This is a genomic window from Pseudomonas baltica (assembly GCF_014235765.1).
In the GTDB taxonomy this organism is placed as follows: Bacteria; Pseudomonadota; Gammaproteobacteria; order Pseudomonadales; family Pseudomonadaceae; genus Aquipseudomonas; species Aquipseudomonas baltica.
The window spans coordinates 2056584-2109080 of the sequence record NZ_JACMYH010000001.1; the positions used below are offsets into that span (position 1 = coordinate 2056584).

At 62.2% G+C, this 52497-nt stretch carries 41 protein-coding genes, 1 tRNA gene and 1 pseudogene (1 of these 43 cut by a window edge); 22 read left to right on the top strand and 21 right to left on the bottom strand.

Annotated features, from left to right (window positions below; genetic code table 11):
* Positions 1–2157, top strand: partial view of a valine--tRNA ligase gene (locus H7993_RS09240; RefSeq protein WP_122479625.1) — the 3' portion only. The gene continues 690 nt to the left of window position 1, outside the view; the window shows 2157 of its 2847 coding nt (coding positions 691–2847); its start codon lies beyond the left edge, outside the window; it ends in the stop codon at positions 2155–2157.
* 123 nt (positions 2158–2280) lie between these two features.
* Positions 2281–3234 (top strand): 23S rRNA (adenine(1618)-N(6))-methyltransferase RlmF, encoded by a 954-nt coding sequence (gene rlmF / locus H7993_RS09245; RefSeq protein WP_185794113.1) that lies wholly within the window; start codon positions 2281–2283, stop codon positions 3232–3234.
* A gap of 160 nt (positions 3235–3394) precedes the next feature.
* Here rlmF and H7993_RS09250 read toward each other — a convergent pair whose 3' ends face one another.
* Positions 3395–3676 (bottom strand): HU family DNA-binding protein, encoded by a 282-nt coding sequence (locus tag H7993_RS09250; protein ID WP_122479627.1) that lies wholly within the window; start codon positions 3674–3676, stop codon positions 3395–3397.
* 408 nt (positions 3677–4084) lie between these two features.
* Here H7993_RS09250 and yejK point away from each other — a divergent pair, with 408 nt between their 5' ends.
* Complete coding sequence (gene yejK, locus H7993_RS09255) at positions 4085–5092, top strand: nucleoid-associated protein YejK (RefSeq protein ID WP_185794114.1); 1008 nt, start codon at positions 4085–4087, stop codon at positions 5090–5092.
* A 222-nt stretch (positions 5093–5314) separates the two neighbouring features.
* Here yejK and H7993_RS09260 read toward each other — a convergent pair whose 3' ends face one another.
* The 7 genes from H7993_RS09260 to H7993_RS09290 all read right to left on the bottom strand — a co-directional run bounded on the left by H7993_RS09260 (position 5315) and on the right by H7993_RS09290 (position 12593).
* A complete protein-coding gene (locus H7993_RS09260; RefSeq protein WP_185794115.1) occupies positions 5315–6250 on the bottom strand; it encodes a glutathione S-transferase family protein in 936 nt (311 codons plus the stop codon).
* Between the two features lie 146 nt (positions 6251–6396).
* The gene (locus H7993_RS09265; RefSeq protein ID WP_122479630.1) at positions 6397–6672 is read right to left on the bottom strand and encodes a GIY-YIG nuclease family protein; all 276 of its coding nucleotides are present in this window, start codon (positions 6670–6672) and stop codon (positions 6397–6399) included.
* A gap of 34 nt (positions 6673–6706) precedes the next feature.
* On the bottom strand, positions 6707–7930 hold the full coding sequence (locus H7993_RS09270; protein ID WP_185794116.1) for an MFS transporter: 1224 nt from the start codon (positions 7928–7930) through the stop codon (positions 6707–6709).
* Positions 7931–8435: 505 nt separating this feature from the next.
* Positions 8436–9200, bottom strand: a complete 765-nt coding sequence (locus H7993_RS09275; protein ID WP_043186354.1) for an amino acid ABC transporter ATP-binding protein — start codon at positions 9198–9200, stop codon at positions 8436–8438.
* A 10-nt stretch (positions 9201–9210) separates the two neighbouring features.
* Positions 9211–10308 carry an amino acid ABC transporter permease gene (locus H7993_RS09280; protein ID WP_043186351.1) on the bottom strand — a complete coding sequence of 366 codons (1098 nt, stop codon included), beginning with the start codon at positions 10306–10308 and terminating at the stop codon, positions 9211–9213.
* A gap of 10 nt (positions 10309–10318) precedes the next feature.
* Positions 10319–11500: an amino acid ABC transporter permease gene (locus H7993_RS09285; RefSeq protein ID WP_122479632.1), complete on the bottom strand. Its 1182-nt coding sequence runs from the start codon at positions 11498–11500 to the stop codon at positions 10319–10321.
* A gap of 64 nt (positions 11501–11564) precedes the next feature.
* Entirely contained in the window at positions 11565–12593 is a 1029-nt protein-coding gene (locus H7993_RS09290) for an amino acid ABC transporter substrate-binding protein (RefSeq protein ID WP_122479633.1), read from the bottom strand.
* Positions 12594–13061: 468 nt separating this feature from the next.
* Here H7993_RS09290 and H7993_RS09295 point away from each other — a divergent pair, with 468 nt between their 5' ends.
* Together H7993_RS09295 and rhlB are read left to right on the top strand one after the other, a co-directional pair.
* Positions 13062–13718 (top strand): alpha/beta hydrolase, encoded by a 657-nt coding sequence (locus tag H7993_RS09295; protein ID WP_185794117.1) that lies wholly within the window; start codon positions 13062–13064, stop codon positions 13716–13718.
* Between the two features lie 481 nt (positions 13719–14199).
* Positions 14200–15639 (top strand): ATP-dependent RNA helicase RhlB, encoded by a 1440-nt coding sequence (gene rhlB / locus H7993_RS09300; RefSeq protein WP_185794118.1) that lies wholly within the window; start codon positions 14200–14202, stop codon positions 15637–15639.
* Positions 15640–15817: 178 nt separating this feature from the next.
* On the opposite strand, the gene moaE is transcribed toward rhlB, so the two are convergent.
* From moaE to moaC, 3 genes are read right to left on the bottom strand one after another with little or no spacing between them, the layout of a single operon-like run.
* Positions 15818–16267, bottom strand: coding sequence for a molybdopterin synthase catalytic subunit MoaE (gene moaE, locus H7993_RS09305; RefSeq protein ID WP_122479636.1), 450 nt, complete (start codon positions 16265–16267; stop codon positions 15818–15820).
* 1 nt (position 16268) lies between these two features.
* Positions 16269–16511: a MoaD/ThiS family protein gene (locus H7993_RS09310; protein ID WP_185794119.1), complete on the bottom strand. Its 243-nt coding sequence runs from the start codon at positions 16509–16511 to the stop codon at positions 16269–16271.
* Positions 16508–16981, bottom strand: coding sequence for a cyclic pyranopterin monophosphate synthase MoaC (gene moaC, locus H7993_RS09315; RefSeq protein ID WP_122479638.1), 474 nt, complete (start codon positions 16979–16981; stop codon positions 16508–16510). The genes H7993_RS09310 and moaC overlap by 4 nt, the downstream gene beginning before the upstream one ends.
* Positions 16982–17224: 243 nt before the next feature.
* Between moaC and H7993_RS09320 the strand changes: the two genes are divergently transcribed.
* From H7993_RS09320 to H7993_RS09335, 4 genes are all read left to right on the top strand, one after another.
* The gene (locus H7993_RS09320; protein WP_185794120.1) at positions 17225–17707 is read left to right on the top strand and encodes a CS1 type fimbrial major subunit; all 483 of its coding nucleotides are present in this window, start codon (positions 17225–17227) and stop codon (positions 17705–17707) included.
* An 84-nt stretch (positions 17708–17791) separates the two neighbouring features.
* Positions 17792–20308, top strand: a complete 2517-nt coding sequence (locus H7993_RS09325; RefSeq protein ID WP_185794121.1) for a TcfC E-set like domain-containing protein — start codon at positions 17792–17794, stop codon at positions 20306–20308.
* A complete protein-coding gene (locus H7993_RS09330) occupies positions 20305–21468 on the top strand; it encodes a hypothetical protein (protein WP_185794122.1) in 1164 nt (387 codons plus the stop codon). The genes H7993_RS09325 and H7993_RS09330 overlap by 4 nt, the downstream gene beginning before the upstream one ends.
* A 10-nt stretch (positions 21469–21478) precedes the next feature.
* Complete coding sequence (locus H7993_RS09335; protein WP_122479642.1) at positions 21479–22204, top strand: fimbrial biogenesis chaperone; 726 nt, start codon at positions 21479–21481, stop codon at positions 22202–22204.
* 56 nt (positions 22205–22260) lie between these two features.
* On the opposite strand, the gene H7993_RS09340 is transcribed toward H7993_RS09335, so the two are convergent.
* Together H7993_RS09340 and H7993_RS09345 are read right to left on the bottom strand one after the other, a co-directional pair.
* The gene (locus tag H7993_RS09340) at positions 22261–23655 is read right to left on the bottom strand and encodes a PhoH family protein (protein ID WP_122479643.1); all 1395 of its coding nucleotides are present in this window, start codon (positions 23653–23655) and stop codon (positions 22261–22263) included.
* A gap of 352 nt (positions 23656–24007) precedes the next feature.
* Complete coding sequence (locus H7993_RS09345; protein ID WP_185794216.1) at positions 24008–25114, bottom strand: polysaccharide deacetylase family protein; 1107 nt, start codon at positions 25112–25114, stop codon at positions 24008–24010.
* Positions 25115–25274: 160 nt separating this feature from the next.
* Between H7993_RS09345 and H7993_RS09350 the strand changes: the two genes are divergently transcribed.
* The gene (locus tag H7993_RS09350; protein ID WP_185794123.1) at positions 25275–26348 is read left to right on the top strand and encodes a polyamine ABC transporter substrate-binding protein; all 1074 of its coding nucleotides are present in this window, start codon (positions 25275–25277) and stop codon (positions 26346–26348) included.
* A 17-nt stretch (positions 26349–26365) separates the two neighbouring features.
* Here the strand turns inward: H7993_RS09350 and H7993_RS09355 are convergent, their stop codons facing one another.
* Positions 26366–27949 (bottom strand): peptide chain release factor 3, encoded by a 1584-nt coding sequence (locus H7993_RS09355; RefSeq protein ID WP_122479646.1) that lies wholly within the window; start codon positions 27947–27949, stop codon positions 26366–26368.
* 219 nt (positions 27950–28168) lie between these two features.
* Between H7993_RS09355 and H7993_RS09360 the strand changes: the two genes are divergently transcribed.
* From H7993_RS09360 to H7993_RS09380, 5 genes are all read left to right on the top strand, one after another.
* Positions 28169–32914: a dermonecrotic toxin domain-containing protein gene (locus H7993_RS09360; RefSeq protein ID WP_185794124.1), complete on the top strand. Its 4746-nt coding sequence runs from the start codon at positions 28169–28171 to the stop codon at positions 32912–32914.
* Positions 32915–33259: 345 nt separating this feature from the next.
* Entirely contained in the window at positions 33260–33973 is a 714-nt protein-coding gene (locus tag H7993_RS09365; RefSeq protein WP_185794125.1) for an ABC transporter permease subunit, read from the top strand.
* 17 nt (positions 33974–33990) lie between these two features.
* On the top strand, positions 33991–34905 hold the full coding sequence (locus tag H7993_RS09370) for a glycine betaine ABC transporter substrate-binding protein (protein WP_122479649.1): 915 nt from the start codon (positions 33991–33993) through the stop codon (positions 34903–34905).
* On the top strand, positions 34902–35555 hold the full coding sequence (locus H7993_RS09375; protein WP_122479650.1) for an ABC transporter permease: 654 nt from the start codon (positions 34902–34904) through the stop codon (positions 35553–35555). The genes H7993_RS09370 and H7993_RS09375 overlap by 4 nt, the downstream gene beginning before the upstream one ends.
* Positions 35552–36709 (top strand): osmoprotectant ABC transporter ATP-binding protein OsmV, encoded by a 1158-nt coding sequence (locus H7993_RS09380; protein WP_185794126.1) that lies wholly within the window; start codon positions 35552–35554, stop codon positions 36707–36709. The genes H7993_RS09375 and H7993_RS09380 overlap by 4 nt, the downstream gene beginning before the upstream one ends.
* Positions 36710–36850: 141 nt before the next feature.
* Here the strand turns inward: H7993_RS09380 and H7993_RS20925 are convergent, their stop codons facing one another.
* Positions 36851–37714 carry a methyl-accepting chemotaxis protein gene (locus H7993_RS20925; RefSeq protein WP_425311995.1) on the bottom strand — a complete coding sequence of 288 codons (864 nt, stop codon included), beginning with the start codon at positions 37712–37714 and terminating at the stop codon, positions 36851–36853.
* Positions 37712–38908, bottom strand: a pseudogene (locus H7993_RS20930) (HAMP domain-containing protein); the annotation flags it as partial. The gene H7993_RS20925 and the pseudogene H7993_RS20930, both read right to left, overlap by 3 nt.
* A gap of 399 nt (positions 38909–39307) precedes the next feature.
* Between H7993_RS20930 and H7993_RS09390 the strand changes: the two are divergent.
* Both H7993_RS09390 and H7993_RS09395 read left to right on the top strand, forming a co-directional pair.
* Positions 39308–40603, top strand: coding sequence for an NCS2 family permease (locus tag H7993_RS09390; protein WP_122713565.1), 1296 nt, complete (start codon positions 39308–39310; stop codon positions 40601–40603).
* A 120-nt stretch (positions 40604–40723) separates the two neighbouring features.
* Positions 40724–40800, top strand: a tRNA-Met gene (locus tag H7993_RS09395).
* Positions 40801–40900: 100 nt separating this feature from the next.
* Here H7993_RS09395 and H7993_RS09400 read toward each other — a convergent pair.
* Positions 40901–43090 (bottom strand): TonB-dependent siderophore receptor, encoded by a 2190-nt coding sequence (locus H7993_RS09400; RefSeq protein WP_425311984.1) that lies wholly within the window; start codon positions 43088–43090, stop codon positions 40901–40903.
* Between the two features lie 252 nt (positions 43091–43342).
* On the opposite strand from H7993_RS09400, the gene H7993_RS09405 reads away from it, so the two are divergent.
* On the top strand, positions 43343–44281 hold the full coding sequence (locus tag H7993_RS09405; RefSeq protein WP_185794217.1) for a 2-hydroxyacid dehydrogenase: 939 nt from the start codon (positions 43343–43345) through the stop codon (positions 44279–44281).
* Between the two features lie 56 nt (positions 44282–44337).
* Here H7993_RS09405 and sodC read toward each other — a convergent pair whose 3' ends face one another.
* Positions 44338–44862 (bottom strand): superoxide dismutase family protein, encoded by a 525-nt coding sequence (gene sodC / locus H7993_RS09410; protein WP_122479656.1) that lies wholly within the window; start codon positions 44860–44862, stop codon positions 44338–44340.
* A 100-nt stretch (positions 44863–44962) separates the two neighbouring features.
* The gene (gene can / locus H7993_RS09415) at positions 44963–45601 is read right to left on the bottom strand and encodes a carbonate dehydratase (RefSeq protein ID WP_122479657.1); all 639 of its coding nucleotides are present in this window, start codon (positions 45599–45601) and stop codon (positions 44963–44965) included.
* 138 nt (positions 45602–45739) lie between these two features.
* On the opposite strand from can, the gene H7993_RS09420 reads away from it, so the two are divergent.
* Positions 45740–46147: a serine kinase/phosphatase gene (locus H7993_RS09420; RefSeq protein ID WP_185794129.1), complete on the top strand. Its 408-nt coding sequence runs from the start codon at positions 45740–45742 to the stop codon at positions 46145–46147.
* A 56-nt stretch (positions 46148–46203) separates the two neighbouring features.
* On the opposite strand, the gene rimI is transcribed toward H7993_RS09420, so the two are convergent.
* Entirely contained in the window at positions 46204–46656 is a 453-nt protein-coding gene (rimI, locus tag H7993_RS09425; protein WP_122479659.1) for a ribosomal protein S18-alanine N-acetyltransferase, read from the bottom strand.
* Entirely contained in the window at positions 46649–47455 is an 807-nt protein-coding gene (locus H7993_RS09430) for an energy transducer TonB (RefSeq protein ID WP_185794218.1), read from the bottom strand. Before H7993_RS09430 ends, rimI begins: the two co-directional genes overlap by 8 nt.
* A 158-nt stretch (positions 47456–47613) precedes the next feature.
* On the opposite strand from H7993_RS09430, the gene mksB reads away from it, so the two are divergent.
* The 3 genes from mksB to mksF are packed head-to-tail and all read left to right on the top strand — an operon-like array spanning position 47614 to position 52377.
* The gene (gene mksB / locus H7993_RS09435; protein WP_185794130.1) at positions 47614–48903 is read left to right on the top strand and encodes an Mks condensin complex protein MksB; all 1290 of its coding nucleotides are present in this window, start codon (positions 47614–47616) and stop codon (positions 48901–48903) included.
* On the top strand, positions 48893–49549 hold the full coding sequence (mksE, locus tag H7993_RS09440; protein WP_122479661.1) for an Mks condensin complex protein MksE: 657 nt from the start codon (positions 48893–48895) through the stop codon (positions 49547–49549). The genes mksB and mksE overlap by 11 nt, the downstream gene beginning before the upstream one ends.
* Positions 49546–52377: an Mks condensin complex protein MksF gene (gene mksF, locus H7993_RS09445; protein WP_185794131.1), complete on the top strand. Its 2832-nt coding sequence runs from the start codon at positions 49546–49548 to the stop codon at positions 52375–52377. Before mksE ends, mksF begins: the two co-directional genes overlap by 4 nt.
* The last annotated feature ends 120 nt before the right edge of the window (positions 52378–52497 follow it).

Genomic DNA, 52497 nt, shown 5'->3' on the forward strand with positions numbered 1-52497 from the left:
GCGGTGAACCCGAACGACGAGCGCTACCAGGCCTTGATCGGCAAGTTCGTCGAACTGCCATTGGTGGGCCGTCGCATTCCGATCATCGCGGATGACTATTGCGACCCTGAGTTCGGTACCGGTTGCGTGAAAATCACCCCGGCCCACGATTTCAACGACTACGAAGTCGGCAAGCGCCACAACCTGCCGCTGCTCAACATCTTCGACAAGAATGCCCAGGTGCTGGCCAGTGCCCAGGTGTTCAACCTTGACGGGACCCTGAACGACAGCGTGGACGGCACTTTGCCCGGCGAATACGCCGGCCTGGACCGCTTCGAGGCACGCAAGCAGATCGTCGCCGCGTTCGACGCCGCCGGCCTGCTGGTCAGCGTCGACGACCACGCCTTGAAAGTGCCGAAGGGTGATCGCTCCGGTACGGTCATCGAGCCTTGGCTGACGGACCAGTGGTACGTGTCCACCAAACCTTTGGCGGAGCCAGCCATCGCTGCCGTGGAAGACGGACGCATCCAGTTCGTACCCAAGCAGTACGAAAACATGTACTTCTCCTGGATGCGTGACATCCAGGACTGGTGCATCAGCCGCCAGCTCTGGTGGGGCCATCGCATTCCAGCCTGGTACGACGAGTCCGGCAAGGTCTATGTCGGCCGCAGCGAAGCCGAAGTGCGCAGCAAGCACGGCTTGGGCGCCGACGTGACGCTCAACCAGGACAACGACGTACTGGATACCTGGTTCAGCTCGGGCCTGTGGACCTTCTCCACCCTGGGCTGGCCGGAACAGACCGAATTTCTGAAGAAATTCCACAGCACCGACGTGCTGGTCACCGGTTTCGACATCATCTTCTTCTGGGTCGCCCGGATGATCATGTTGACCATGCACTTGGTCAAGGACGAGAACGGTACGCCGCAGGTGCCGTTCAAGACCGTCTACGTGCATGGCCTGGTGCGTGACGGCCAGGGCCAGAAGATGTCCAAGTCCAAGGGCAACGTGCTTGACCCGCTGGACATCATCGACGGTATCGAGCTCGAAGCCCTGGTGGAAAAACGCACCAGCGGCCTGATGCAGCCCAAACTGGCGAAGAAGATCGAAAAGCAGACCCGCGACGAGTTCGAAGGCGGCATTGCCAGCTACGGCACCGACGCCTTGCGCTTCACCTTCTGTTCGCTGGCGTCCACCGGTCGTGACATCAAGTTCGACATGGGCCGCGTCGAAGGCTATCGCAACTTCTGCAACAAGATCTGGAACGCGGCGCGCTACGTGCTCGACAAGGGCGAGGATTGCGGCCAGAACGGCGAAGCCTACGAGCTGTCGCTGGCCGATCGCTGGATCATCTCGCAACTGCAGCGCACCGAAGCCGAAGTGACCCGCCACCTCGACCAGTTCCGTTTCGACCTGGCTGCCCAGGCGCTCTACGAGTTCATCTGGAACCAGTATTGCGACTGGTACCTGGAGCTGTCCAAGCCTGTGCTGTGGGACGAAAACGCTCCGATCGAGCGTCAGCGCGGTACTCGCCGCACCTTGGTGCGCGTGCTTGAAGTGGCCCTGCGCCTGGCGCATCCGTTCATGCCGTTCATCACCGAAGAAATCTGGCAGCGCCTGGCGCCGCTCGCCGGTGTGCAGGGCAAGACGATCATGCTGCAACCTTGGCCGGTGGCCAACGAAAGCCGCATCGATACGGCGGCCGAAGACGACATCGAGTGGCTCAAGGGCCTGATGCTGGGCGTGCGCAACATTCGTGGAGAGATGAACATCGGTCCAGGCAAGCCGCTGGCCCTGTTCCTCAAGAACACCGGCAGCCAGGACCAGCGTCGCCTGCAGGAGAACGATGCCTTGCTGCGCAAGCTTGCCAAGCTGGAATCCATCACCGTGCTTGCCGATGGCCAGGAGGCGCCTCTGAGTGCCACCGCGCTGGTCGGCGAGATGGAAGTGCTGGTGCCCATGGCAGGCTTGATCGACAAGGACGCCGAACTGGCGCGTCTGGACAAGGAGATCCAGCGTCTGAATGGTGAAGTGGCACGCGTGGGCGGCAAGTTGTCCAATGCGGCCTTCGTCGACAAGGCGCCTCCCGCCGTCATCGACAAAGAGCGCGCCAAACTGGCCGAAGCCGAACAGGCATTGACCAAGCTGGCCGAACAGCATGCGCGGATCGCCAGCCTGTAATTCGTCTTGCGGGCCTCATCGCGGGCGCTGCTCGCCCCCACAGAGATCTATGCAACCCAGTAGATCCCTGTGGGAGCGGGCTCTGCCCGCGAAGAGGCCGGCAGCCTCACCGGTAACCTCCCCATGTCCACCCCGCAAAAACCCACCCTGCACCCGCGCAATCGCCACCAGGGCCGCTACGATTTCCCGCAACTGATCAAGGCCCACCCGGACCTCGCCCGGTTCGTCATTCTCAACCCGTATGGCAAGCAAAGCATCGACTTCGCCGACCCGGCAGCGGTGAAGGTATTCAATCGGGCCCTGCTCGGAGCGTTGTACGGCATTCGGCACTGGGATATTCCGGCGGGTTACCTCTGCCCGCCCATCCCCGGGCGCGCCGATTATCTGCATTGCCTGGCGGACCTGCTGGCCGAAAGCAACGGCGCAGAGATTCCCAGAGGCACTGCGGTCAAGGCACTGGATGTAGGTGTGGGCGCCAACTGCATCTATCCATTGCTGGGGCACAGTGACTATCGCTGGCAGTTCGTGGGGTCCGACATAGACCCGGTGGCGTTGGCTTCGGCCAATACCATCGTCCAGGCGAACAAGCTGGGCAAGGCCATCACTCTGCGCCTGCAGGGCCAGCCACGGCAGATTCTGCAGGGACTGATAGGCGCCGAGGAACGGTTCGCCGTGACCCTGTGCAACCCACCGTTCCATGCTTCGCTGGAGGATGCCACGCGTGGTAGCCAGCGCAAGTGGCGTGCACTGGGCAAGGCCGATCCCAAGCGCAAGCTGCCGGTGCTGAACTTCGGTGGGCAGAACAACGAGCTGTGGTGTGAAGGGGGCGAGATTCGCTTCGTGACCCAGTTGATCAACGAAAGCGTGGCGCTGGGCAAGCAGGTGTTGTGGTTTTCTACGCTGGTGTCCAAGGCTTCCAACCTTGCGGCCATCCAGGCGACCCTGGGCAAGGTCCAGGCGGCGCAGGTACGCGTGGTGGAAATGGGTCAAGGCCAGAAGCAAAGCCGCTTCGTCGCCTGGACCTTCCTGCCCGAACAGGCGCGTAACAGCTGGTTTACCTCACTACAAACATCGTAGGAGCGGCCATCGGCCGCGAAACAGGCGCTGCGGTGTATCAGGCGTACCGCGGCGCGCCCTTCGCGGGCAGAGCCCGCTCCCACAGGGTTGGGTACATTCCGCGGGCACAAAAAAACCGCGCCCGGGTTGACCCGCGGCACGGTTCGTCGAGCCGTTACAATTACTTGTTGACGGAATCGGTCAGCACTTTGGCTGGGACGAACTTGACGACTTTCTTGGCAGCGATTTCGATGGCAGCGCCGGTCGAAGGGTTACGGCCGGTACGGGCAGGACGCTCGGTGATCTTCAGCTTGCCGATACCAGGCAAGGTGATCTCGTTGCCATTTTCCAATTGATCGGCAACGATCTGGCCCAGCTGCTCGATAGCGTTGCGCGCGGTGGTTTTCGGCGCGTCGATAGCTTCAGCGATATCGGCGATCAGTTGGTCTTTGGTTAATGCCATGGTGGTGTACCTTCCCTATCAAATTCAATTGGATTGCAAAGTGCAGCGTAAGTCGGAGCCGGGCGTGCGACGTCCGCCGGGGCTCACGTTTCGGTCATGCCAATCGCCATTGTAGATACCCAGAATGGCGTTTGGTTCGACTCGAAAGCCGCTCTCTGCGGGGCTTCACGGCCTTGTGGGCCGCAAGACCGGGCAAAACTAGCACAGAGCCAGACAAATATCCGCCACAAGCGGTCCTTTTATTCAGCTTTATCATGGGTTTGGCCGAAAAGTAGACGATTTCGTCGTTTCAGCGCACGCGCCCGTCACCAGCAAGCCGTAAAACCCCTATCTACGTTACACTTCGCCCCTTTGCCGCACGGCCCGCCACGTCCACCGTGCCCGTCAAACAGACCAGCCGAGAAGCCCATGCCGATCCGTCACTGCATCGTCCATTTGATCGACAAGAAACCCGACGGCACACCCGCCGTGCTTCACGCGCGCGACAGCGAGCTGGCCGAGTCCAGCGCCATCGAAAATCTGCTTGCCGACCTCAATGAAAGCTACAACGCCAAGCAGGGCAAGGCCTGGGGCTTCTTCCATGCCGAGTCCGGCGCGCACCCTTTCAGCGGCTGGCTCAAGGACTACCTGGATGAGGGTCGCGACTTCACCCAGTTCAGCCGCACGGCCGTCGAGCACCTGCAGAAACTGATGGAAGAATCGAATCTCTCCACAGGCGGGCACGTCCTGTTCGCGCACTACCAGCAGGGCATGACCGATTACCTGGCCATTGCGCTGCTGCACCACAGCGAAGGCGTGGCGGTGACATCAGAGCTCGACGTCACACCGTCGCGGCACCTGGACTTGGGACAACTGCACCTCGCGGCCCGCATCAACCTGTCGGAGTGGCAGAACAACAAGCAGTCGCGGCAGTACATCTCGTTCATCAAGGGCAAGAACGGCAAGAAGGTCTCGGAGTATTTCCGCGACTTCATCGGCTGCCAGGAGGGCGTCGACGGCCCGGGCGAAACGCGGACATTGCTCAAGGCCTTCAGCGACTTCGTCGAGAGCGAGGACATGCCCGAAGAGTCTGCGCGGGAAAAAACCCAAACCCTGGTGGAGTACGCCACCAGCCAGAGCAAGATGGGCGAGCCGGTGACGTTGAAGGAGTTGTCGGGGCTGATAGATGAAGACCGCCCGCAGGCCTTCTATGACCATATCCGCAACAAGGATTACGGCTTGTCGCCCGAGATCCCGGCGGACAAGCGCACCCTCAACCAGTTTCGCCGCTTCACCGGGCGTGCCGAGGGGCTGTCGATCAGTTTTGAAGCCCACTTGCTGGGTTCCAAGATCGAATACGATGAAGAGGCCGGCACCTTGATCATCAAGGGCCTGCCGTCCCAACTGACCGACCAGCTCAAACGCCGCAAGGACTGACCTGATCCTACAGCGGTTCGCCTGCACCCCGTAGGAGCGGCCACCGGCCGCGAAGCGGGCGCCGCGGTGTGTCAATCAGACCGCAGCGCGCCCTTCGCGGGCAGAGGGCTCAGCCGCCCGCCCCGCTCCCACACCAGGCCCTTGCACATCGGGGACATCCCGTAGGAGCGGTCACCGGCCGCAAAGCAGGCGCCTCGGTGTAACGCGCTGAACGTAAGACCGTTACTGCTTCGCGAGGGCAAAACCGACGCGTGGGAAATGCACATGCACCATCCCGGCGCGCTCGTCTTCGCGCCTTATGATCAATTCCTCGGCACCGGCAAACAACAACTCTCCACACACCGGGTCGACGCCGTAGTCCACTGCCGCCACGCTCACCTGATCGCCGACCTTGAAGCCATTGGGGTCTTCGAACGTTTCCGTAGGCAAGGCTGCCGGAGTAGCCGCCTTGGCTATCGCCAGTGCCTCATCGGCACTCAGGTCGCTGTAGGTACCGTGGCCAAAGCCCAGCACGCGGCCTAACCAGGCATGAATGGCGGGATAGATATCCACCAGCGGTGCAGTAACCGGCGTGCCCTTGAGAAACCACAACAGATGGGCCAGGGAGAAATCTGCCAGAGTAGGTTCGCCAAACAGGTAGTCGCCTTCTGCGTCCTGCAGCTGCTGTTCCAGGCGCGTCATGAACGTCGTCCACTGATGCTTGGCCTGCTCGACCGACAAACGAGTGGCCGTACCACCCTGGAACAGCGCCGTGCGATCTGCGATGAACGCCTTGGCGGCGTCTTCCGGCAGGCGCGCCAGACGAGCACTGATGGACTCGGGTTGAAATACCAGGCTGACCGCATGCTGGAACAGCACAGAATCGGCCCAGGCGGCGAAGGTGGCGACAGTCAGTTCCTGGCCTTGGGGCAACAGCGATGGGAAGGCTTTTTCCTGGTCCAGACGGCGAGCGATCAGGGCCGTGTCGCAATACACATCGGCGCCCACCTGCAACACCGGGGTCTTGCGGTAGCCACCGGTCAACGCCGTCAGATCGGGTTTGGGCATGATCGGCGAAATCAGTACCGAGCGCCACGCGAGCCCTTTGAAGCCGAGCATCAGGCGGGCCTTTTCGGCGAACGGCGAGGTCGGATAGTGATGCAGGATCAAGTCGGACATATCGGCTCCAGCAGGGTGGGAAAGCTCACAGCTTACTCGCCCGCGCGCAGAGCACATACCCCTGTAGCAGCGGCGCAAGCCGCGTCGGCGGTGTATGCGCTGTGCCTGAATTAACGCGCTGCCACCGGACGCGGCTCGCGCCGCTGCTACAGGGGAGTGAATGACGCTACGAGATGCTCCTTGGCAACTTTGCGCAGGCGCTTGATCAGCCGCTCGTGGCGCAGCGCTTCACCTTTGCTGGGCCAGGTTTCGTAGTACACCAATGCCACTGCCGGGCTGGAGAGAAAAAAACGCGCGCCCTTGCCACTCTGGTGCTTGGCGAAACGGCGCTGCGGGTCGTCGCTGATGCCGCAGTAGAGCGAGCCATTCGCCGCGCGGACCAGGTAGACATACCAGGGCTTGGGTGGCGTGATGTCGGTCATTGATTCAGCAACGCCTGTAGGCAAACCCGCGGCATCATTCCACCTTCGTCGCCACCGCACGCACATGCAGCGTACGCCCGGCCCCCATACCCGCCGCCGTGGCGGCGATGCCAATCACGGCAAACACCCACCCGACTGCGCTCCAGCCGCCCGTCATGTCGTGCACCAACCCTACCGCGAAGGGCCCCATCGACGCGATGGTATAGCCCACACCTTGAGCCATGCTCGACAGGTTGGCTGCCACATGGGCGTCCCGCGAGCGCAGCACGATCAGGGTCAACGCCAGTGCGAACACTCCGCCCTGCCCCAGCCCGAGCACGATCGCCCAGCCCCACATCCCGCTCAATGGTGCGTAAAGCAGGCCGAACAAACCGGCCAGACTCATCGCCATCACCGCGACAATTGGCAAGCGCTGATCACGACCGCGGGTGGCCAGCCAAGGCACAGTGAGTGCGCTGGGCAACTGCACGATGATCGAGAACGACATGACCAGTCCTGCCTCGGCGGCAGACAAGCCCCGGCCGATCAGGATCGACGGCAGCCAGCCAAAGACGATGTAGGCCAGCGACGACTGCAAGCCCATGAACAACGTGACCTGCCAGGCCAAGGGATCGCGGAACAAGCCACTGACACGATAGCGGGCACGCTGGACGCCGTGCTTTTGTCGCGTCTGGGGCAGCCAGAACACGGCCGCCAGCAATGCAGGCACCATCCAGAACGCCAGACCGATGCGCCAGCTGTCATCGAAATACTGGCTGAGGGGAACGCTGGAACCGGCGGCCAGCGCTGCCCCCAGGCACAGCGCCATGGTGTAGACGCCGGTCATCGTCCCGGCCTGTCGGGCGAAGTCGCGCTTGACTATGCCAGGCAGCAACACGCCGATGATCCCGATGCTGCCGCCGGCCACCAGGCTGCCGATGAACAATCCCCACACCCCTAATTGGCTGCGCAGGGCAATGCCGGCGGCCAGCACGAGCAGCACACCCAAGACCACCCGTTCGCTGTCGAAACGCCGTGCCAGCAGAGGCGCCAAGGGTGCGAACAGACCCAGGCACAGAACCGGAAGCGTGGTCAGCAGGCCGGCCGTCGAGCCGCTCAGGCCGAGACTGGCCGAGACCTGCGCGAGCAAGGGCGCCATGCTCGACAAGGCCGGACGCAGGTTCAGCGCCACCAGCACCAGGCCAAGGATCAGCAACCAGGGTTTATGCAACGGCGTCACGACGTCGCTGCTCGAAGCGGTACAGTTGGCAGTAGGCATAAGGGTCCAGAAACGAAAGTGCGGACCATTGCCAGAACGCGAACGCCTGATGGTCTCTTGGATACGGCTTTGAGCGAGGAAGCGTAGAGCGTATTGCCAGCAATGGCAAATGCCCAGCCAGCAGGGTGCCATCGGAACCGCAGCGCACCCTTCGCGGCCACGGACCGCTCCTACACCGTTCCCGCATTCCCCGTAGGAGCGGTCATCGGCCGCGAAGCAGGCGCCGCGGTGTATCCGGCGAACCGCAGCGCACCCTTCGCGGCCACGGACCGCTCCTACACCGTTCCCACATTCCCCGTAGGAGCGGTCATCGGCCGCGAAGCAGGCGCCGCGGTGTATCCGGCGAACCGCAGCGCACCCTCCGCGGCCACGGACCGCTCCTACACCGTTCCCACATTCCCCGTAGGAGCGGTCATCGGCCGCGAAGCAGGCGCCGCGGTGTGTCAGGCCAGTAACGAAAAAACCCGGGCACAGGCCCGGGTTTTTCGTGTGCCGCAAACGGCAATCAGTGCAGGATCTGGCTCAGGAACATCCGGGTCCGGTCGCTCTGCGGATTGTCGAAGAAGTCGTTCGGCGCGGCCTGTTCGACGATCTCGCCCTTGTCCATGAAGATCACCCGGTTCGCCACGGTGCGCGCGAAGCCCATTTCGTGGGTCACGCAGAGCATGGTCATACCGTCTTCAGCCAGGCCGATCATGGTGTCGAGCACTTCCTTGACCATTTCCGGATCGAGCGCCGAAGTCGGTTCGTCGAACAGCATGATCTTGGGCTTCATGCACAACGCCCGCGCAATGGCCACGCGCTGTTGCTGGCCACCGGACAGCTGGCCGGGGAACTTGTGCGCCTGCTCCGGGATGCGCACGCGCTCCAGGTAATGCATGGCGATTTCCTCGGCCTGGCGCTTGGGCATCTTGCGCACCCACATCGGCGCCAGCGTGCAGTTCTGCAGGATGGTCAGATGAGGAAACAGGTTGAAGTGCTGGAACACCATGCCCACTTCGCGCCGTACCGTCTCGATCTGCTTGAGATCGTTGGTCAGCTCCACGCCGTCGACGATGATGGTGCCCTTCTGATGCTCTTCCAGGCGGTTCAGGCAACGGATGGTGGTCGACTTGCCCGAGCCCGAGGGCCCGCACAGGACGATGCGCTCGCCCTGGGCCACGTTCAGGTTGATGTCCTTGAGCACGTGGAACTGGCCGTACCACTTGTTCACGCCTTGCATCTGGATGATGCCCGGTGCGCCCGCCGGTTTCTTGATCGCTTCACTCATGATTAAGCTCCTAACGCTTGTGGCCAGTGTCCAGCTTGCGCTCCAGATGCATGGAGTAGCGGGACATACCGAAACAGAAGATCCAGAACACCAGGGCCGCGAACACGTAGCCCTCCGTTGCCATGCCCAGCCATGCCGGGTCGGCTGCCGCCTGCTTGACGCTGTTGAGCAGGTCGAACAGGCCGATGATGATCACCAGGCTGGTGTCCTTGAACAATGCAATGAAGGTGTTGACGATGCCCGGGATGACCATCTTCAAGGCCTGCGGCAGGATCACCAGGCCCATGCTGCGCCAGTAGCCCAGCGCCATGGCCGAGGCCGCCTCGTACTGCCCCTTGGGAATCGCCTGCATGCCACCGCGCACCACTTCGGCTACATAGGCGGACTGGAACAGGATGACCCCGATGAGCGCCCGCAGCAACTTGTCGAAGTTCATGCCCTCGGGCAGGAACAGCGGCAGCATGACCGAAGACATGAACAGCACGGTGATCAACGGCACGCCGCGCCAGAACTCGATGAAGGTCACGCAGACCACCTTCACCGCCGGCATCTTCGAACGCCGGCCCAACGCCAGCAGGATCCCCAGCGGCAAGGCGCCAGCGATGCCCACGGTAGCGATCACCAGGGTCAGCATCAGGCCACCCCACTGGCTGGTTGCCACGGTCGGCATGCCGAACGCGCCGCCGTGCAGCAGGAAGTAGGCGATGACCGGGTAAAGCACCAGGAAGCCGATGCCATAGACCGCTTTGCGCTTGAACCGCGACATGAACAGCGGCGCCACACCCAGCACTGCCAGCCACACGGTCAGATCGACGCGCCAGCGCAGTTCGGGCGGGTAATAGCCATACATGAACTGACCGAAACGCTGCTGGATGAACACCCAGCAGGCGCCTTCCTTGGTGCAGTCGGCACGGGTGGTGCCGACCCAGTTTGCGTCGAAGATCGACCAGCTCAACAGCGGCGGCACGATCAGCCAGATCAGGTACAGCGACAGCAGGGTCAGCAGCGTGTTGAGCCAGCTGGAAAACAGGTTCCGGCGCATCCACGCAACAGGTCCGAAGACTTTGCTCGGTGGTGGCTGGTCGGGTTTGAAAATATGGGTCGTCATGCGCTCATCCTCACCGTTCGATCAGCGCAATGCGCTTGTTGTACCAGTTCATCAGCAGGGAAATGCTGATACTGATCGCCAGGTACACGCTCATGGTGATGGCAATGACTTCGATCGCCTGACCGGTCTGGTTGAGCACGGTACCGGCGAACAGCGAAACCATTTCCGGGTAACCGATACCCGCTGCCAGGGAAGAGTTCTTCGCCAGGTTCAGGTATTGGCTGGTCAGTGGCGGAATGATCACACGCAGGGCCTGCGGGATGATCACCTTGCGCAGGGTCGGGCCGTTGCGCAGCCCCAGCGAGTGGGCCGCTTCGGTCTGGCCGTGGCTGACCGACTTGATGCCCGAGCGCACGATCTCGGCAATGAACGCCGCGGTGTACACGGTCAGGGCCAGGGTCAAGGCCAGCAGTTCCGGGATCAATACCCAGCCACCGACGAAGTTGAAGCCCTTGAGCTCGGGTTTCTCCCAATGCACCGGCGTGCCGAAGATCAGCGCGCACAGGGCCGGCAATACGATGATGATCGCCAGGCCCACCCAGAACTTGTGGAACGGCTGGCCGGTGGCCTCGAAGCGCTTGGTGGCCCACTTGGACATCAGTACGACGCCCACGATGGCTACCACCACGCTGATAGCGAATGGCCAGAAGCCTGGCGCCGCCAGCGCGGCCGGCATGTTCAAACCACGGCTGCTGACGTAGAAGCTGTCCATGAAACCATGTGCCGCGCGCGGACCCGGCAGGGTCAGGAACACCGCGAAATACCAGAACAGGATCTGCAGCAGCGGCGGGATGTTGCGGAACACCTCGATGTAGACGGTCGCCAGCTTGTTGATCATGAAGTTGGGCGACAGTCGCGCCACGCCGATCACGAAGCCCAGCACGGTCGCCAGGATGATGCCGATGATCGACACCAGCAAGGTATTGAGCAGGCCGATCAGGAACACGCGCGCGTAGCTGTCCGATTCGGTGTAGTCGATCAGGTGTTGGGCAATGCCGAAGCCGGCACTGCGTTCAAGGAAGTCGAAGCCGGAAGTGATGCCCCGGTGTTGCAGGTTGGTCTGTGTGTTGTCGAACAGAAACCAGCCCATACCGACCACCGCCACAATGGTGATGATCTGGAAAAGCCACGCACGCACACGTGGATCAGTCAGGGATAACCCCTGCTTGGGTGCGCCGATTTGATTTTGCATGGAAAGCCCCAGGAGAGATGGAGAACAGCGCCCGACGGCAACGTGCCGTCAGGCGCCGGGCCGATCAGCGCACCGGAGGTGCGTACTGGATACCGCCAGCGTTCCAGAGAGCGTTCTGGCCACGATCGATCTTCAGCGGGGTGTTCGCGCCCAGGTTGCGCTCGAACATCTCGCCGTAGTTGCCGACCTGCTTGACGATCTGCACGACCCAATCCTTCGGCAGTTTCAGATCCTTGCCGTATTCGCCATCGGCGCCCAGCAGGCGTGCCACGTCAGGGTTCTTGGTAGCCTTGGCTTCGGCTTCGACGTTCTTCGAAGTCACGCCTGCCTCTTCAGCGTTGAGCTGGGCGAACAGGGTCCACTTGACGATCGCCAGCCAGTCTTCATCACCGCGGCGTACCACTGGGCCCAGCGGCTCCTTGGAGATGGTTTCCGGCAGGACGACGTAATCGTTCGGCGCGGCCAGCTTGCTGCGCTGGGCGAACAGCTGCGACTTGTCGGAGGTCAATACGTCGCAACGGCCGCCTTCCAGGGACTTGGCGCTTTCGTCGGAGGTGTCGAAGGTAATCGGGGTGTACTTCAGGCCATTGCCACGGAAGTAGTCGGACACGTTCAGCTCGGTGGTGGTACCGGCCTGGATGCAGATGGTGGCGCCGTCCAGTTCCTTGGCACTTTTCACGCCCAGCTTGTTGTTCACCAGGAAGCCGATGCCGTCGTAGTAGGTGACGCCGGCGAAGACCATGCCCATGCCCGCATCGCGGGAGCTGGTCCAGGTGGTGTTGCGCGACAGAATGTCGATTTCACCGGACTGCAGCGCAGTGAAGCGCTCCTTGGCATTGAGTTGGCTGAACTTGACCTTGGTAGCATCACCGAACACGGCAGCCGCAACAGCGCGGCAGACGTCGGCGTCGATACCGACGATCTTGCCCGAAGCATCAGGAACGGAGAAACCAGGCAGGCCGTCGGAGACGCCGCACTGTACGAAACCTTTCTTCTGGATGGCGTCCAGAGTGGCACCCGCCTGAGCGAAGCTGCTTACGCCCAGAACGGTCGCAGCGGTCAGTACAGCCAGGGTGGATTTCAACATCTTCATTCAAAACCTCCAGTTGCTCTTGTTGTGTCCGAGCTTGAATTGCGCTGCACCTAAATGAGGCGCTGTCGACCCGTGTCGGCTTGTTGTTGGGTCAAAGCTTCAATCGCAATACAAGTGATGAACCCGACCGACCGGATGGCCCGACCGGGATATGCAACGCTTGCCCCCGCTCCCCGCAAGGTTCGACGCAGTGGACTGCGGCGTCTCTGGTGATCATCGGCAAATTTTTCCGCATCGTCGTTGACTGCTCTGCGTCAGTCCATAACGGTTCTATAGTGTTACCGCCGATGACGATGCTGGTATTACGCCAGTTACATAGCAAGCGTCGTACCATAGTGAATCGCATCAGCGTTTAAATGCACGTCAATAGAAAAACTTGTAGCCTTGCGACATCTTCTTCAGAGATCGCACCATCGCGCCTCGTTGCACTGCACTCAAACAGAGCGGGCGCCCCACAACGGAGCAACCATGACCGACCCCTTGATCATCGAACCCGACAACAGCGTCGACGCCTGTGTCATCTGGCTGCATGGCCTAGGCGCTGACCGATATGACTTCCTGCCCGTGGCGGAAGCCTTGCAGCAACGATTGCAGGGAACACGTTTCGTACTGCCGCAGGCACCCACTCGCGCAGTGACGATCAACGGCGGCTACGCCATGCCCAGCTGGTACAACATCATTGCCATGAGTCCTGCACGGGCCATCGACCAAAGCCAGCTGGAGGCGTCTGCGCAGATGCTTTGCGGGCTGATCGAGGAGCAGCAGGCCAGCGGCATCCCGCCCGAAAGGATCTTCATCGCAGGCTTTTCCCAGGGTGGCGCGGTGGCATTGCATACGGCCTATATCGCTTGGCAGGGTCCGCTTGGGGGAGTGCTGGCGCTGTCGACCTACGCTCCGACTTTCGACGAGCAGATCGAACTGGCCGCCAGCCAGCAGCGCACGCCGGCGCTGTGCCTGCACGGGCAGAATGACGAAGTGGTGATCAACGCCATGGGCCGCAGCGCCTATGAATACCTCAAACGCTGGGGCGTGGACGCAGCGTGGCAGGAATACCCCATGGGTCACCAAGTGTTACCGCAAGAGATCGCCGACATCGGCGACTGGCTGGCCGAACGGTTGCACTGACACCTTGCACATCCGCAGGCGCGATCTGTGGCCGCGAAGCAGGCGCCGCGGTGTGCCCGGCGAACCGCAGCGCACCCTTCGCGGCCGCGGGCCGCTCCTACATAGGTTCGCGGTCGACTCGTAGGAGCGGTCATCGGCCGCGAAGCAGGCGCCGCGGTGTGTCCGGCGAACCGCAGCGCACCCTTCGCGGCCGCGGGCCGCTCCTACATAGGTTCGCGGTCGACTCGTAGGAGCGGTCATCGGCCGCGAAGCAGGCGCCGCGGTGTGTCAGGCGAACCGCAGCGCACCCTTCGCGGCCGCGGGCCGCTCCTACATAGGTTCGCGGTCGTCTCGTAGGAGCGGTCATCGGCCGCGAAGCAGGCGCCGCGCAGTACCGGCCACACAGCGGCCACCGTACGTCCCCACCACTCTTCTATCGTCGTGCTCGATTCTTGCATTACACTGCCTGACGTTCATTCCTCAACCAATCGATGAGAAGCCTGTGCTCAAAGCACTCAAGAAGATGTTCGGCAAAAGCGAGGCGCAACCCCTTGCAGCCGACACTGACGCCACCGGCGCCCTACCCGTCGACACCCACGCATCGACCCAGCCGGCCGCCGTTGCGCCAGCCCCCAGCGTCAGCCCCGAACCCGAAGCACCCGCACCGACCGTGATCGCCGATGAAAAGCCTGTGCGGGTCCGTCAGCCCAAACCCGTCGCGCCTGCCTGGAGCCGTACCGATTTTCAGGTGGAAGCGCAGGAAGGCAAGACACGCTTCCACGACTTCGCGCTCACCGACGAGCTGATGCACGCCATCCACGACCTGGGTTTTCCATACTGCACACCGATTCAGGCCCAGGTGCTGGGCTACACGCTCGAGGGCCGCGACGCCATCGGCCGCGCCCAGACCGGCACCGGCAAGACCGCTGCCTTCCTCGTGTCGATCATCTCCCAACTGCAGCAGACCCCTCCGCCCAAGGAGCGCTTCATGGGCGAGCCGCGCGCGCTGATCATCGCGCCGACCCGTGAGTTGGTGGTGCAGATTGCCAAGGACGCCGCGGACCTGACCAAGTACACCGGCCTGAACGTGATGACGTTCGTCGGCGGCATGGACTTCGACAAGCAACTCAAGCAGCTCGAAGCACGCCATTGCGACATCCTGGTTGCCACCCCCGGCCGCCTGCTGGACTTCAACCAGCGCGGCGAAGTGCACCTGGACATGGTCGAGGTGATGGTGCTCGATGAAGCCGACCGCATGCTCGACATGGGCTTCATACCCCAGGTGCGCCAGATCATCCGCCAGACGCCACCCAAACAGGAACGCCAGACCCTGCTGTTCTCCGCCACTTTCACCGCAGACGTGATGAACCTCGCCCAGCAGTGGACCACCGACCCGGCCATCGTCGAGATCGAGCCGGAAAACGTGGCCAGCGAAAGCGTCGAGCAGCATGTGTATGCAGTGGCTGGCAGCGACAAATACAAACTGCTCTACAACCTGGTCACCAGCAACGACTGGGAGCGCGTCATCGTGTTTGCCAACCGCAAGGACGAAGTCCGCCGCATCGAAGAGCGCCTGGTGCGCGATGGCGTGAATGCCGCGCAACTGTCCGGCGATGTGCCGCAGCACAAGCGCATCAAAACCCTGGAAGGCTTCCGCGAGGGCAAGATTCGCGTACTGGTGGCTACCGATGTGGCGGGCCGCGGCATCCACATCGACGGCATCAGCCATGTGATCAATTTCACCTTGCCCGAAGTGCCGGATGACTACGTTCACCGCATCGGGCGTACTGGCCGGGCCGGCAGCAGCGGTGTCTCGATCAGCTTCGCCGGCGAAGACGACTCCTACCAGCTCCCATCGATCGAGGCGTTGCTGGGTCGCAAGATCAACTTCGAAATGCCGTCCGCCGAGCTGCTGAAACCCGTCGAACGCAAGCACCCTTGACCGCTGCAGGAGCGGTCCGCGGCCGCGAAAGCCGCACCGCGATTTAGCGGCCTAACCGCGCCGCCCTCTTTGCGGCCGATGGCCGCTCCTACGAATGTACTCAAGCCCCCTGTAGGAGCGGTCCGTGGCCGCGAAAGCCGCACCGCGTTCCAACCTGCCTCAGCGCATGGGCGGACAATCACTCCCAGCGCTGCGCTGCTGCCTCGTCGCTCTCGCGTCCCTGCACCCAGCGCGGGCCATCTTCGGTGTTCTCCTTTTTCCAGAACGGCGCCCGGGTCTTGAGATAGTCCATGACGAAGTCGCACGCCTGGAACGCCGCCTGACGATGGGCGCTGGCCACGCCGACGAACACGATCGGCTCGCCCGGCGCCAGCGCGCCCACCCGGTGCAGTATCGCAAGCTTGAGCAACGGCCAGCGCTGCGCCGCCTCGAAGATGATCTTGTCCAAGGCTTTTTCGGTCATGCCCGGATAATGCTCCAGCAACATCCCGCGCACTTCCAGCCCGTCGTTGAAATCGCGCACGTAGCCGACAAAGCTCACCACGGCGCCCACGCCGGTGTTGGCCTGGTGCAGGGCATTGAGTTCAGCGCCGGGGTCGAACGGCTCATGTTGCACGCGAACACTCATCTCAACCTCCGGTCACGGTGGGAAAGAATGCCACTTCATCGCCATCAAACAAGGGTTCGGCCAGCCCGCACATCTCCTGGTTGCGCGCACACATGAGGCCTTTCTCCGCGAGTACCTCGCGGTCGCCGCGCAGGATGAGAAATTCGCGCAACGCGTCGACGCTGGCGAATTCACCCGTTACCACTTCCTCGCCCGTGCCCAGCAGCTCCCGATAGCGGGCGAAATACAACACGGTGTAGTTCATGAAGCGTCCGCCTTGAAATGCCCGCTCTTGCCGCCCTGTTTCTCCAGCAGGCGCACCTGTTCGATGACCATGCCGCGGTCGACCGCCTTGCACATGTCGTAAATGGTCAGGGCCGCCACGCTGGCCGCCGTCAGCGCTTCCATCTCGACCCCGGTCTGCCCGGCCAGCTTGCAGCGAGCGGTGATCAGCACGGCGTCCGCGCCGTCGGCGGCCAGTTCGACCTTGACGCTGGTGAGCATCAGCGGGTGACAGAGCGGGATCAGGTCGCTGGTTTTCTTCGCCGCCTGAATGCCCGCGATGCGCGCCACGGCGAAGACATCGCCTTTGGGATGCTCACCCTCGACGATCATCTGCAGGGTCTGCGGCAGCATGCGGATACGCGCCTGAGCCACCGCTTCGCGGGAAGTCATGGCCTTGTCGGTGACGTCGACCATGTTGGCGCGACCTTGGGAATCGAGATGAGTCAGCACTGCCTTGCTCCTGTTCCAGAAGCGACGATTGTAGCCCCGGAACAGCTGCGTTGCACAAAACCTCGAGCGTCGCGTTGTAGGACGGATCCCACAAAGTTTGGGAACCGTCCGACTTTTTGACCGCCCTGCGCCCGGCACAATTCTCCCTCGCGCTGCCAACCGACCGGAAGAACCTCAGCCCAACGTCGGTTCGACCAGCAGTGCGCACCTGCTGCTCATATCGAAATCAAGGAGTCGTACCCAATGAAATCTTCAGTCCTCGCGCTGCCACTGGCCCTGCTGTTCACCGGCAGTGCCATGGCCGACCAGCGTATCGATCACACCGTGACCGTGACCGCTACCGTGCCCACCGACAAATTCATCGTAGAGCCACTGGGTGGCAACTGGATGAACGAGCCACAGAACATGAGCTTCAAGCCGGTGGACGGCAGCCTGGAGCCGATCCGCAAGCAACTGACCATGAAAAGCACCAGCGGGGCCATCAAGGCCAAACTGCTCAACAGCCCGACCATGACCAGCGGGTCCAACTCCATTGGTCTGAACGTCAAGGTGGGCAACCAGGCCTTGAGCACCAGCTCTGAAATCGTCGCCAACGTAGCCGATGCCGCTGCCGGCACCGTGGTCGACTTTCTGGTGACCGCCGGCGCCAAGCCATCTGCCGGTTACGTTCCGGGCACCTACCAGGGCACCGTCAACCTGGTCTTCGAAACGCCTGATCCGGTCTGACCTCGTTTCAAACCCCGTGTTCTGAACGTTGCCCCGCCGGGCACCCGTGTGCCCGGCAGGGCGACCTCTGCCTGTGTGACAACCATGACTAGAATCACCCCAACGGTGTTCACCGGCCCTTTGGCGCTGGGCCTGCTGTCCTTGGTGGCACTGTCCCCGACCACCGTGACAGGCAACACGAACATCGCCACTACGGCCCTGTCCAGCCAGGCCCAGGGGTTGCCACGAGAGTTCAACGAGCATTTCTACGACGTGCCGCTGGCCGTGCACGTCGATCTGGATGGACGCGGCCTGGGTGAAGCGCTGATCACCCTGGACCGCCAGGAGCGCGTGCAACTGATCGAGTTCACCGCGGACGAAGAAGGCCGTGCGCCCGATCCGCTGCGCCAGCGATGGGCCGATTACCTGGCCGACCCCGTGCCGCTGGGCAACTGCACGCAGAGCTGCCGCGACGACCTGGTGGCTTTGCACTACAGCCTGTACGACTCGCGCCTGTCCATTCTTACCCGTACGGTGGAACGCACTGCGCAAGACCAACGCTATCACGCCCTGCCCGAGCACGGCAGTCACGGCATGATTCTGCGCAATCAGCTGAACATTTCCGCCGGACGCTTCGAACAAGTCGGGCGCTACGCGCTGCAGGGCCAAGGCAGCCTCGGTGACTGGACCACCCTGGCCCAACTGCAGGCCGATCGCAGTGACGACGACCGCTACGGTACCCGCCATCGTGTCGACCAGCTCTACGCCGAGCGCATGGACCAGGGCCACTTCTATCGCCTCGGCTATTTCATGCCCGACGCCCAGGGCCTGACCCGCCAGCCGCGCCTGCTGGGCGACACGCCCCTGACCGCCCTGGGTGTCATGTACGGCAGCAGCGACAGCCTGGCCGTGGACAACGCCACCCCCAGCGCCACCCCCATCTATGTCACCCCGAACCGCCCCGGCGTGGTGGAGATCTACCGCAATGGCGTGCTGATCAACAGCCAGCCAGTGCAACCGGGCTTGCAAGCCATCGATACCAAAGTGCTGCCCGGCGGCATTTATGACGTCGAAGTGCGCCTGATCGAGGATGGGCAGACAACCGCCAGCAACGAAGCATTCATCTACAAGCCGTCGAACTGGAGCAACCCCGACCAGCCATGGCGCTACAACCTCTATCTGGGCCAGCGCCGCACCTTGCTCAGCAACTGGGAAGAAGACAGCGATGACAGCCTCAGCAGCGGTGTGCTGCTCAACTACCTGGCGCACTCGCGGGTGGTGCTCGGCAGCTCGTTGCAGCGCGTGGGCGACTACACCCAATACGGGCTTTCCGCCGACTGGGACGCCCTGCAAAGCACCAAGCTGTACGCCAATGTGTATCACACCGACCAACACGGCCAGGGTTACGACCTGCAGGCGCTGTGGAACTACCGTGCCGGCAACCTGGTGCTGAGCCGCAACCAGAGCTGGCAGCGCTACCCACGACTGCGCGGCGAACGCGAGCCGCGACCGGGCCAACAGGTCATCCAGACTTCACTGTCCTGGCAGCACCGAATGGATCGGCGCTTCAGCACCCATACCCGCATCGCCCGCGACGACGGTCTTTACGCCGGCACCTCCGTGGACCTGGGCCTGGTGTACCACGGCAAACTGATGGGCTCGGACGCCAACTGGCGTGCCTCGGTGTTCGACCGCCCCGGCACGCTCGCCACCGACGGCGCCCGCAATCGTGGGGTCAATTTCACCCTGAGCATGAGCCTGGGGCAGGAAGGGCGACGCCTGTCCGCCACCTTGGGTAGCCGCACGGCGCTGGACGGCACTCGCGATCGCAACGTCTCGGTGACCTACCAGCAAAGCCTGGAGCATCACACCCTGCGCAACGTCGCCGGCACCCTCACCGGCGATCGCTACGGGGCCGCCCTGGCGGCCAATGTGCAGTTCCAGAACAGCATGGTGTACGGCGATGCCTATGTGCAGAACTCGTCCTACGACCACGCCGTCAGTGGCGGCCTGAACCTGGAAAGCACCGTCGCCGTGGGGGCCGGCAAAGCCGCCATCAGTGGTGATTTCCAACCCTACGAAGCCGGCATGATCGTCGACGTCGAATCCGACCTGGACAACCTGCGCGTGCGCGCCGACAGCCTGCAGGGCCCCAGCGCCACACTGCGGCCAGGGCGCAATATCCTGCCGTTGCGCGCCTATCGACCGGGCCAGGTGCTGATGGACTTCGAAGGCCTGGAAGCCCATGCCGCGGTGATCCAGCCGTCGAGCTTCAGTTACCACCTCAACCGTGGCGCGGTGACCTACCAGAAAGTGCGCATCATGCGCACGGTCACCGTGCTGGGGCGTCTGCTCGATGCCGGTGGTGCGCCGATCAAGGGTGCCATGGTCATCAATCATGCCAGCCGCAGCCTGAGCGAGGCGGACGGTTTCTTCGCCGTGGAAATGAGCGAATCCACGCCCACCCTGGAGGTGCGCCGCAGTGGCGCACGCCTGTGTTTCCTCAAGCTCGACGAGAAGAACGCCCAGCGTGAAAACGAAGTGCTGATGGTGGGCGATCAACAGTGCAGCCCAGACACCCTCGCGGCAACCGGCAACAATCATGAAGGAGATGCAGGATGAACACGCTTCGCGCCATGGCAGCCACCTTGCTGCTGGCCCTGCCCTTCACACCCCAGGCCACGGCCAACGAGATAGCCTTCACTGCGCGAATCGAGGGGACCCGGTTCGTCAACACGACGCCCAATGCCAGCTACTGCAATCACTTCGGAGGTGGCAGTTTCTGCGCCACTTCATGGTCGACGAACCTGCCTATTACCTATCGCAAACGCGTAGATGTGAATTCACCCGATGCGCGCGACAAGGTCTACGTCCGGTTGCCGGCACGGCGCGCTATCACCTTGCAGAACCGGCTCACCGGCGAAACCGCCACCATGTTCCTGGCGTTCTATCAATTCAGCCAGCGAGTCAGCTGGGAGCACGAGACGGTCGTCAACGGCTCGCCGAATGGCTGCGGCGTATTTGGCAGCCTGGGTGGCGGGCCGGGCTATTCCCGGTTTCTCTGGCACGCCTTGAACACTACCAACCCGGCTCCCTGTTTCTCGACCAAATCCGGCAATCCGAATGTGGAGGATTCGGAATTCACCAACACCGGCATCTCGGTAAGGCCCGATTTCCCACCGGTGGGCTCGCTGGCCCCCGGCGACTGGGAAGGCATTGCCGACTACCGTGTGGGGCTGGGCCAGGACTTCGACTTCGGCAATATCCTGGACCCCAGTACCGATCAGTTCCGCGTGCGCATCAGCTTCAAGGTGATGCATGAAATGCGCGTCGATTTCCCGGCCCACGGTACCGAAATCAGGCTTGCCCCCCAAGGCAGCTGGACCAGCGTGATGAACACCAGCAGGGCGCCTGTCCGTCTGTATCACGACACGCCGCTGCGCCTTTGGGCTGGCAGCCCCTTCAGCATCTACCTGGCCTGCGAATACCCAGAACGGCGTGACCAGTGCCTGCTCAAGAATCAGGCTGCCGAGCATTACGTACCACTCGATGTGGCGCTGACCCTGCCGGGTGCTTTCCAGAGCAATGGCATGCCGGTCGATCGGCTACCGGTGCTGGATGGCCGCAACTACGCCAAGACCATTGTCCCCACCGGCACTGCGAGCAATGCGCCGGGTACTTTGCACTTCGACGTCAGCGGCACCTCGGCCGAAGCCATGCTGCGCTACCCCGGCGCCCGATACAGCGGGTGGGTCACCATCATCTATGACGCCAACCCTTGAGGAGCCTTCCATGAAATACCTCGCGCTACTGCTCGGCCTGACGACGTTCGACGCCTGGGCCGCACCGCAGCTGAACATCGGCAGCCTCTACGAATACTTCGACGGCAACCGCAGCACCTCGCTCAAGCGCATCTACAACAGCGGTGACACGGCAGCGTTCGTCAAGGTCAGCGTGGCCGAGCTGGTCTACGCCGCCGACGGCACCGTGACCGAAGTGCCTCTGGATGGCCTGCCGGCCGAACAGCGCACCCTGATCGCCAGCCCAGCCCGGGTGATCGTGCCGCCCAATGGCATGCAGCAGGTGCGCCTGCTGTACCGGGGCGAACGCCAGGCCGAACGCTACTTTCGCCTGCGTTTCATTCCGGTCCTTCCGGAAACCGGCGACGGCTTCGGCCTCACCAGCGAGCAAGCCCAGCAGTACAATGAGGCGCTGTCGGCCGGGGTGAGCATCCTTGCCGGCTATGGCGCGGTGATGTTCGTCAAGCCGGCGCAGACCACCTACGCCACCGAAGTGCTGCACGAGGCCGAGCGCTTCACGATCCCGAACAAAGGCAACGCCACGGTGGTACTGGATCATTTCAACGACTGCGATCGCAACGGACAGCACTGTGCCCCGCCCACCAAGCATCACATCCGGCCGGGCAAAACACTGTCTTTCGAAAAGAAAACCGGGCGTTCCTACCGGTTCGTTCTGCAGGAAGGCCCGCGGGAGATCCCTCATGAATTCGAAGGCTAGGCTCACTGTCGGTGCCCAGGCACCGATAGCGAGTCCGTTTGCGCAGGGTTGTTGACCTACAGGTGGCTTTCGGCGTACTCGGCCAGGATCGACCGCGGTACACCCTGCAGGGTGATGTGCACGCCTTGGGGGAAGTCCTTGAAACGCTCCGTCAGATAGGTCAACCCGGAACTGGGGGCCGACAGGTAGGGGGTGTCGATCTGCGCCAGGTTGCCCAGGCAGATCACTTTGGAACCGGCACCGGCACGGGTGATGATGGTTTTCATCTGGTGCGGTGTCAGGTTCTGGCACTCGTCGATCAGGATCAGGCTTTGCTGGAAACTGCGGCCTCGGATGTAGTTGAGGGATTTGAACTGCAACGGCACCTTGCTCAGGATGTAGTCGACGCTGCCGTGGGTATTTTCATCCTCCATGTGCAAGGCTTCGAGGTTGTCGGTGATGGCGCCCAGCCAAGGCTCCATCTTTTCCGCCTCGGTACCGGGCAGGAAACCGATTTCCTGGTCGAGCCCCTGCACGCTGCGGGTTGCAATGATGCGCCGGTAGCGCTTGGTCACCATGGTCTGCTCGATGGCCGCGGCAAGGGCCAGGATGGTCTTGCCCGACCCCGCTGCGCCCGAGAGGTTGACCAGATGGATGTCCGGGTCCAGCAGGGCGAACAGAGCCAGCCCCTGGTAGATGTCTCGCGGCTTGAGACCCCAGGCTTCCTGATGCAGCAAGGGCTCCTGGTGCAGGTCGAGGATCATCAGCTCGTCGTCCTTGATGCCTTTGATCCAACCGACGAAGCCTTGCTCGTCGATGATGAACTCGTTCATGTGCACCGATGGCAGCACTTCGCTCAACTGCACCCGGTGCCAGGTGCGGCCATGGTCCTGGCGCGTCTCGACCTTGCTCACGCGGTCCCAGAACGAGCCGGTCACGTTGTGATAGCCACGCGAAAGCAGCGATACGTCATCCACCAACTGATCGGTGCTGTAGTCCTCGGCGGCAATCCCGCAGGCGCGCGCCTTGAGGCGCATGTTGATGTCTTTGGTGACCAGAATCACGCTCAGGTCGGGGTGACGCGTGTGCAGGTCGATCAACTGGTTGATGATGATGTTGTCGTTGAGGTTCTGCGGCAGCAGGTTCGAGGGCTCGGGACGCTTGTCCATCAGAATGGACAGAAAGCCCTTGGTGTTGCCGCTGACGCGCATGATCGGCACGCCGGATTCGACCACGGCCGGCGATGCATCGCCCAGGGTCTTGTCGATCAGGCGGATGGCCTGCCGGCATTCGGCAGCGACGGTCTGCTTGCCATCCTTGAGTTTGTCCAGTTCCTCCAGCACGGTCATGGGAATGGCGACACGGTGTTCTTCGAAATTCAGCAGAGCGTTTGGATCGTGGATCAGTACGTTGGTATCGAGCACATAAAGGATTGGCTGATTGGAAGAGGTGCTGCGTCCTTGTTCATCCATACTCGGTCACCTTTTTGGGAGCCTGACAACGCAATACCTGGACGGTGCTGCGCCGCGAAAAGGCCGCCGGATTCCCACATCAAGGAGCAGGACCTGCGCACAGGTGGAGAGTCTGTCGAAGACGCCACCTGTGATGCAGGGTTCGGCGGTCTGTCTTCGTAATACCGCAAAACCCATTAAGGAAAAAAGCACTTTACGGTTTTTTGAAGTTTATTTTTCAGCGGTGCGAATAACGCTTGGCGGGTGGCGCGGACGCCGTTAGAGTCAGAAGTTGACCCGCCCCTCCTCGCTTGCGCAATTTTCCCCAAAAACCTGCCAACCCCCCGTAAATACTGGCGTTTGCCGACTAGGCCTATTGCACATCCGCACAGGCCTGCCAGTTGATACCGGTCTGGGCGGTTTCCCGCATCAGCCAGGGCAGCGCGGTCTGCGCCTTGGCCAGGTTGTCGTGGAACACCACGATTCCGCGTCGCCACAGCAGCATCAGGCTCAGCGCCCGCTCGCCAGCCTGCAGGGCCGTCAGGCGGCTGTCATCGTCCATCGAATCGATGTTCCACAGCGCCACTTTCAGCCCCGCTCCGGCAAAGAATGCAGCGCTGTCGGCACGACGCTGGCCGTACGGCGGGCGAAACCAGGGCACGTAGCTGTCGGGCAGGTCGGTCTGCAGCAGGGCGACGCTGCGCAGTATCGAGTCCTGCCATTTGTCCCATTGGCCATGGGACACGTATTGCCAACCCAGGGTCGCCACGCACTGCCCGGCATACAGTGCCTGCAGCTGGGCCACCGAGGTCTTTTCGGCACGCGCCTGCAGGCTTTGTCCGGGCACGAAGAAGGTAGCGCTCCAATCCTGCGCTCGCAGGTACCCGGTCAACGCATCGGTAGAGCCATCGACCGGGCTCGGGCCGCCATCGAAGGTCAGCAGGAACGTCCGGTCGGCAAAGCCGTTGCCATCGAACTCCTGCTCCGACAACAGTTGCACCTCGCTGGTGGTCTGCGGTGAAACCGCGGCCAGACGCAACAGTTCGTTGAGATAGGCCTCGCTGAATACCTGGCCCGGCACGGCGAACCCGGAGTAGAAGGATTCGGGATCGATTCCCAGGTCGGCCGCCTGGGCGCGCAGGTCGCCTTCGCTGTCGATGGCATAGCAGAACGAGGCATCCTGTTCGCAGCTTTGCTGGGCGAGGTCGAAATTGGCCCAGAGCCGCTGCCAGAGCCGCTGGCGCAAGTCGTTGATCGCCAGCAGGTTGATCTGACGCAGGCCCAGGCGCGTGGTCAGCTGTGCTTCGTCCTGGCTTTCACTGGCCAGCAACGAGCGTGCAAACAGCAGGATGTGCGCGCGCGACGCCACGTCGAACAGCACTGGCGAATCGATGCGTTCCGGCCAGTGACTGCGGTCGAGAGTCGCCACCGGCGGCGCAGCGACGGCGGCCTGTACGGCGCATACAACGGTGGCCAGCATCCATGATACCCAACGCAACGGCGATCTCCTCGATGACAGGGTGCGCCGGGCACTATACCGCTGTCGCGGCGCAGCGCGCAGCTCTATGCAGCCACGGGCCTTCCCCCACTTCGTTTCTATGATTACAGTAGGCAATCAACGGCGGCTCAGGAATCACCACATGCTTCGCTTGGCCCTCGCCGCACTGACGCTTGTCACGCCCATGGCGTTCGCCGCCGGCACGCTCAGCATCTACAACTGGCCCGACTACATCGCCCCCGACACCCTGCCCAATTTCCAGCGCCAGACCGGCATCGAAACCCAATACAGCTCCTTCGACAGCAACGAAACCCTGGAAAAACGCCTGCGCGAAGCGCCCGGCAAGTACGACGTGATCTTCCCTTCCAACCACTTCATGAACCGCCACATCAGCGCCGGCAACCTCACGCCGCTGGACCGCACTCGCCTGCCGAACTGGAAGTACCTGAACCCCGCGCTGCTGCGCGCCCTGGAAATCAACGACCCCGGCAACCGCTACGGCTTTCCGTACCTGTGGGGCGTCAGCGGCATCGGCTACAACGTCGAGCAGGTCAAGGCGGCGCTCGGCGACGATGCCCCAGTGGATTCCTGGGACCTGGTGTTCAAACCGGAAAACATCGCTCGCCTGCAGAAATGCGGGGTCGCCATCCTCGATATCGGTCCCGAACTGCTGCCCATGGCCCTCAACTACCTGGGCCTGCCCTCGCACAGCCAGAACCCTGCCGACTACGACAAGGCCCGCGCGCTGCTGCTGAGCATCAAGCCCTACGTACGCTACTTCGATTCGGTGGAGTACAGCCATCAACTGGCCGAAGGCAAGCTGTGCGCGGTAGTGGGTTTTTCCGGGGACGTACTGCAGGCGCAAACCCAGGCCAGACAGGCGGGCCAGGGCGTGGAGATCGAGTTCACGTTGCCGCGCGAGGGCTCGACCATGTGGTTCGACATGGTCGCCATCCCCGCCAATGCGCCGAACGAGGATGCTGCGTACACCTTTCTCAACTACCTGCTCGAACCCAAGGTCATGGCCGACATCACCAACAGCGTGCACTACGCCAATGGCAACGAAGGCGCCGATGAATGGGTCAACCCTGCGCTCAAGGGTGATCGGCGGATCTATCCCAGCGCCGAGGTCATGAGCAAGCTGTTCCTGCTGCAACCCATGCCCGCCGATATCGAGCAGCTACGTACCCGGACCTGGGACCAGATCCGTCACTGAGGCCCGGATCGGATTGATCAATGGTGCTCGCGGGTGGCGCGGAATTTCACGTCTGGCCAGCGTTCTTCCATCAGCGCCAGGTTGACCCGGGTCGGGGCCAGATACGTCAGGTGCCCACCGCCATCGAGGGCCAGGTTTTCCGCAGCCTTGTTGCTGAATTCCTCAAGCTTCTTCTTGTCGGCGCACTCGATCCAGCGGGCGGACCATACGGTGATCGGCTCGTAGGCACATTCCACCTTGTATTCCTCTTTCAGCCGGCTGGCGACCACGTCGAACTGCAGCACGCCGACCGCACCCAGGATGATGTCGTTGCTGCGCTCGGGGAAGAACACCTGGGTGGCGCCCTCCTCGGCCAGCTGCTGCAAGCCCTGACGCAACTGCTTGGACTTGAGCGGATCCTTGAGCCGCACTCGACGGAACAGCTCCGGGGCGAAGTGCGGAATGCCGGTGAAACCCAGGCTTTCACCCTCGCTGAAGGTGTCGCCGATCTGGATGGTGCCGTGGTTGTGCAGGCCAATGATGTCGCCGGCGAAGGCTTCCTCCAGCTGCTCGCGCTCGGAGGAGAAGAACGTCAGGGCGTCGCCGATGCGCAGGTCCTTGCCCGTGCGCACGTGGCGCATCTTCATGCCTTTCTCGTAACGGCCCGAGCAGATGCGCATGAAGGCAATACGGTCACGGTGCTTGGGGTCCATGTTTGCCTGGATCTTGAACACGAAGCCGGTGAATTTCTCTTCCACCGGTTCCACGGTCCGCTCGTTCGCCACTCGCGGCAAGGGGCGTGGCGCCCAGTTCACGACGGCGTCGAGCACATGGTCGACACCGAAGTTGCCCAGCGCCGTACCGAAGAACACCGGCGTCAATTGACCGTTCAGAAACTCGTCCTGATTGAACTCATGGCAGGCCCCCTGCACCAGTTCCAGCTGTTCCACGAAGCGGTCGTATTCGTCGGCCAGGTGTGCGCGCGCCTCGTCGGAGTCCAGCTTCTCGATGATTTTCACATCGGTGCGCTCGTGGCCATGGCCTGGCGTGTAAACGATGATGTAGTCGTCCGCCAGGTGATAGACGCCCTTGAAGTCGCGATAGCAGCCGATCGGCCAGGTGATCGGCGCCGCCTTGATCTTGAGCACCGCCTCGATCTCGTCGAGCAGCTCGATCGGGTCGCGAATGTCACGGTCCAGCTTGTTGATGAAACTGACGATCGGCGTGTCGCGCAGGCGGCAGACATCCATCAGGGCAATGGTCCGCGGTTCGACGCCTTTACCGCCGTCGAGCACCATCAGCGCCGAGTCCACTGCGGTCAGGGTGCGGTAGGTGTCTTCCGAGAAGTCTTCGTGGCCCGGGGTGTCGAGCAGGTTGACCATGTGCTCGCGATAGGGAAACTGCATCACGGAAGTCGTGATGGAGATCCCGCGCTGTTTCTCCATTTCCATCCAGTCGGAGGTCGCGTGACGGTCGGACTTGCGCGACTTCACCGTACCGGCCACGGCAATCGCCTTGCCCATCAGCAAGAGCTTCTCGGTGATAGTGGTCTTACCCGCATCCGGGTGGGAAATGATGGCGAAAGTGCGGCGCTTCGCGACTTCGGCGGCCTGTTGGGTCATGGGGGATCGCCTGGCGAGGGATAGAAAATGGGCGCGGATTATAGCCCAGTTCCAAGCGTTGAGGCCACTGTGCGCCACACCGGTTGCGGCCAGGTCTGGGCGCAGGGCTGTGCAATATCTACCACCGCGCAGCGCTGCAGCGCAGGCAACGTATCGCCTCCATCGCAGGGCTCGACACGTCGAAGCCCGCAGCGGTGCCTATTGCCCCTGGAGCTGCCAATGACGACCCCACCACTGCCCTGGTTTCACAGCCGCGCGCTGGCACAACGCTTCATGCGCCACCTTAGCGACTCATCCCACTCACTCCTGACGCCTGAAGGGACTCAATGGTTGCGCCAACTTGCCAAGCCCGAGCGCGATCACCAACCTCAGGCACAAGACGAAATGCGCGTGGACGGGTTGAGCATCATCACCGCGCAAGGAACTGCCGTCGAATTGCCCTTGAGCCTGTTGATCAGTACGACGCAGCACGATTGGGTGGCCCACTACCACCCAATCTGCGGCTTGAAGTTGTTCGATGATCGGCGTCGTTTGAAGCGTTACCTGCTGGATCGGTTGACCAGCCCTGATAACGATCCGGGGCTGAGCTACCTGCATTCGCAGGCGGAACGTCGGCTGATGCGCCTTGGCGAACTCCACGAGATGCAGGTCACGCTCATGGAAGGGTCGGTGTTCGATACCCTGATGCTGGACATTCAGCATCGTCTGAGTGAGCAGCTACGCGAGTGGCGTCAGTTGTTACTGGATCAACCAAGCTCAGAGGAGCTGGTGAGCAGTGGATCAGAGGCCGCCATGGCCAGTCTGCTCGCCCACTACTGGCGTGAAGGAGCCCCCCGATCAGAGCTGCCCGCCGAACGGCTGACCCGCCACTTGCGCACGCAGCTGATCACTGATCTTGCCCGTACGCAATGGGACGGCACGCTGCCAGCCGTTGAGCATGATCAACTCTGGGCTTGGCTGAAGGGCCAAGTCCAGCCATCGCCTCTTACCGGCTTCATCCTCCATGGATCAACTGCCGAGGGCCGCCAGCAGCCGTTGATCAATACCCTGGTACTGGCCAACGAGCGCGCGGCGGCTGCATGCTACCTGTTCAGCGCCACGAGCGGGCTGGTGCGTTACACCGACCGCTCGGCACTCCTGGCAGCACTGACCGATCTGGAGCAGCGTGCCCAATGGCTGCCCTGCGTACCCAACGCACAACAGCCGACGTTCAAGACACTGCCTATCATTGATATTGAGTTGGTAGCCGAGCCCCCCTCCTCTTTCGGTCTGGCGAGCTACACCCGACGTCTGCTGCAAGTACAGCACTCGATATTGTCCAACAGCCCACCTGCTGCATTCATGGGAGACCGCCACACGCTCTGCGAGCAAGCCCTGGGCCTGCATCAGCGCCTGGCGCCAAGCCTGCAGAGGCTCGCCGCGCCGTTCGCTGCCGACCCACGGGACAGCCCAGCCAGCTTGATGCGCCTCACCGGCGCAGCGCAAACCGACCTGCAAAAACCGCAGCGCGTGGTAAATCATCTGACCGAGCTGCAAATCCAGTACGCCGGGTATCTCAAGCGCGGCCCTGACTTGCGTGTGGCCGCACTTCAAGCCCTGGAGCTGCAATTGGCGTGCATTCTGCCAAATGGACCTCCTGCCCGTTCGCTTTACCTCATGGACTTGGAACGGCCCACTGCCGCAACGTCATGGGTCGCCAGTATCTGGGCAAACGAACCACTGGCCGCCGTTGCTGGCAGGCGTTGGCAGGTGTTCACGGTGGTTGCCGAAGGCACACGTCAGGTTCTGAGTCAGCTGCCATGCCTGCTGATCGAGCACATCACCAGCCAAGCTCGGCGCAGCCTCTACCGCGAGCTGAAAACTGCACTGGGTCACCGTGAAGCCACCGGGCAGGCCTACCAACGCTCGTTGCGGCGCTGGTTGTTCAGTTTCGAATGGGCGCTACTCAAGCAGAGTCGATCAGCGACCTCGCCGCTGGTCGAAGCGTTTCTGCGCGGTGATTCCGTACAGGCTTGGCAGCACAGAAGCGGTCATCCTGCGCAAGCCAATGCCGATGCAATGATGTTGAGCCAGGCAGCCGATGCCAGCGGAACCATTGTGATCTGGGCTCATGAAACGGGCTTTCAACTCTTCGAGTCTCTGGATGCCGCGCATCGTGACGCCGTGCAATGGTCTGAGCAGCCGACCGACCTCGGGCCTGGCCTGAGCAACTGGACAGCCTTTGCGGGCGATGCACTGAATACATTGAACAGCCTGGAAAGCCAGGCCCGACAACAAAGTAAGCTGCAAGCCTTCGACCAACTGCGCAACCAAGCATGGCCCTCCGACTCCTTGCCTGCTCTGTTTCGCGAGGCCATGGCGTTCGACAGCCTGCAACGGCAGATGCAGCGCATGGAAGATATGGCACGTGGCCTGGCCGCCAAAGCTGCCCTGCCTGCCTGGTTGCAGCGGGCGGCAGTCGACGACCAGCAGCACTACCTGCGCGTGCTGGGGTTGAATCTGCTGGCCAGCCCGGCCGAAGACGACTATCTGTTCGGCGTTCCTGATATCAGCAGTTATGCGCGCGGCGTGCTGCAGCACCATCTGGACAAAGACTTCACTGCAAAACGCTTCGACCCCGAAGCGATCTTCATCACCACGGCGCGATACGTGCCTGCCTTGGTACCCTCGGGTGAAATTCCTTCCAGCCTTCCCGCCGCCTCGGTCGTGCGGCGACAAAGCCTGATCGAATACGCCTTGAATCACTTCCGGGACTGGGACGACGCCATCGCCCGCATCGAACTGGGTGAGGGCCATGTGGCGCCCGCCGTGTTGAATGCCGACTACTGCCGCCGATTGGTACGGGAGGTGAATCTAGGCTCGCACTATCAGGCCCTGCTCAAACAGACCTTCGACCCCTCAGACCTCGATTACCCTCGCCGGCTAAATTTGTACGCCCGCCAGCTACCGGCGCAGTTGCTGGAGTGCGCCTGGCGAGCCCGGCTCAAGCACAACCTGCCCATGCAGGCGGTCGAAGTGATCACTCGCGTGGTCTGCATGCCGGACCCCATCTTGCGACAGCCGCTGAACGGCCATGTCGTGTTGCTGACCCCGCTGCAATTGATCCCCAAGCCGGGAATCAAACCAGACACGTTGCCCGGCTGCTATCTGTTCAGGGCCGGTGAAGACGGCCCGCTGGTGCTGTACCTGCCCTATGAAGCCACCCATACCCTTCAAGCCTTCGACAGTGGTACGGCCCTGCTTGCCGCCCTTGCCAGCGACACTGCCCTGCAGGCGCGACTGCTCGCGCGCATGCCTGTCAGCCTGCGCCCGCGCTATGCCCATGGCGGCTTCAGCGAGCCGCACCTGGGCCGCGTTGGGGACACAGACTTCACCCTGACGCAGAGCACCTCGACAGGCCCGGAGCTGGCCTGCAACCCTATTGCCGGTAACGCACTGCGGTACCTATTCGTCGAGAACGGCCTTTATCTGCAGGCTCTCGCCGCCACTCAACTGGTTACCACGGAGCAAGTTCGCTGGCAGGCGCTGATCAATGTGATGAGCCTGGCCTGGGAGCAACTGAGCATGTTCCTGCCGGGCAAGGTCGGGCTTGCCGTGGCCGCCTGGCAAGCCGAACTGGCGGTGCTGAACATCGCCCAGAACGTGCAGCACAACAGCTGGGGGCAAACACTGGCGCAGTTGACCTGCGTGCTTGTACAGGGACTGGCGATCAGTCGGGGGATGACGCAGCGTGCACTTCAAGACAACGTACGCGAGCGCTTCTGGCAAACCGTGCGCAGCGCCCCGGAGTACGGCCTGTCACTCGCGCGCTACGAGGCCCCCATCGAAACGCTGCGCACGTTCGTTTTTCAGCCGTCCACGTGCACTTACCTGAACATCCGCGACCAGACGCACTACATCGGCCTCAACGGCAAGGCATATCGCGCTCGCCAGGAACAGGATCGTTGGTACCTGGTCGGGCAGCGCGACGATGAACTAGGCCCTAGGTTGCTGCTGGATACCGAGCAGGCTTGGGTAATCGATCCTGGGCAGAACCTTGCAATCAGTGCTGGCGGCGTACCGAGCAGGCTGGGCAGCCAACTGGTGCGTTGGACGCTGACCCGTGATGAAATCGTCATCCATGCCGTGGGCTGCCGGCAGATCCGCCAATTGCGCCCGCACCGCGCCAGCGTCCTGCACCGGGCCCACCGCGATGCCTTGGGGTATCTGGGCAATGCGTTGGACAGCCTGCGAAGAGCACGGCTGGTCGGTAGCGTGGAAACCCATACCCTGGAAGTGCTCAAGCAGTTCTTCGGCGTCTCTCAGGTCACGGACTCATTGATCGCGCGGGTCCAAGGCGTACTGGAAAAAATGGCCCGGATCATGGCATCGCACGCCTACTCGCCAGTAACCTCGAGACGCTACGTGATGGCAAGCCGCTTGAGCGCGCAGTCAGCCGTGGGCATTGCCTTCGTGTCCGTACAGGATCCACAAGGTCAGATGTTTCTGACAGATGAATTCTTTGATTTTGAGACGGCACGTCTCCTGCCACTCGATCCGAAATACACCATCGCTGAAACGAACGCCCTGAGCAAGGCGATGGTCCTGCTGCATGAGTTCACCCATATTGCATGCAACACCCGGGACATCCACTATATCGAAGCGGCGATGCCCTATGCCGATCGGTTGCAGCCAGGCGTGAGGCGTGCGTGGCTGGAGCGTCAGCACGACGAATCGTTCTCGCACCTCACCCCCAAGCGTAAGTTGTTCATTGTCCGCGACGACACGACCGGGCAGGTGCGCGACATCCTCAACGAAGACCGCAAGGGGCGCGCCCTGATCCTGCGCCTGGCGGGCTCACCCAATCTGGACGACGCACGCCAGCGGTTTCTGATCGACGCTGACATTCGTTCAAAGATCCTGCTGAAGAATGCCGACTCGGTGACGCTGTTGATCTATCGTCTGGGAAATCGCAAAACCCCCTGACGCGGCTCGCGCCGCTGCTACAAACACCGCGAACCCCTGTAGCAGCGGCGCAAGCCGCGTCAAATGCCTTGGGTAACTCCCCCTTGAACGCCATCTCATGCAAGCTTTATGGTCATAAAAGGTGGCCAAATGCTGCCTCACTGTGGGAACCTCTCGCCGCACGGAGACGTCCATTCCCTGATTCGTTGAGTCGTCAGGGGCTGCAAAATCAGCAAGTTAGCCTGACGAGGCTGCGCTTATGGCTCGCACCGCGCGAGCTGCTATTCGCGTCCTACCTGGGCCGATCGCTCGCCCGAGCGCTCATCGCAGGCCCGGTAGGCGCCGACTGAAAAAAGGAGTCCGCCTGTGGCTAATCGCTATGGCAAAGGGCTGTTAGGGGGCGCTGTTATCGTTGCCGTCCTGGCCCTGCTGGTCCACTGGATCGGCATAAGTACCATCGAGCACTACCGCGAAGATCTGATTTTCTACCTGCAAGCGCACCTGATCCTGGTGCTGGTCTCGATGCTTGCCGCACTGCTGGTGGGCATCCCCGCCGGTATCGCGTTGAGCCGACCCAGCATGGTCAAGCATGCCGAACGCTTCATGCAGATCTTCAACATTGGCAACACCATTCCACCCCTGGCAGTACTCGCCATCGCCCTCGGCATCCTTGGCATCGGCAGTGGTCCTGCGATCTTCGCGCTGTTCCTTGCCTCCCTGTTGCCCATCGTGCGCAACACCTACGAGGGCTTGAAAAACGTCCAGGGCTCGCTCAAGGAAGCCGCCACCGGCATCGGCATGACGCCGCGCCAGGTGCTGTTCAAGGTCGAGCTGCCCAACGCCGTGCCGATCATGGTCGGCGGGGTACGCGTGGCGCTGGCGATCAACGTCGGCACCGCGCCCCTGGCGTTCCTGATCGGCGCCAATAGCCTGGGCAGCCTGATCTTCCCCGGCATCGCCTTGAACAACCAGCCACAACTGTTGCTGGGCGCTGCCTGCACCGCGCTGCTGGCATTGATCCTGGACGGCATCGTGACCCTGGTCAGCCGCCTGTGGTTCGAACGTGGGCTGACTCGCTGAGCGAAGGAATGAATTCAATGAAGAAGTTAAGCATCGTACTGGGCCTGGCCCTGTTGTGCGCCGGCGTCGTGCACGCCGCAGACAGACCGGTGATCCGCCTCGGCGCCCGGGTGTTCACAGAGCAGACCGTACTGGCGGCCATTACCGCGCAGTACCTGGGCAGCAAAGGCTATGACGTACGCGTCACCGGTGGCCTGGGCAGCAACCTGGCGCGCAGCGCCCAGGAAAGCGGTCAGCTGGACATGCTCTGGGAATACACCGGGGTGTCTCTGGTGTCCTACAACCACATCGACGAAAAACTCGACAGCGCGGCCACCTACGCGCGGGTCAAGCAACTGGACGCCCAGAAAGGCCTGGTGTGGCTGACGCCCTCGCGGTTCAGCAACACCTATGCCCTGGCGCTGCCTGAAGAAGTGGCCAAGGCCTATCCTCAGGTCAACACCATCAGCCAGCTGAACCAGGTGCTGATCGACGAGCCGAAGAAAGGCCATATCCTGGCCCTGGACACCGAGTTCGCCAACCGGTCGGACGGCCTGGTGGGACTGACCCAAACCTACGACCTGAAATTCACCCGCCGTGACATTCGCCAGATGGACGCCGGCCTGGTCTATACCGCGCTGCGCAATGGGCAGGTGTTCACCGGTCTGGTCTACACCACCGACGGGCGTCTGAACGCCTTCAAGCTCAAGCTGCTTGAAGACGACCTCGAGTACTTCCCCGACTACACCGCCGCACCGGTGGTCCGTCAGCAGCTGCTCGATGCCCATCCGCAACTGGCTGCGCAGCTCAAGCCCCTGGCCGAAATGCTCGATGATGCCACCATGCGCGAACTCAATGCGCAGGTCGACGTCGAGCACCGCAGCCCGACGGTGGTAGCGGCGGAGTTTCTCAAGGCCCATCCGATCACCGACCAAGCCCAGGAGAAGCCATGAGTTTCCTCGACACCTTCTCCCACCTCGACTGGCCGTTGGTGCTGCAACTGACCTGGCAGCACATCACTCTGGTCGGCATTGCGGTCAGCCTGGCCATCGTCTTCGGCGTGCCGATCGGCATCCTGATGACGCGCTTTCCGGCACTGGCGGGGCCTCTGCAGGCCTGCGCCACGGTGCTGCTGACCATTCCCTCGATCGCCCTGTTCGGGCTGCTGCTGCCGTTCTACTCCAAGTTCGGCCAAGGCCTGGGGCCGCTACCGGCCATCACTGCGGTGTTTCTCTATTCGCTGTTGCCGATCCTGCGCAACACCTACCTGGCACTGACCGGCGTCGAGCCCGGCATCCGTGAAGCCGCCAAAGGTATCGGCATGACCTTCGGCCAGCGCCTGCGCATGGTCGAGCTGCCCATCGCGGTACCGGTCATCCTCGCCGGCGTGCGCACCGCCGTGGTGATGAACATCGGCGTCATGACCATTGCTGCCACCATCGGCGCCGGCGGCCTGGGCGTTCTCATCCTCACCTCCATCAGCCGCAGCGATATGTCGATGCTCATCGTCGGCGCCGTGCTGGTCAGTGTCCTGGCGATCATCGCCGACCTGCTCCTGCAATGGCTGCAACGCGCCCTGACCCCTAAAGGATTATTGAAATGATCGAACTTCAGAACCTGACCAAGACCTTCCACAGCAACGGCAAGGAAGTCAAAGCCGTCGACGCGGTAAGCCTGACCGTCAACGAAGGCGAGATCTGCGTATTCCTCGGGCCGTCGGGCTGTGGCAAGAGCACCACGCTGAAAATGATCAACCGATTGATCATGCCGACCTCCGGCAAAGTCCTGATCAACGGCGAAGACACCACAGGCCTGGACGAGGTCACCCTGCGTCGCAACATCGGCTATGTCATCCAGCAGATCGGTCTGTTCCCCAACATGACCATCGAGGAGAACATCACCGTGGTCCCGCGCCTGCTCGGCTGGGACAAGAAGCGCTGCGCCGAGCGTGCCCGCGAACTCATGAGCATGATCAAGCTGGAGCCCAAGCAATACCTGCACCGCTATCCGCGCGAACTCTCGGGCGGCCAGCAACAGCGCATCGGCGTGATCCGTGCCCTGGCCGCCGAAGCGCCGCTGCTGCTGATGGACGAGCCGTTCGGCGCGGTCGATCCGATCAATCGCGAAATGATCCAGAACGAGTTCTTCGAGATGCAGCGGGCCTTGAACAAGACCGTGATCATGGTCAGCCATGACATCGACGAGGCCATCAAGCTGGGCGACAAGATCGCCATCTTCCGCGCCGGCAAGCTGCTGCAGATCGACCATCCCGACACGCTGCTGGCCCATCCGGTGGACGACTTCGTCAGCAACTTCGTCGGCCAGGACAGCACGCTCAAGCGCCTGCTGCTGGTCAAGGCCGAAGACGCCGCCGACAATGCGCCTTCGGTGAGCCCGGAAACGCCGGTGGCCGATGCGCTGGAATTGATGGACGAACACGACCGCCGCTACGTCGTGGTGACCGATGCGCAGAACAAGGCCATGGGTTATGTTCGCCGACGCGACCTGCATCGCCAGGCCGGCAACTGCGTCGACTTCCTGCGCGAGTTCAACGCCACGGCTGCCTATGACGAGCACCTGCGCATCCTCTTGTCGCGCATGTACGAGTTCAACCGCTCGTGGCTGCCGGTGCTGGACGCCGAGAACGTATTCCTCGGCGAGGTGACCCAGGAATCGATCGCCGCCTACCTCAGCTCAGGCCGTTCGCGTGGCATGAAAACCAGCATCGTCTCCCCGGCCGAAACCGCCCAGGCCTGACGCGCGCCCTCGCGTAGGAGCGGTCCGCGGCCGCGAAAGCCGTCCCGCGGTCCATCAGACAGACCGCATCGACTGCTTCGCGGCCAATGACCGCTCCTACGAACTGCACACGCACTCACCCGTAGGAGCGGTCCCTTCGCCCTACCCCAGATTGAACCGCGCCGTATTCTCGCTCAGCACTCGGCTCCCCTGCCCCAGTCGATCCGCCGCCTGGTTCACCGCCCGCGCGCCATCGAGCAGACGCACCGCCGCCTGGTCCACCTGCTGAATGTTGCTGCTCACCTCATCTGCCGTGGCCGCCTGCTCTTCCACCGCCGTAGCGATCTGCGCCAAGGTATCGGTCACCCCTTGCACCGCCCCGGCAATCTCACCCAGGCGTTCACCCAGGCCCATGACCGACTGCGCATCGACCTGCGCCTGGCCACACGCGGCCTGCATCAGTTCCACGGCCTGCTTGACCGTCGAGCGCAGGCTTTCCACCGTACCGGCAATCTGCCCAGTCGAAGCCTGGGTGCGCTGTGACAGGCTGCGTACCTCGTCGGCCACCACTGCAAACCCGCGCCCCTGCTCGCCCGCCCGCGCCGCCTCGATGGCCGCATTGAGCGCCAGCAGATTGGTCTGTTCGGCGATGCCGCGAATCGCATCCACCACCGACTGAATCTGCTGGCCCTGCTCGCTGACCCGGCCCAGGGCCTGCGCCGTGTCGTTCAAGCGCTGGTTGAGCTGCTGAATACTGGCCGTCGTGCGCTGGCTGTCACGGCTGCTGTCCTCGGCGATCTGCCGGGTCTGCTGGGCGCTGCCCGAAGCCAGTTCGCAACTGCGCGCCACGCCCTGCGAGGTGGCCGCAAGCTCGGTGGCGGCCGCAGCGATCTGACTGATCTGCTGTTGCTGCGCCTCGACCTCGTCGAGCGTGCCGCTGGATTGGCTGTTGAGCGTCACCACCGCCTGGCTCAGTTGCACGGTTTCGTGGTTGACGCCCAGCAGGCTGCCACGCAACTGCACCACGGCAGCATTGAGCGCCGTACTGATCGCCGCCAGCTCATCGCGCCCCTGCACCGCCACCTGCACACTCAGGTCACCGTCGCGCAGCGATTGCGCCAAGGTGGTAATGCCACTGGCGCTGCGGCGGATCGATGCTTGCAGGCACACGAACAGGTACAGCGCCGCCAACAGCAGCAGGGCGAACACCGTCGCGCCCGGAATCAGCTGGCGAACGGCCTGGTCATGATAATGATCCAGGCGCACCTCCAACGACATCAGCGACTCGTGACGCAAGCCGTTCAGGGCGCCGAGCATGCTGTCCACACTGCTTTCGAACTGGGCCGCAGACAGCTTGATGTCGCCGCCGAACAGATTGTCGTCCAGACGCTTCAACTCACCGTCCAATGTACCCAGCGCCTGCTGATACTGCTCGTCCCAGCCGCGCAGTTGCTGCGGCAGGCGTTGCTGCAGCGTGCCACCGGCTTTCACCAGTTGCTCGCGCGCATCATTGATACGGCTGCGCAGGTCACGCATCTGCAAACGACTCTGCAGGCTGAATTGCCCGGCGACCAGGGAGGACTGGCCAATGCTGCCCAGACGCCCCACACGCTCGATCAGATCAGGGGCTTGCTGAGTGGCGATCTGCATCAACAGATAGCTTTCGCGCCACGGATCGACGATCAACCCGCTGGCCATGGCGATCTGTTCGCGCAGTACCTGCACCGACGTCAGCGCCGCCGTGAAACGGTCGTAGCCATCGGGCCACCAGCCCACCTGGCGCAGGCTCGCCAGGTCGAGGCCCTTGGTCGCGGTTTGCACCGTTTGCATTCGCTCCAGAGTGTCGGCAGGGGCCTTCTCGTGTGCCAGCTCAGCGGCCAGTTTATCGAGCGATGCCTGAATTCCCGGTGCGGCCGCCTCCAGCGCCGCGATCGCGGCCTGGGCCTCGGGCGTCGGCTGACGCTGGATATCCACCGCCTTCCAGCGCGCGGCACGATTGCGCTGCGCCGAGAGTTGCGCATCCAGGCTGTCGAGCGCCAGTAACTGATGCACGCCGCTGCGCTCGGCATCGATCACCGCCAGCCGGTCGCGAAAATCCTCGCCCAGCAACCACAGGCTGCCGACCAGCGGCAGCATGAACAAGAGAAACAGCAGCTGAAACTTGCGGGCGAAACCATAGCGACCCAGCAACCGGATACCCGGCGACAACAAAGCATGCATGTCCGACAACTCCACGGAGAATGCAGGTACCTACGGAAACGTGGCGCCAGCAAAATGCCACTGCAGCAAGATTCAGACCAACCGACTTTCTCAGCCTTTGCCCGCAGCGTCGAGCACGCCCCATCGGCTGCGGCTTCGCTTTGGTGCATCTGCCCACCTATGCACGCCTCCAATGAGTGCAGCGGTTGTGTAACCGGAAGTGGCAACCGCACCGCAACGCATTACCCAGGGCGCATGCGCAGCGGGGTTCGTCGACATGGCCCGGAACCTGCTACAGGCAAACCGCAAAAGCTGACCAAGCAGTTATGTTTCAGCACACGGCCAACGCTCGATCGGGCTTGCTCGCTACACACACCGTCGCCGCACGATCCACGGCGCCCATCGCCCCAGGGGAGCAACATGCTGGACTCATTTTTCAAGCTGAAAGCGCACAACACCACCGTGCGCACGGAAATCCTCGCCGGGGTCACCACGTTCCTGGCCATGGCCTACATCCTGTTCGTCAACCCCAGCATTCTTGGCGAAACCGGCATGGACAAGGGCGCGCTGTTCGTGGCCACCTGCCTGGCCGCCGCCATCGGCTCGGCGATCATGGGCCTGATCGCCAACTACCCGATTGCCCTGGCACCGGGCATGGGCCTCAATGCGTTCTTCACCTACACCGTGGTCCTGCACCTGGGCCATAGCTGGCAGGTTGCACTGGGTGCGGTCTTCATATCAGCGGTGTGTTTCTTCCTGCTGTCGATCTTCCGCATCCGTGAATGGATCATCAACAGCATTCCCCTGCCGCTGCGGTCGGCCATCGCTGCGGGCATCGGCCTGTTCCTCGCACTCATTGCGCTGCAAAACGCCAAGATCGTGGTTGCCAACCCGGCCACTCTGGTCGGCATGGGTGATCTGTCGAAACCCGAACCGGTACTGGCGATCCTCGGCTTCTTCATCATCGTCGCACTCGAGGCACTCAAGGTCCGTGGCTCGGTGCTGATCGGCATCCTGCTGATCACCGTGGTGTCGATCCTGCTTGGAGTAACCCCGTTCGGGGGTGTGGTATCAATGCCACCGTCACTGGCGCCGACCTTCCTGCAACTCGATATCAAGGGCGCATTCGATGTGGGCTTGATCAGCGTGATCTTCGCCTTCCTGTTCGTCGATCTGTTCGACAACTCCGGTACCTTGATCGGCGTGGCCAAGCGCGCCGGCCTGATGGGCAAAGATGGCCACATGCCTAAAATGGGCCGCGCCCTGATCGCCGACAGCACCGCGGCGCTGGCCGGCTCGCTGCTGGGCACTTCGACCACCACCAGCTACATCGAATCGGCCGCCGGCGTCAGCGCTGGCGGCCGGACCGGCCTGACCGCCATCGTGGTCGCCGTGCTGTTCCTGCTGGCGTTGTTCTTCGCGCCTCTGGCCGGCAGCGTCCCGGCATTCGCCACCGCGCCCGCCCTGCTGTTCGTAGCCGTGCTGATGGCCTCCGGGCTGGCAGAAGTCGACTGGGACGACATCACCGTCGCCGCCCCGGTCCTGGTGACTGCCCTGGCCATGCCGCTCACCTACTCGATCGCCAACGGCATCGCCTTCGGCTTCATTACCTGGACAGCGGTCAAACTGCTGAGTGGCCGGTGGCGCGAACTCAATTCGGCACTGGTCGTGTTGTCGATCATCTTCGTCATCAAGCTGGGCTGGTTCGGTGGCTGATCACCGCACTGCGCAGACCCTCGCACGCCACGCGCAGCCTAAGCGTTTGATCGCACGCATAAATATTTTGCAAAGGGGTGTTGACACAATTTCGTTTCAGGCGAATAATGCGCGCCACTTGGCTACATAGCTCAGTTGGTTAGAGCATAGCATTCATAATGCTGGGGTCCGGGGTTCAAGTCCCTGTGTAGCCACCAAGTACGATCCACAGATGTCTACAGCAGTCTGTGAGTCACCTCAAGAAGCCCGCCTCGTGCGGGCTTTCTTGTTTCTGGTTGTCTGGCAAGGCCAAGCGGATTACCAGCGATACGCCACGGTCCCCAGCACCGTGCGCTCATCACCCCAATAGCAGCGACCGGCATTGTTGCAGCCCGACACGTATTCCTTGTCGAACACATTCTTCGCGTTCACGTCCACCGACCAATGCTTGTCGATGTCATACCCTATCAAGGCGTCAACCAGCGTCACATCGCCCGCCTTCAGCTTGCCGTACAGTGTCGGCGCGGTGTAGGCAAAGGTACTGTCGAAATAGCGCACGCCGCCGCCCAGGCGTAAACCGCTCAGCGCACCTTCCAGGAAGCGATACGTCATCCAGGTCGACGCCTGATTGCGCGGAATGCCCGTCAGTTGACGATCCTCGAACAATGACCCCGGCGCATCCTTGGTAACTCGCGCATCGGTGTAGGTGTACGACGCGACCAAGCTCAGATTACGCGTTACCTCACTATTGACCTCAAGCTCGACGCCTTTGGACTCGCTCTTGCCAACTTGCTGGCTGAAACCGTTGCTGCCTGCGACTACGTCGCGAGATTTGGTCAAATCGAAAACCGCAGCGCTGAAGGTGGTATTCCAGCCCGCGGGCTCGAACTTCAGACCCACTTCATACTGTTCGCTGAGGATCGGATCGAGCAGATCGCCGTTGGGCTGCGACGATTGCTGTACAGGCGTGAATGCAGTGGAATAGCTGACGTAGGGAGAGATACCGTTTTCGAACTGGTACATCACGCCCGTCTGCCAGCTGAACCGATGATCCCAACCGTCAAGATCCGTCGCCGCTACCGCTGCGCTGCCTGGACGAGCCGCGCTGGCACGGTTGCGGTATTGGCTCTGTACCCAGTCCTGACGCCCGCCCAGCAGGAAAATCCAATTATCGTACTTGCTTTGCAATTGCCCATACGCACCGTACATGTGCTGATCGAGCTGGGAATTCTGCACGTATTGCGAGGCACTGGGTTGCACCGGCGAGAACACCGGCCTGAATACATTGTAAGTACCGCCCAGGCCTGCGTTCCAATCCTGATTGAACGAGGTACGGTCGTAACTGGCGCCCAGCAATACCGTGTTATCCAGCGCCCCCGAAGTGAAGTGCCCTTCGAATTGGTTGTCCACCGAATAAGTGATCGACTTGTTGTCGCGATCATACGCAGTGCTGCTCAATGTACTTCCGAAGCCAGCCTGATTCAGATTGTTCGGCCAGGTTTCATGGCGGTTCAAACGTGATTCCATGTAGCGCGAGTTCTGCCGGAACTGCCAGACGTCGTTGATCTGATGGCTGAACTCGTAACCCAGGGTCCAGGTTTCGCGCTCGAAGTCGTCCCAGCCTGGGTTGCCGTTGAACTGGTCCTTGCCGATCTTGCCATTGACGTTGTTGAGCAGCGTTCCTGCAGCCGGATAGCCCAGCAGCAGTTTGGTGCGGTCGCGCTGGTAGCTGGACAGCAGGGTCAGTGCCGTGTCCTGGTTGAAATTGAAAGTCATCGACGGCGCGATATAGAGGCGGTCGTCCGGCACCGAGTCGACTTGCGTATCGGCATTGCGGCCCAGCATCACCATTCGTCCCAGGATACGGTTATCGTCCGTCAACGGGCCGGATACATCGATCCCAAGCTGGCGCCTGTTATTGCTGCCATAGGTGAATTTCGCTTCGCCTTGCGCAGTTTCGGTCGGCTTCTTGCTCACCAGATTGACCAATCCGCCGGGCGCATTCTCACCATAGAGAATCGAGCTGGGGCCTCGAAAGATTTCGGTACGTTCCAGGCCATAGGGCTCGGTGGTGGTGTCGTAGCGATTGCCTTGCAGGCGTAGACCATCCTTCAGCAACCCGTAGCCATAGTCCGTGGCGTTGTAACCTCGGATGGAAAACAGATCACCGGCCAGGCCGTCACCGACAGCGAAAGGTGGAGCGAAGATACCCGGTACGTAACCAAGAATGTCGGTCAGGGTCTGCGAGCCCTGGTCTTGAATGCGTTGGCGTGTCACCACCGAAACCGAACGCGGAGTCTCGGACAAAGGTGTGCTGGTTTTGGTACCCGCGGTGCTGTTGCGTACCTGGTAGCCCACTGTCTGCTGGCTTTCCGGTGCTTGTTCGGTAATGACCAAGTCTTGCAATTGCAGCTCTGGGCCCTTGCTCACAGGCCTGGCCGGTGCTTCCTCGGCAGAGACCATTGCCTGCCAACCGACTGTGGCAACAACCAAAGCCAAAGAATTCATGCCAAGATTCATCTTGTTATTGCAAGCCATCTACCTTCCCCTCCCCTGAAGATCCCGCGAAAGCCAGCCCATTTTGTAACGGTATATCTCGGGGCGGAAATTAACATAGAGTGATTTGCATTAACATTATTGTTATCGAATAAAAAGCGCCCCAAACAACTTGAGGGGTAGGCGTGCGCTTTTTTTCGCGCACCCACTTTCGCCCATCTCTAAATTGCTACCATGACCGTCATTTCCCACCCGGAGGTCTACATGCGCGCAACCGTGCTGGTGCTGGTCGAAACCATCAACGACTACGTGTCGATTCTCGAAGATCAAGGCTACGAGCTGATCATGGCGCCCTCACCGGCAGCCCGCGCAGAGGCCATCGAGCAACACGCAGATCGCATCGATGCGGTGCTCACACGCGGGCCACTGGGTCTGACGGCAGATGAAATGGCAACGCTGCCCAAACTGCGCATCATCTGTGTGCTCGGTGCGGGTTACGAGAACGTTGACCTGCCAGCCGCCAAGGCACACGGCCTGACCGTGACCAATGGGGCCGGAGTCAATGCATCGTCGGTGGCAGATCACACCCTGGCGCTGCTGCTGGCACTGATGCGCGACATCCCCGGCGCCGATGCGTCGGTACGCCGAGGCGAATGGGCCAAGACCATGCGTCCGTCGGTGGCGGGCAAGCGTCTAGGCATCATCGGGCTGGGCGCTGTTGGCTTGGCAATCGCCAAGCGCGCCGCATTAGGTTTCGACATGAGCGTGCAGTACCACAATCGGAGCCCGCGCGATGATGTCGACTATGGCTATTGCGCAAACCCGACGGACCTGGCTGCGGTCAGTGACATCCTGATAATTGCCACGCCCGGCGGCGCGCAGACACGCGCCATCGTCGACGCCGGCGTACTGGAAGCACTCGGCCCTCAGGGTTATCTGGTCAATATCGCCCGTGGCAGCGTCGTGTCTACGCCCGATCTATTGGACGCTCTGCAAAGGCAGGCCATCGCGGGTGCTGCGCTGGACGTCTTCGACGACGAGCCCAACGTACCTGATGCGTTGAAAACGCTGCGCAACGTGGTCCTGACGCCTCACGTGGCCGGCCTTTCGCCCGAAGCCACGCAAGACACGGTGAAGATGGTCGAACGCAACCTGACTGCGTTCTTCGCCGGCGAGCCTGTGCTGACGCCAGTCCAGCTTTGAAACGTGTGGGAGCGGTGCGGGCGGCGAGCCCGCTGCTCCCCAGCCTCATACAGTGATCAGATCACCCCACAGGCCATCCGCGCCGCACCACCGCCCAACGGCGCCGGTGAATCGGCGTGGTTGTCACCACCGGCGTGCACCATCAGTGCATGCCCTTCCACTTCGCTGAGCTTTTTCAAACGCGGGGCCAGCACGGGATACGTTGCGGTACCGTCGGCGTTCACGTAGATCGCCGGCAAGTCACCCAAATGTCCCTTCGCATCGTAAGGTCCCAAGTGCTTGCCGGTCTTCTGTGGATCGAAGTGCCCGCCTGCCGCTTCCGCCGCCGACATCTTGCCGTCTTTCATCGCCGACGCGCAGCTGCCGTTGGCATGCACATGAAATCCATGCACGCCTGCGGGCAGCGACTTCAGCTGCGGAGTGAACTGCAGGCCATAGGCCGTTTCCTCGATCATCACCGTGCCGATCGGCTGGGGTGCGCCCTCGGCGCTCACCAGGTTGATCTGGACTTCCTTGGATGCCGCATTGGCGCTACCGATCGACATCGCTGCCATCAGTGCCAGCCAGCCATAAGACTTCATGGTGCCTCCCTCGCTTCGCGTTTGATTACCGAAAAGGCCACGACCCAAGCCGTCGCCCATCCGATTCAGAACCCGAATGCGGCTCACTCGTTCCTGGCCATCAATCCAGCGCGCGCAAACGGTACTGTGGTGGCAACTGATCGAAGCCACTGATGGTCACATCCAGGCTCTTCCAGCGGCCGTCCTTGATGCCATAGATACAGCCATGCACCGACAGCTCCTGGCCACGGTGCCAGGCGTTCTGGACAATACTGGTGTGCCCCACGTTGGCCACCTGCTGAATCACGTTGAGTTCGCACAATCGGTCGACCTGCTCTTCTTCGGTAGGCAGGGTCGCCAGCGTTTTGCGGTGCTCGTAATACAGGTCGCGAATGGTCCGCAGCCAGCCATCGATCAGCCCCAGCTGTCGATCCTGCATCGCCGCGCGAACACCGCCGCAGCCATAGTGACCGGTGACCAGAATGTGTTTGACCTTGAGCACGTCGACCGCGTACTGAATCACCGACATGCAGTTCAGATCGGTGTGCAGCACCACGTTGGCAACGTTGCGGTGGACGAACAGATCGCCCGGCAACATGCCGACGATCTCATTGGCCGGCACGCGCGCGTCCGAGCACCCGATCCAGAGGAATTCAGGTGTCTGCTGGCGTGCCAGTTTGGCGAAGAACTCCGGATCCTCTTCCTTGATCGCCTCGGCCCACCGCGCGTTGTTGTCGATCAGTTCCTGTAGGTCATGCATGTTCAGCCCTCGAGAATCGTTTGGATTATGACTGGCCATGGCTGCACAAGGTCACGGTCGGCGCGGACAAATCATGCTGAATCTTTCCACTCGTACGGGGGTCAACCCTATCTAGACACACACCAGAGGATTGCCGTAATGACCGACTCCCATCGCCCCTACGATGCCCCACAACCCGCTGCGATCGATGACATTGAAGACCGCATGGGCCAGGTTCGAGAGCTGGATTTCGATGACGCCGACGGTCCCACCGGCAGGATCGGCGACACCATTCCTGCCGATGAGCTGGAGCATCTGGTGCCTGACGAACGCGCCCGCGAAGCAGGACTGACCGGCGCTTCGATGGATGACCACAATCCGACCGACGACGACATGAGCCCCGAAACACTGATCCGTGAGGATGGCGCACGTTCGCCCGATGAGCCAGGCGACAGCGGACCCGCTGATCAGGAACTCAGCTTCGTCGATGAAGACGACATCGGTGGCGGCGATGGCCTGGATGAAGAAGAACTGGCGCTGATCGACCCACTCGATGGCAAACGCTGAGTCCAGCATGCCTAGCGATCACTGCCCGAGGCAATCTCGGGCAGTGACTCCGACTGCTACTCGAACAAGGTACAGGCCATCACCAGCGCGTCTTCGCGCCCCCCGGCCATTGGATAGTAGTCGCGCCGCTTGCCGATCTCATTGAAACCATAGCGTTCGTACAAGCGATACGCCGACTGGTTGCTGGCTCGCAGTTCCAGAAAGCATTCACGCCCGCCCAGCTCGTAGGCACGCGTCATCAGCCGCTCGAGCAACTGCAAGCCCAGTCCACGGCCCTGGTTTTCAGGCTTCACGGTGATGTTCAGCAAATGGGCTTCGTCGATGATGACGTTGAGCACACCATGCCCCACCTGTTGCTGCCCGTCGAACATCAACCAGATCTCGTAGGACTTCAGGCCGTCCAGAAAGATACCCCGCGTCCACGGATGGGAGTAGGCAGCGAATTCGATCTTCAGTACGGCATCCAGATCCGCCTCGGTCATTCGCCGAAAGCTTACGGTATCACTCATCACGGTTTTTCCAACGCGGTATCAAACGGCGCATGGCTTGCCACACGGCCGCCTTGCGCTCGGGTTCATCCATCAACAACTCAAGGCCCGGCAGCACCCAGGCGGCGCCAAGCCCCTCCACCTCCAACTCTCGGTTGTAGTCTTCGGCATTGGCCCGCCCGGCAAAACGAATCGCCGGCAGCCCGACCAGCCACAGGCACGTGCACGGCGCCTGTTCTAGCTGAGCCATGACGAAGCCCTGAACGAAATCGCAGGCTGCATCCGGCCCCTGGTCCAATTGACCGCGCTGCAGCAGCGGCCAGCGGATCGGTTCGCCCAGAATCTGTGGCGCATCGGGCAAACCGGCAGCACGCAGCATGTCCTTGAGCAGGAGATAGGAAGGGTCGCGACTCTGGAACGCCTGCCCCGTGGCCAGTTCCACCAGCACCACGCAGGGCCCGGCGCGCAACACCTGAAGGGCGAAGCGCGGCGGAAGATTCGCTGGCTTGACGACCGGCGCCTCCACGGCCACCTCGGCCACGGCTGCCACGGCCGGGCGTATGCTGCCAGGCCGTGGCACCTCGATCTTGGGCCGCTGCACCTTGGAAGGTTCGGGCCTGGCTGGCTCCACTGCTGATGGCACGATCGGCAGCGCTGCCGCCGCCCCTTGATCCACGGCCTGCACTGGCAGCGGCAACGCCTCGACATGCTCCAGCAGGCTGGCACACGATGGCGCTGCGAACGGCAGTTCGGTGCGGGGCAGCCAGTGCACTACCTGCATGGCGTCAAGGTAGGCGCGGCGACGGGACTCGTTGAGCAAAAGGTCAGCCATCTGTGGGTAAGTCGAGGCGGTGGATTCTACCGGTGTTCGACACAATGTGCCGCCAAGTTTTGCGCATGCCGTCGCCCGCAGCGCAAATACCCGCCTCGTCATGCAGTACAATCGCGACCCTTTTACTGGCATGAGTCGACCAGCCGATGATCGAACCCAAGCGCGTGCTGCGCGCCCTCGCCGACCACTGGGCCCTCCTGGAGCCGCTGTGCGAGCACTTCGACCAAGGCACCCTGAGCCTCGTCGAACTGCGCCAGCAACTGGCTGCCCAGCGCCTGGAAAGCACTGCCCAAGAGATCACCAGCCTGCTCGACACGTGGATCCGGCTGGACATCCTCGTACCTGTCGCAAAAAGCCCCAACCGCTTCGAGCTCAATGCGCAGATCCACGACTTTCTTGCCTACCTGCGCCGCGAGCACCGGCTGGGTCTGTGCCTGGAGATCGAAGCCTACCTGCGCCACCTCGAACGCCTGGCCGGACACATCCAGGATGCATTCGACATCCGCGATGGCAACGACCTGGCGCGGCAACTGCGGCTGCTCGACATGCGCGTGCGTGATGTCCTGAAGAAACTGGCCAATGACGAACAGGCCCTGGTCGCCGTGGCCGAGCGGGCCAAGACCCGCGACCGCCAGGTAGCCCTGCGCCAGCGCTACGCCGAGGTACTGGCGACCTGGGACGAATACGTCGAACCGATGATCCAGCTGGTCAACGCCGATGGCGCATTCGAACAAGGCGTGCGCAAGGTCGAGAACGTCCTGCTGCGCCTGCTCGGTGAACAGCAACGTCTCGGCCACCTGGTCGACGACGACATGCTGCTGCGTACCCACGCGCGCATTCTCGAAATGCAGACCTGCGCTCAACTGACCTTGCGCCACGCCCGCGAGCTGCTGTTGCCACTGCGCGAGGAAGCACGTCGGCACAACGCCGTGACCCGCGGCGCGGCCCTCGCGCTTTCGGCCATTCGCCGCAAGGGCCTGGACGCCGTGCCACAAGCTGCCCTGCCTTTGTTCAGCCGTCCCCAGAGCACCTTTCTGGGCAGCGCCAGCCAGGTCGAGGCGTACGTCTATGCCCTGGCCCGCTTCGAAGCCAAACCGGCGCCCTTTCCCAAGGCGCACAAGAGCGACACGGCAGGCACCCAGCGCGCGCCGCGCACGGTCAAGGAGATGCTCGAGCGCTGCGAGAATGCGCTGCCGATGCCCGATTTGATGCTCTGGCTTCTCGACCAGGAACCCGATGGCGCCACCGACGACCTGCTGTACTGGTTCTCACGCCTCTCGCGTGACAAACGCTTCGCCCGACAGCGCCTCGAACGCCGCGACTACCACACCCGTGAGCATCAGCTGAGCCTGCGCTCCTTCACCCTGCTTTCCAGCGCCGAGCCCGCCGTCGCGGTCGCCTCGGCACACTCCGCGAGCACCGATCATGCATCTTGACCTGAACGAACTGACTCACCTGGCGCCGATTTTCCGCGAACTGCTCAAAGGCTTCCACATCAGCCGCCGCGATCCCGAGTTGTACTCACAGTTGTCCAATCTCCAGGACCTGTACCGCGGCCTGTTCAAGGCCCTGGGCTACGAGCTGGTCTGCGACACCCGCGGCTTCTACTACTTCGTGCCCGAGCAGGCCGCCGCGCAAGTCAACAAGACCGCTCAGCGCCTTTCCCTGTTCACCTTCATTCTGGTCGAGCACCTGGCTGACCAGGGCCGCGATCCGATCGCCGTACTGGATGGCGGCAGCCTTGGCCGCGACGAGCTGCCGGCGCTTCTGGACAAGTACCGCGACCTGTTCCTGCAGGCTGAAGTACAGACCCAGGAAGAACTGGAAGAGAAGATCCTTCGACGCATGACCCAACTGGGCTTCACCGCCGAAGACAACGGCATCTACCGCTTCCTGGCGCCGATGCATCGGTTTCTCGACGTGTGCCTTTCAGTGCAGCAGGACCGCGACCTGGCCGCCAGCCTGCACAGCGCTTTGCCCCTGCCGGTGCCGATGCTTGTCGACGACGACGGCGACGACAGCACCGACGAACAGGCCCTGGCCCGTGCGATAGCCCAGGAACAAGAGGAGTTCGACACATGACTCAGGAACGCTACGGCATCCGCCGCTTCGCCCTGCTCAATACCGCAGGCTACAGCCTCGGACTGTTCCCCCTGGAGCAGCCGTTATCGGTCTACGGCGCCAACAACCTGGGCAAGAGCGCCTCGATCAACGCCCTGCAGTTTCCGATCCTGGCGCGCATGTCCGACATGAGCTTCGGCAAGTACACGCTGGAACAATCGCGACGCTTCTATTTTGCGACCGATACCAGCTACATCCTTTGCGAAGTGGTCCTGGCTCACGGCCCCCACGTGATTGGCGTGGTCGGTCGCGGCCCCGGCGGTGGGTTCGGCCATCAGTTCTTCGCCTACGCGGGTGAACTGGACCTCGCCCACTATCAACAGGACGGCACCTGCCTGCGTCAGAAGGAGCTGTTCGGCAACCTGGAACGCCAAGGCCTGAAGGCCTACGAACTCAAGCCCGAGGAACTGCGGCGCCTGCTGGTGGGCGGTCATACCAGCGTCCCGCTCGACCTGACCCTGATCCCGTTGCGTTCGACCAGCGAGCAGAGCCTCAAGACCTTTCGCGCGCTGTTCATCAACCTGCTGCACATGCGCGAAATCACCGCGGCGAAACTCAAGCAATTGTTCCTCGACGCGTTCGAGCACAGCCTGCGTTCAGGTAGCGTCGACTACATAGCGGCCTGTGAAGAAGCCTTCCGCGATGTCCGACGCATGGAGCAGGACTACAACGCACTGGTCGCCGCCGGTCCTCTGGTCGAAGCACTGGCCAACGGCGTCGCCCAGCGTGACACTCTGCGCGGCAAGCTGCACCGCCTTTCACCCCTGCTCGACGCGCTGCTCGGCACCTGGCAGGACTACGCCGGGGCACGCAAGGAAGAGCTGGTCATCCAGTCCGAACACTACCGCAACGAACAGGACGTGCTGCAAGACAATCAACGCGGCAGCACCCAGGAACTGATGCGCCTGGAGCGTGAAATCTCGAGCATTCAGCGCTGGCTCGGTGAGCTGTCGGTACTCAAGAACCGCTTCGCCCTGGTCACCGACGTGCGCATGCTGGAGCAGCAGTTGCTGGCTGCCAAGGATGCCCACGACGAGCTGGCCGGCGCCCTGGCGCAGTCCCGGCAATTCAGCGCCCAGGATCTGCAGGAGCGCGTCGGCGACATCGAACGCCGCCTCAAGTCCATCCGCCAGCAGCTGGAACATGCCGACAACAACAGCTACGCCCGTCTGCGCGAGGAGTTCTCGCAACAGGATGTCGACCGGCTGATGCGCCTGTTCAACGGCGCCCTGTTCAGCCTGCCCGTGGGGCCACACGGTCTCGTTCTGCAGGACGGCAACGCATGGGTCGATGCAGTGCAGACCGTGCTCGACCGCTTCAAGGGCGATCGCTTCGAACTGCCAGGCATGTCCATCGACCTTTCAACCATCGAGCCGCCTGTGCTGCAGGCGTTGGCCGATCGTGCCGCACTGCGTGAGCAGAGTGCACGTCTGGAAAAGGAGTTGCAGCAGCTCAAGACCCAGCAAGGCGTGGCGGCCGACCTGTCAGCCAGCAAATCTCGATCCGAGACGCTGTACCAGCAGGTCCTGGATGCGCAGAAGGCCTTGGAAGACTACCGCCGTACCCAAACCCTGAGTGTCGAGGAACAGGACAAGCTCGAGCAGTTGGCCCAACTCGAGGCCGCTCAGGATGAACTGGCACGGGCAAGTGACGCTTTCACCGAAAGGGTCCGACAACTGTCGGCCAAGCTGCAACTGGTCGGCCGACAGATTGCCGATCTGGAAAGCAAGCAGCGCACTTTGGACGACGCCCTGCGCCGCCGCCACCTGCTGCCCGCCGATCTGCCCTTCGGTACGCCCTTCATGGAGCAGGTCGACGACTCGATGGACAACCTGCTGCCCCTGATCAATGACTATCAGGACAGCTGGCAAGGCCTGCAACGTGTCGATGGACAGATCGAAGCCCTGTACGCCCAAGTGCGCCTCAAGGGCGTGGCCAAGTTCGACAGCGAAGACAACGTCGAGCGACGCCTGCAGCTGCTGATCAACGCCTATGCCCATCGCACCGACGAGGCCCTGACCCTGGGCAAGGCGCGTCGTGCCGCGGTCACTGACATCGCCCGAACCCTGCGCAACATTCGCAGCGACTACGACAGCCTCGAACATCAACTAGCCCTGTTCAACCGCGAGATCAACAAGCGCCAGGTGTCCAACCTGCAAAGCTTCCGCATCGTGTTGGCACCCAACAAGGATGCCCTCAAGCACATCGACCAGATCATCCACAGCGCAGGCCAGTACGAAGAAGGCGAAACCCTGTCCGTGTTCGACCTCAACCAGAGTGTGGAGCAGGACAGCAAGAACGAGGAAGCGAAGGAGTATCTGGCCCGTATGGTCGCGGCCAACCACAATCAACTCGGCCTCAAGGACCTGTTCGAGCTGGCTTTCGAAATCACCAAGGTCAACGGTCAGCCGGTCATCCACACGGACATCGATGGCGCAGCGTCCAATGGCACCACCATGACTATCAAGGCGCTGACCAACATGTACCTGCTGCTGCACCTGATGGATCGCGATCAGGCCGGCCGCATCCGTCTGCCCTACTACCTGGACGAGGCCGCCGACATCGACGAGCGCAATCAGGCGGCCCTGCTCGAAACCAGCCAGCAGTTGGGTTTTACCCCGATTCTGGCCAGCGTAAAGCCGCAAGTATCCGCCCATGTCGCCATCGACCTTGAAGGCGGCAGCAGTAGTGACGGCATCTACATTGATGAAACCGACTGGAAATTCATCCGCCGCCACGACGAGTTGACCAAAGCGGTTGCGGCACTTGAAGCCGAGGTCAGTCAATAGACCAAAGGTTCAGACCAAGCCCCGCCGCTGCGGGGCTTTTTCATGGCCCGCTGTTGGCATTCGACGCTTCAGGGACGCGCGAACAACAAAGGCCGGAAAAGACAAAACCCCTACCTGCTT

Excerpts from the sequence above, each read along its gene's own strand:
- H7993_RS09420 (WP_185794129.1), top strand. The coding sequence starts at position 45,740 with ATGACCGACTCCCATCGCCCCTACGATGCCCCACAACCCGCTGCGATC.
- H7993_RS09290 (WP_122479633.1), bottom strand. The coding sequence starts at position 12,593 with ATGAAGATGTTGAAATCCACCCTGGCTGTACTGACCGCTGCGACCGTT.
- H7993_RS09350 (WP_185794123.1), top strand. The coding sequence starts at position 25,275 with ATGCTTCGCTTGGCCCTCGCCGCACTGACGCTTGTCACGCCCATGGCG.
- H7993_RS09285 (WP_122479632.1), bottom strand. The coding sequence starts at position 11,500 with ATGCAAAATCAAATCGGCGCACCCAAGCAGGGGTTATCCCTGACTGAT.
- H7993_RS09280 (WP_043186351.1), bottom strand. The coding sequence starts at position 10,308 with ATGACGACCCATATTTTCAAACCCGACCAGCCACCACCGAGCAAAGTC.
- H7993_RS09360 (WP_185794124.1), top strand. The coding sequence starts at position 28,169 with ATGACGACCCCACCACTGCCCTGGTTTCACAGCCGCGCGCTGGCACAA.
- H7993_RS09335 (WP_122479642.1), top strand. The coding sequence starts at position 21,479 with ATGAAATACCTCGCGCTACTGCTCGGCCTGACGACGTTCGACGCCTGG.
- H7993_RS09310 (WP_185794119.1), bottom strand. The coding sequence starts at position 16,511 with ATGAACTACACCGTGTTGTATTTCGCCCGCTATCGGGAGCTGCTGGGC.
- H7993_RS09270 (WP_185794116.1), bottom strand. The coding sequence starts at position 7,930 with ATGCCTACTGCCAACTGTACCGCTTCGAGCAGCGACGTCGTGACGCCG.
- H7993_RS09400 (WP_425311984.1), bottom strand. The coding sequence starts at position 43,090 with ATGAATTCTTTGGCTTTGGTTGTTGCCACAGTCGGTTGGCAGGCAATG.
- rlmF (WP_185794113.1), top strand. The coding sequence starts at position 2,281 with ATGTCCACCCCGCAAAAACCCACCCTGCACCCGCGCAATCGCCACCAG.
- moaE (WP_122479636.1), bottom strand. The coding sequence starts at position 16,267 with ATGAGTGTTCGCGTGCAACATGAGCCGTTCGACCCCGGCGCTGAACTC.
- can (WP_122479657.1), bottom strand. The coding sequence starts at position 45,601 with ATGCATGACCTACAGGAACTGATCGACAACAACGCGCGGTGGGCCGAG.
- H7993_RS09265 (WP_122479630.1), bottom strand. The coding sequence starts at position 6,672 with ATGACCGACATCACGCCACCCAAGCCCTGGTATGTCTACCTGGTCCGC.
- H7993_RS09330 (WP_185794122.1), top strand. The coding sequence starts at position 20,305 with ATGAACACGCTTCGCGCCATGGCAGCCACCTTGCTGCTGGCCCTGCCC.
- mksE (WP_122479661.1), top strand. The coding sequence starts at position 48,893 with ATGCATCTTGACCTGAACGAACTGACTCACCTGGCGCCGATTTTCCGC.
- yejK (WP_185794114.1), top strand. The coding sequence starts at position 4,085 with ATGCCGATCCGTCACTGCATCGTCCATTTGATCGACAAGAAACCCGAC.
- H7993_RS09370 (WP_122479649.1), top strand. The coding sequence starts at position 33,991 with ATGAAGAAGTTAAGCATCGTACTGGGCCTGGCCCTGTTGTGCGCCGGC.
- mksB (WP_185794130.1), top strand. The coding sequence starts at position 47,614 with ATGATCGAACCCAAGCGCGTGCTGCGCGCCCTCGCCGACCACTGGGCC.
- H7993_RS09320 (WP_185794120.1), top strand. The coding sequence starts at position 17,225 with ATGAAATCTTCAGTCCTCGCGCTGCCACTGGCCCTGCTGTTCACCGGC.
- H7993_RS09260 (WP_185794115.1), bottom strand. The coding sequence starts at position 6,250 with ATGTCCGACTTGATCCTGCATCACTATCCGACCTCGCCGTTCGCCGAA.
- mksF (WP_185794131.1), top strand. The coding sequence starts at position 49,546 with ATGACTCAGGAACGCTACGGCATCCGCCGCTTCGCCCTGCTCAATACC.
- H7993_RS09295 (WP_185794117.1), top strand. The coding sequence starts at position 13,062 with ATGACCGACCCCTTGATCATCGAACCCGACAACAGCGTCGACGCCTGT.
- H7993_RS09325 (WP_185794121.1), top strand. The coding sequence starts at position 17,792 with ATGACTAGAATCACCCCAACGGTGTTCACCGGCCCTTTGGCGCTGGGC.
- sodC (WP_122479656.1), bottom strand. The coding sequence starts at position 44,862 with ATGAAGTCTTATGGCTGGCTGGCACTGATGGCAGCGATGTCGATCGGT.
- H7993_RS09355 (WP_122479646.1), bottom strand. The coding sequence starts at position 27,949 with ATGACCCAACAGGCCGCCGAAGTCGCGAAGCGCCGCACTTTCGCCATC.
- H7993_RS09340 (WP_122479643.1), bottom strand. The coding sequence starts at position 23,655 with ATGGATGAACAAGGACGCAGCACCTCTTCCAATCAGCCAATCCTTTAT.
- H7993_RS09380 (WP_185794126.1), top strand. The coding sequence starts at position 35,552 with ATGATCGAACTTCAGAACCTGACCAAGACCTTCCACAGCAACGGCAAG.
- H7993_RS09275 (WP_043186354.1), bottom strand. The coding sequence starts at position 9,200 with ATGAGTGAAGCGATCAAGAAACCGGCGGGCGCACCGGGCATCATCCAG.
- H7993_RS09405 (WP_185794217.1), top strand. The coding sequence starts at position 43,343 with ATGCGCGCAACCGTGCTGGTGCTGGTCGAAACCATCAACGACTACGTG.
- rimI (WP_122479659.1), bottom strand. The coding sequence starts at position 46,656 with ATGAGTGATACCGTAAGCTTTCGGCGAATGACCGAGGCGGATCTGGAT.
- H7993_RS09390 (WP_122713565.1), top strand. The coding sequence starts at position 39,308 with ATGCTGGACTCATTTTTCAAGCTGAAAGCGCACAACACCACCGTGCGC.
- H7993_RS09345 (WP_185794216.1), bottom strand. The coding sequence starts at position 25,114 with ATGCTGGCCACCGTTGTATGCGCCGTACAGGCCGCCGTCGCTGCGCCG.
- H7993_RS09375 (WP_122479650.1), top strand. The coding sequence starts at position 34,902 with ATGAGTTTCCTCGACACCTTCTCCCACCTCGACTGGCCGTTGGTGCTG.
- H7993_RS09250 (WP_122479627.1), bottom strand. The coding sequence starts at position 3,676 with ATGGCATTAACCAAAGACCAACTGATCGCCGATATCGCTGAAGCTATC.